Raw genomic sequence first — 57671 nt, 5'->3', positions numbered from 1 at the left:
TTTCAATATTTTCCTCCCCGATGGGGAATCAGGTATCTGCCCCCCATTCAAATCGGGAGCCAGACCCTTCCAACAAAAAAAGATGGAGTCACGACAGGCCTCGGGATGAAGCCTGAGACTTGTGCTGTGGCGGAGCCTTAGGAATGAGCGCCTTACCGTGAATACTGAGACTGTGTTCACTTAGCGCTCCCCGGAATAGGGGACGATCCTACACGTGTAGGCCCTCTGCGTTCCGTCCTGGCTGGTGCGCAGCCATCAAGAGTGAGTCCTGTACCTGCCGTATAAGGCGCGGGGGTTTTCTCAATGCGGAAAACCGCAGGCGCGCCTCCAAACACTGAAAACCTTTACGCCTTACCGAGAGAAGCGAGGTAATCGTAGGTCGGCTGGAGCTCGTGCGGGATCACGATCTTGAGATTCCGCACGGCTTCTGTCTGATTCAGAATCCAGTCGGAATACTCGGTCTCGATCTCCTTCGTGCGGCTGTTTTTCCGATCCCACTCCACCTGGTACGCGGAAAGCTGCTTCTGGTACTCAAGCTGCTCCTCCCGATACTTCCGGTTCCGGTCGAGATTCTCGTTCTTCGCCATGATCTCGATCTTCGCCTTCAGTTGGTTCAATTCCGCTTCCCACGTCCGGTGGCTCTGCTGCCAGCGGTTATACGAGTCGTACACCGCGTCAGGCTCGACACTCGGGCTATAGGTCCGGATCGCGGTGTCCTGGCCGCGCCCCTCCGTCCCCACGGGCCTCACGGATTTCTTCGCGAGGTCATCCTTAGCGTTCGCGAGAACGCCATCCGGGTGGATATAGATCCCGAGCGTGCTCGCCTTCGCTTCGAGGAGCAGGTAATGCGCGAGGTCCCGGATCGAGAGCCGCGTCTTCGCCCACTCCGTATCCACGGGGTCCGGCTTTTCAGGCGCGGACGGCCGCTCCACCTTCGGCTTCGCGTCGATCTCGTCCTTCCGGGGCTTATTCTCCGGGAGCTTCAGCCAGTCTTCAAACGACAAGTGTTCGAGATACTCCGTCCTCTTGTCCCGCTCATTTACGGCTTCATGCACGTAGGCAATAAAGCCCCGCAGTTCCCCGATCCGGGCCGCGGTGGGGAGGAGCGACTCGAGAAACGCCTGGTCCTTCCCCTTCTGGACTAGACAGGGTTCCGCCACACCCGAGAGGAGCTCCATATAGACATCGTAAAAGGTGCTGCTCTTCACGATCTCTTCGAGCCGGTTCACTTCCTGGGACGCGAGCGCCGCGAGGAACGAGGCGCTCGTCGCCGTGAGACCAGGTTCCGGTCTCTCAGGGTTCACAAAAAACTGGTCATGCTTTTTAAATTCTTCAGTCATTTTTTCTTATCCTTTGCATTCATCATTGCAATCGTTCACAACATGAAAGTGGATGCCAACCACTTCGTACACGACCTCGGGCTCAGTGTCAGACGCCGTCTCAGCCGCGGGGTCAGGGGCTTTCTCAGCCACCTTTTCTGCCGTGACGTCCGCAGTTTTCTTATCCGCCTTTCCGGCTTCCAAAGCGGCTTTCGCTGCTTTCTCCGCAGCCTTCGCTTCCTTCTTCTTCACCCAGCGGGGGCGGGAGCCTTCTTCAGGCGCCATCTTCACGATCTTGGGGGCAAACTCCGCGAGCGTGTCGATCAGATCGCCCTGAGAGGCGATGACGTTTCCGATATCCTTATAGACTTCGGGAGACTCGTCAATCGACCCGGAGAGAAGGCGGATCCCGCGGGACTTAAGGATCGCTTCCATGTCCTCGTGCTTCAGCGTTTTGAAAGCCGCTTTGCGTGACATCGCTCGCCCCGCGCCGTGAGAGCAGGAGCGGAACGACGCCTCATTCCCCTTCCCTCGGACGATGTAGCCTGGGGTCCCCATGGAGCCCGGGATGATCCCGAGGACGCCCTCACCCGCTGGCGTCGCCCCCTTGCGGTGAACAATCAGCTCTTCCCCGTTATAGGTTTCTTTCCAGGCGAAGTTGTGATGGTTCTCGACAAAGCCGAGCGACCCAACCCCGAGATGCTTCAGCACATGCTCATGGATCAGCTCGTGGTTCGCGGACGCGTAGTCCCCCATCAGCTGCATCGCGTTCCAGTATTCCTTCCCTTCCTTCGTATCGAGATCGAGCCACGCGAGGTGGCGGAGCTCGTCCGGGAGCTCAGGGTGGAGGGAACGGGCGACCTCCGAGTAGTAATCCGCGACCGCGCTTCCCGCGCCGCGGGACCCCGAGTGCGAGAGGAGAGCGATGTACACGCCAGCTTTGAGCTTCAGCGTGGGTTCATCGATATCCTGCGCGACGGAGAGCTTCCCGAATTCCACAAAGTGGTTTCCGGCGCCTGAAGTCCCGAGCTGCGCCGCTGCTCGCCCGTACTGCTGCTTCGTGGGGGGCGTGATCGACCAGTCGCGGTGCATCACGGGGTGGTCACGGCGCTCGCCTTTCGAAAACTCCGCCCCGACCCCGAAACGGGTTTCGGCTTCGAGCGCCTCGGCGAAACGGTCGGACTCGGTCTCAAGCTTTTCGTAAGGAAGATCGAGAATCGTGATTCGCATGCGGCACGCGATATCGACCCCCACGGCGTAAGGAATCACGGCGTTACGCACGGCGAGGACGCCCCCGATGGGAAGCCCGTACCCCGTGTGGGCGTCAGGCATCAGAGCGCCCCCGACCGCGATGGGGAGGCGGCACGCGTTTGCCATCTGCTGAAAAGCCGCATCCTCCACATCCCCCTTCGCCCAGGATTTCCAGGGCGCGGGGGTTTCACGCTCCGTATAAAACGTGCGTCCGGCTCGGGCTTTGGCGAGCAGCTTCGCGAGGGGCATAAAGAGCTGTTTCAACTCCCCCATGGGTTCCTCGGTGGGGGACTCGGAATGGGCGAGAGTCGAAACGAGCGCCTTCACGGCGGCAGGTTTCGCGCCGTTTGAGACCGCTTTATTCGCGGCCTTCATCGCGGGTCCCGTGAGTTCTGGGAGACGGGGGATCCCGAGTTCGTAGAGCGTTTTAAGGTCAATCATTTTTTCTTCCTAATTTCTAAAAAATTCTTTTTCAGACCGCCGGCACCGTAATGAGCCACCCGTGTTTCTGCTGATCCATGTGCACCGGTTTCCCCGTGAACGCCTGGATCACCTGAGCGCAGGTCCGCGTGTGGGAGGACGGCGCTGTCGTCACAAAGTGACCGCCGCCTGATAACGCCATCGGGACGAGCAGCTGATCCTGCAGATGCCGGCACACGGGGACATCGGCTTCGAGAAACACAGCTGCTTCGTCCGCCGCGATTTTCGCGACGGATTCCGCCGAGAGCCTCGGGCGTCCGATCTCGGAAAACACCGAGGTGCCCGATTCAAAGGCCGTCCGGATCAGCACCGCGTTCCCCGCTTCCGGAATCGCGTGGTTCGAGTCCACCGTGACCGAGTCTTCCGTGAGCCCCAGACGGGTGCCAAAGTCGTTCAGCAGCACCTTCTTTTCCCGCTCGGCCACTTCGGGCGGCAGGTGGCAGTTGAGGATCACGGCATTCACGCGCTTCACGCTCCCCCGCTCCCGGAATTCCAAGGGGGCGGGCTCGAACGGTCCCGCGGCTTCCATCCGGGCGATGCCGCCCGCCGCCTGAAAGAACGCGGGGCGCGGCATCGAGAACGTCACCGGGTACCCCAACCGTCTGAGGCACGGCTCCAGCGTCTCCTTCAGGAATTCAAAGGTCGGGGCGAACGGGCAATAGGTGCCGCCCGTGACCGTGACAGAGGCTTTTTCACCTGTCTTCAGACTCCGGACCAGCGCCGGCACAATCGCCTGGAGGACGAGCGCGGTGCTGCCGCCGGTCCCAATATCAAAGCGGTAGCTCCCGGATTTCACGTCATGCGGGACAAAGGTGAGTTCGGTCGAATTCATTTCCGCCCCCGTCACCTCCGCTCCGCAGATCGCGGCGGCAGCGCGGACCGCTGAAAGATGCTGACGCCCGAGCCCCGCCTTCTCCCGCTTCCCCCGGATATTCCGGATGTGGAACGGGATCCCAAGGGCCGCGGACATCGCGAGCGCCGCGCGGAGGATCTGACCTCCGCCTTCCGCCCCGTTGATCTCAATCGTCTTCACTGTCGTCATGATGGTTATCGCTTTTCGATTTGCTGTTTTTATCTTTCCTGCCCTCTCTATCGCACAAAGCGTGCCAGTTTTTACGAACCCTGTGAAATCAAGACTCTGGCGTCGATACCCCTTTTTTCAGTAGAATTCCGATAAGGAATTTTTTGATCATTAAATATCAGATTTGATCAAATTGGATCGCGGAGATGACGAAGAAAACGGTTGTGATTGGGCTCGCGGGGCCGACGCTCGACGCCCGGGGCGGGAAGGACCGATGGCAGAGGTGGCGCCCCACGGTGTCGATCGGGCAGCATGATGACCTGCTCGTCGACCGCTTTGAGCTCCTCTGTCAGGAAAAGTATCAGTGGCTTGGGGAGCAGCTCGCTTCCGACTTCCATCAGGTGTCACCGGACACGGAAGTGAACATCCACCTCGCGAAGTTCCCGAAGCCCTGGGACTTCGGCGCGGTGTACGCGGAGCTCCTCGACTTCGCGAAGCATTACCCCTTTGATCCGGAGAACGAGGATTACCTCGTCCACATCACGACCGGCACCCACGTGATCCAGATCTGCCTCTTTCTCCTTGTGGAATCCCGGATCATCCCGGCGCGGCTCCTGCAGACAGGCTGCCCCGAGCGACGGGATATCGCGGGGAAATACGACATCATTGATCTTGATCTCTCGAAGTACGATCAGCTGGCCGAGCGTTTTACGTCCGAGCGGCAGGAGGCGCACCACTTTCTGAAGGCCGGGATCGATACCCGGAACGCCGCCTATAACCGGATGATCGAGGAGATCACGCGGGTCTGCGAACGGTCCAAGGAACCGATCCTTTTGACCGGGCCCTCTGGTGTCGGCAAAACGCGGCTCGCGCGGCTGATTTACGAGTGGAAAAAGAAGAACGCCCAGGTGTCGGGGGCGTTTGTCGAATTGAACTGCGCGACACTCCGGGGCGACGCCGCGATGTCGGCGCTCTTTGGCCATAAGAAAGGCGCGTACACCGGGGCGACCGAAAACCGGGCCGGTCTTCTCGCGGCCGCTGACGGAGGACTGCTGTTTCTCGATGAAGTGGGAGAGCTTGGGGCGGACGAGCAGGCGATGCTGCTGCGAGCCATTGAAGAAAAGCGCTTCTACCCCATGGGGTCGGATACGGAGTCGACGAGCGACTTTCAATTGATCTGCGGCACGAACCGGGATCTGAAGAAAATGATCCGCGAGGGGAAGTTCAGGCAGGATCTCCTCGCCCGTATCAACCTCTGGACCTTCCGCCTCATGGGGCTCAAAGACCGCCCGGAAGATATTGAGCCGAACCTCATGGTGGAGCTTGAGAACGCCTCGCGGAAACTCGGAAAACTCGTCCGCATGAATAAAGAGGCGAAGGAAGAGTTCCTGCGGTACGCGGTTGAACCCGAATCCGCCTGGACCAGCAACTTCCGCGATCTCTCGGGGGTCGCAACCCGGATGGCGGTGCTGTCGGATAGCGGCCGCATCACGACGGATCTCGTGGAAAGTGAATTCCGGCGTCTCCGCGACTCCTGGAAAGAGGACGCGGGGGACGGAAACGCGGACCGGGATCTCGTGGAAGAAGTGCTGGGGGACGAAGCCGTCTCGCGCCTTGATCTCTTCGATATCCCGCAGCTCGCTCTCGTGATCCGGGTCTGCCGGCGGTCGAAAACGATGTCAGAAGCGGGCCGGACGCTCTTCGCGGAATCCTTTAAGAAACGAAAGAGCACGAATGACTCGGACCGCCTGAGGAAATACCTCGCAGGGTTTGGACTCAGCTGGAAACAGGTGACGGAGACGGAAGCGGGGTAACCGCGGGCGGTAAGGAAATCCGTCTCCACCCCCTTGGGCACCCCCTGTCACCCGAGGCTCTCGGTTCTCGCGTACCGGGTGACTCGGCCGGCCCCGATCCGGAAGAGGTACCTCTCATCCACCAGCCGCTTAAGGGAAGCTTCGGCGGACGACCCTGCGATCCGCGGGCACGCCTCTAGCACGTCCTGTTTAGAAAATGCCCCGAGCCGGTCCGCCGCGAACCGCTTCACAAGGCTGTAGGCCGTCACGCGGCGGCCGGCTCCAGACTCGAAGCGCGACTCCCAGTCGCGGTACCCCGCGAGAATCACCGCGAGCAGATACCGGATAAAGGGACGGGGATCGTTCTCCCCCTCCTTCCACCCCTGATCCGACTTCCGGAGCGCTGCGTAATAAGACTCGGCCGTATCCGCGATTGTCTTCTCAAGACTCACATAGCGGCTGACCGCGTACCCCTGCCGCTCGAGCAGAAGCCGCGTTAAAAGCCGGCTCACTCTCCCGTTTCCATCCCTGAACGGATGAACGCAGAGGAAGTTGAGGATAAAGCACGGAATCAGGATGAGCTCATCCACCGCTCCCTTACGGATTGCCGCCTGGTAGGCTGCGCAGAGCGACGCCATCGCGTCCGGTGTGTCAGACGGCGCGAGCGGCTCAAAAACCGTCACCCTTTCACCCGACCTGAGAACCCCGGACACGACGTTCGGGACGGTTTTATAGCGCCCGGCGTCCGTTACCCCGGTTAGCTTCATCACTTCCTGATGCAGCTGAAGGATGAGACCGGGAGTGAAAGGGACATCGGGGTCCTGATCATTAAGAAGACGCGTCGCGTTCCGGTACCCGAGAAGGGCTTCCTCATCGCGGTTCCGGGGCAAGGTCTCCCCCGCGAGCAGCCGCTTCAGCTGGGTGCGGGTGGTTCCGATACGCTCAATCCGGTTTGAGGCCTCGACGCTTTGCAGCCCAGCGGTCTCTTCCATCCGACGGAGAACCGCTTCCGGCTCCTTCAGGAAAAGCGCCTGACGCCCTTTATATTCATGGATCTGGGCGACGAAAGAGACGATCCCGCTATCCCAGGTCTCAGACTCGAGCCTGTCACAGTCAAAAAGTCTCATTTCTCTTCTTTCTCCCAATCCGGTGATTTTTCTCCCAATTTTGCCTCTATTTTGGGAGAAAAACTACAGCGTTTGGGAGAAACGGCCGCGGTAAAAGAGATCCCAGGAACTCAATTCGATGCAAAAAATGTGAAATCAAGACCACTATTTGCTTCAAAAATTGTAAATTACTCCGTTATCAGCGGATAAAAACGTTTTCAGGGGGAGCCATGGATCGGGTGTTAATGCGGGATCTTGCCGCGTGGAAGAACTCTCCTCAGCGGAAACCTTTGCTGCTCGATGGACCGCGGCGGGTTGGGAAAACCTCGCTCGTGAAGGAATTCGGCCGCCGCTACTTCAGACACACGGCCTATGTGGATCTCGCGGAGAGCCCCGGCATGCGGCAAGTTTTTGAAGAGGACTATGACATCCGCCGCGTTCTTCTCTCGATCAACGCGGAGACCGGGGCTGAAATCACGCCTGACACGCTGATCATTCTGGATGAGATTCAGGAAGCTCCGAAAGTCATTTCCGCCCTGAAATCTTTTCAGGAATACACGCCGCGGTACCCGGTGATCGCTTCCGGCACCCTCTCAGGAACCGTGTTTCGGCAAAGCCTCTCGTACCCGGTGGGAAAGATCGATAGGCTCCGGCTTCACCCGCTTTCGTTCTACGAGTTCCTGAACGCCACGGGGGATGAGGGCTTGGCAAAGCTGCTCGACGCAGGTGACTGGCCCCTCATCAGCGCTTTCCGCGATCGATTTGAGTTCGCCCTCAAAAACTACTTCTTTGTGGGCAGGATGCCGGAGTGCGTCAAAGTTTTCACGGAAACGCGTGACTACGGAAAAGTCCGTTCGACGCAGCGTGGCGTGCTTTCTTTTTACGAAGAGGACTTCGGGAAGCGCTTCAAAGGAAAAGAGGCCGACACCGCCCGCCTGATCTGGCGCTCCATTCCCGGTCAGTTAGCAAAGAAAAATAAGAAATTCGTTTTCAGTGAGGCACGAAAGCATAGCCGCGCTGCGGACTTTGAGAGCGTCTGCCACACCCTCTCAGAATCGGGAGTCATGACCCGGGTGCCTCGCGTCTCGAAGCCCTCTCTTCCGCTCTCAGCCTTTGAGGAGCCGCACGCCTATAAGCTCTTTTTACCCGATGTCGGGCTTCTCAACGCGGCGAGTTCGATTGACGCCCGCGTTATTCTCGAAGAAAACCGGCTATTTAGGGAACTTCTGGGCGGTTTGACTCAGCAGTATGTGTGTCAGCAGCTGATCTCAGAAAGCTCCTATAAGCCCCGCTTCTATCTATCTGAGAACGGCCGCTATGCGATGGATTTCATGATTCATGCGGGGAACGAGGTGTTCCCGATTGAAGTAACGGCGGATGTGAATCCCAAATCCAAGCGCCTTCGCGCTTACTTTGACCAATATCACCCGGCCAAAGCGATTCGGTTTTCGCTCGCGGATTACCGGGACGACGGGTGGCGGATCAATATTCCGCTATTCGCGATGCATACCGCGCTTACTCACAAAGCCCCTGGCTTTTCTCCGCGGGCGCAAGCCCCTGACCCCGGAGCTAAGTTGTAATATTCATTCCTGACTGGAATCAGGATGCCCGAGGCAGAGAGACCCCGGACGCCCGTTGGATAGGAGAGCGCAGCCGCGCCCAGATCCGGCTTCATCGGGGTCAGAACGCGGTCGTTCCCTTTCTTAACTTTTGATTGAAGAAAGTTCGCTTTTCTATTTGATTTAAAAGCCTTTTCAGAAACATAAAAATCCCCTTCTGCTAAATCATGACCAAAACCATCATCGCGGCGCTCGCTCTTGGGCTTTTCGCTGCCGCCTCCGCTAACGCCGTGAGCTGGGACTGCACGAAGGCCCGCTCCTACTCTGAAAAACTGATCTGCGCGAGTCCGGATCTTTCAAAGATGGATGACCATCTCGCGGTGACTTACGAGAAGGCGAAGCGAGCGACGGGAAACTCCGCGGTCTTTAAGAAGTTCCAGAACGAGAACTGGAAGCGGCGCGAGGAATGCCGGTCGATCGGCTGTGTCGTGGATTGGTACCAGACATCCGAAGCCTATTATTCGGAAATCATCCGCCGGGCGACTGGCGGCGCGTCGGCCGCCCGGGGTCAGGCGGGACGGCCGTAACCCCCCTTTCAGGCGACCCCGGGGACAGTTTTCACGTTTTATGACTGTTTTTGGGTGACATTGTCGTCCCGAAAGAGACATTCCCCGGATTTCTGTCCCTGCGGCTCTTTTCCCGTGACTGAAACCCGGGGGTTTCAAAAATCCGGATTCGGTTTTTCAGATTGATTGAATATCTGACCCAGCCCGCCGTTTTGTCGCCTGACTGGGGAAGCAGGGGACAAAAGTTCTTTGTTTGACACTTTTTGGGAGACGCTGCTATGCGGCGGGAGACAGAATGCGGGATTCTGTCCCCCGGGTCGCTTTGAGGGGTGACTCCCGGTCAGAACTTCACCCGGAACCCCAGCTGCGCTTCAATGGCTCGGAAGGAAGACCGCCCCTCCCGGTACGCCGCGTGCCCCCAGAGGGTCACGGATTTCGAGACCTCACCCTCTATTCCTCCGCGGAGTTCCGCGAGGTTCCGATTTCCCGAGATCTCATCCCGAACCCCATCCATCACGGCACCGAACGGCTTCGTGTCATGGATCCAGGAGATCGACGCATAAGGCGTGAGGCTGAGCCCGGACTCTTCCTGATGCATCCGATGCGAGAGGACCGCGGTCACCCGCGTCCGGAGGTTCCCGGATCCCGTGCTTTCAATCCCGGTCCCCACGGAATCCCGGTGAGTTCCTGCTCTCACCCCCATCCGGATCGCCTGGAGTTCAAGTTTTCCAACCGTCTGATGGGAGACCCCGGTGTCAGAAGTCCACGCACCCAGACTCCAGCCGTACCCGATTTCGACGGATCCCGAGAGGCCCCGCGCGTGATACGTCTCTTTCGGGAGTTCAGAACCCGTGACAGAGGCCGAAAAGCGCTGATACTGAAGCCACGCGTCCGCGTAGGGACCGAGACCGCCGGCATTCCGGGGAAGGAGTGAGGCGTAAACCCCGGCCGCCGCTCCGGTCACGGTGCCTTTCGCGCGGTACCGGGTGGCATTTGACCCGGTACGGGAACTCTCCTTCGCCGCTCCCGCGATCAGCCCTACCCGGAAAATTGAATTCTCACCTATCGGGTGTGCCGCGACATCGCCCCCTAGTTGAACGACCCCCGCGTTCAATCGCGTGGTGAGCTCACCGTCCGCCATTCCAAACCGGGTGTGGCTCCCCGCGGTCCGGAGCCAGAATCCGGGTCCTGAACCTGAGACACCGCGGTCTCCTGCTCCCCTCACCCCAACTCGATCAGTCAGCCGGTGAAGGAAAAGGGTGTTCGCGGCGTAGAGGTTCGAGGCGTAATTGGCCATTTCAGGACGGACGGCGTGACGCGTGACCTGAGGGGCGGGTGATGGCGTTTCATCAGTCGGTGCCGGGTCACTTTCTGGGGCGGGATCCGGCGTGGGTGTCGTGTCTGGATCCAGTGTCTGCTCATCTCCGGATTTTTCACCGGACGCGTTCGCCGGAGCCGGAGTCGGAATAATGACGTTTTCCCCGGATGGGGTTCCCGGGGTCTTCTCAGGCTCCGCCGGGGTCGGATCGGTCTGAGGGACGGTTCCGTCCGCGGCGCTCACGAGGTACCAGTTCCCGTTTTTCGTCACCAGCGAATAGTCATACGCCCCGGCCGCGACCCGGTTCGCGAGCGTAAAGACGCCGTCAGACTTTCCTTTTACTGTGACAAGTTCGATCCCTTCAACCGTCAGACCGCCAGCGCCGCCGGCGTTCGTGACCGTGATCGAGGTGTCACCCACGGTGCTCCCGTTCACCACGAGACGGTCCGTCGGTGAGTCATCCCCTCCGAGAACGGTGGTCATCGCGAGCGAAGCGCTCGACGCGAGATAGTCGCCCTCCACCGTGAGCGTCGTGCCTTAGAAAGCCCCGGAGCCGGCCGCGGGGAACGCGATCCGGCTGTTATTGGAAACAAGAGTGGTGACCGCGGAATCTCCCGTCAATTGCCAAACGCCGCCTGAGAGACTCACTTTCGACGTGCCTGAGTCAAGGAGCGCCGCCCCGATCCAGGTTCCTGAAATCCGGACGCGGCTTCGGCCCCGTCACTCACCTTGAGGTCCCCGGTCGCAGCTGTGCCGGTGCCGATATCGAGGTCGAGCGTCGACCCCGTGCCCACTGATTGGAAGACGAGGCTCGAATCGGTGCCAGACCCCTCGATCACCCCGGTGTCCGTCAGCGTCACCTCGGCGGCTGCCCCGGATTCCGCGGTCACGGTGCCCGTGAAGGACGCCTTCCCCGTGATCCCGAGCCGGATCACGGAACCTGAGCCGGAAGCGGACAACGCGCCGGTCCCGGCTGCGGATTCATAGAGGTTTTCGGACGCTGAGGCCCCGAGTTCCGCCCGGAGGTTTCCGGTTATCTCCGCGCTCCTCCGGGCGTCCGACTCGAGCTCAGACCCGGCTCCTGTCGCGAGGCCGGACGTTACGGTGAAGGACGAGGTATCCCCCGCCGCGATATGCACCTTTCCGCCGTCCGAAGCGGTTAGGGCTCCCTCGAACGTTGTTCTCCCGGAGCCTGAGAGATCGAGGATGGAATCTGCTCCAATCGCGGATAAACCGCCTCTGACGGTACTCATCGAATCGGTGTCTGGGGTGGATATCAGGTAAACCGAACCGCCGCCCCTCGCTGCCGCGTTCCCCCGCAGGATCGGACTTCGGCCGGTGAGCGTGACGTACGCGATCGACTGACTCCCGGTCACGCTGATGTCCCCTGTGATGGAAACAGACGTCGCCGCGTTTTGGTCATTCACGAACACCGAAGCGCCAAGGGCGTTGACTGACAGTGCGGCGGAAGTTCCCGAGAGGGAGAGCGCCCCGGCCGAATTCACCATCAGGAGCGCGCCGTCCCCGGTGACCGAGATCCCAGGGGATCCTGAGACCGAAAGCGCGCCAGACGTAGAGAGCGCGTCGATCGTGTGTGAGCCGCTCTGTATCCAGACCCCGGGAGCCGCGCCGCCAGAAAGCGTCACCGAGTCCGACGCGAGCCCGATCGGGTCCGTATCGGTCCCCGTGAGCCCGGCACTCCACGCTGGAGTGAGGAGTGAAAGAGAGGAAACCGCGGCGAAAACACACCGCGGCTGGAAAGAAAGGCAGTGAAAGAGCCTTTTCATCATCGCAGTATCCTTTCTGATAACAATGAATGAAGTACAACCCCCTCATTATCTGTTTCAGAATGTAACGGCCGCAAAGCCCAAAAGGCGTAACCCGGGTCCTCTCTTATTCGTATCTCTTTTCATACCTATTGGACCTTGGACCCAAAGAATTCGCTTTTTCCTATGGATTCATAAGATTAATGTCCCTGCATGAAAAAAGTCACCCCGTTTTGACAGTTTTTAGAGCCCAAATGACCTCCTTTTACCGTTTTTCACCCCTTTCTCTGCGGCCTATGACAGGAATCCGAGGGGGAAACGGAGTTTCTTTCGTCCGGACTTAAAGAAGCCTGAAAACGGGGCTTAACCGGATCGGACTAGCACCGGGTGAATGGATGTTCGTATGAAAGTAACGTGCCATTTTGAAAAACGATCGGCTCATTTGTAGAGCGGAAATTCAGGGCAAAAACCCGACGATTTGGACAGAATCCCTTCCCTGTTCGATCCGTTTTTATACCCAAAATGGAATAACGGAATTCCTGATGTACGGAAATAGAGGGCAGCGGGTTTGGGAGTGACGGCATCGTTTCGTTTCCCCGGCGGAATAGATGCCCGGTGCCGGTGTCATACCCACCAACAGAAAGCCCCGCGGGGACAGGAATCCCGACGGGATCGGAATAATGAGGCGGGAGGGCTCCCATTCCGACGGTACCCTTCCCGCTCTCCGATCAGAAGAGCGCCTTCACGCCAACCAGCGCTTCCACGTTCCGGTAGCCGTGATCCCCGCCCTGGTACCCCGTGTAGACCCAGAGGTTGAGGTTCTTCGTGATCCGGCCTTCGACTCCGAGTTTCACCTCACCCACGTTCCGCGATCCCTGGATGTGGTTTTCCGTCGTATCAAACGCGGTGCCGAACGCCTTTGTGTCGTGGAGCCAATTAACAGACAGGTACGGTTTCACGGCGGTCCCCGTGCGGTCGTTTGTGAAGAGGTGGTAAAGCGTCGCCCCAAGCCTCGTTCTCACGTTCCCGTAGCCGAGACCTTCAACGAGCGTCCCCTGATTGTCAACGAAGGAATCCGCCCGGACCCCCATCCGGATCACCTGGCCCTGAAGCTGGAGACGCGCGGCGTTCTGAACACCGGACGCGGACACCCAGTCTTTCAGACCAAACGTGTAGCCAGCCTCCAGACTCCCCGTGAACCCCTTCGCGTGGTAGGAGTCCTCACCCGTGTAGTCGCCTGACGACACCGAGGTCTTAAACCGCTGATAGAGAAGCCACGTGTCGGCGTAGGGGCCGGTCGCCGCGGGACCGTCCGCGAGCCACGTTGCATAGACGCCGCCCGAGAACCCGGAGACTTTGCCCTTCGTCCAATAGTCCACCGTGGAACTCGTGGTCTTGGAGCTCTGATGCGCGAAGCCGGTCATGAGTCCGAGATGCAGGCGCTGCCCCGCGGCGGGCCACGAGACCACATCGCCCCCAAGCTGCACGAGACCGTAGTTTCCGCGGGTCACGGTCTGGGAGTCTGTCATCCCGTTCCGTGTGTGGCCACCGGCGGTCCGGATCCAGACGTTCCCCGAGTGGCCCTTCCCTTTCAGCGCGTCCGCGAACGCGGTTTCGCCAAGCCGGTCATGAAGGCTCGTCACGAACATCGTGTTCGCGGCGGCGAGGTTCGAGGCGTAGCTCGCCATCTTAGGACGGACGATGTGGGACGCGAGGTCCGCTGTCTCAGGAAGGACGGTCGGCGTGGTTTTCGCCTGTTCTTCCGCCGCGGACGCCACTTCCTGGGCGGTAGTGGGGGTCGTCGTCGGTGTGGTCGGTGTCGTCGCGGTCCCCGAATCCGTTGTCTTCGGAATGATCGCGGTTCCGGGTTTGAGGCTCAGGAGGTACCAGTTATTCCCCACCTTTTCGAGGTGGTACACGTAAGCGCCGGCTTTCAGGTAATTCTTCGCGGGCTTCGTGAAGACCGCGTCTGAAGTGCCATCCACCTCCACCACTTCAATACCGTCAACCGTCTGAGCGCCCGTGCCGCCGATATTCGTGAAGACGAGGTTCGTGGTGCCGGTTGAATTTCCCTTGATCACGAGACGGTCGGTGGCGGAAGAATCCCCTCCAAGCACGGTGTTCATCGTGATCGTGTTCCCGTTTCCGGAATAGTTGCCGTTCACCGTGATCGTGGTGCCGGTGAAGTCAGAAGCCGAGTCCGGTGCCGGATAGTGAACGTGCTCCCGGCCGCCGCGAGATTGGTCACCACGGCGTCCTGCGTGAGGTTCCAGACCGCGGTATCCGTGAGATTCACGTTCAGTGTCCCGCCGTAAGCGTTCGCGGTGCCGGTCCAGGTGCCGGCGGTGTTCGCGGTGACAAGCCCCGAATCCATCGAGATGAACCAGCCTAACTGCGTCGTCCCCGGTTCCGCGTCAAGCGTATAGGTCGACCCCGCGCCTTCCGCGGCCCCGATTGTCGGATCCGACTGTCCCCAGATATGAGAGGCCGAGTCTTTCAGCGTCTCGTGCGCCGTGCTGCCGGATTGAGCTAAGAGAATGCCTTCCACCGTGGCGTTCCCGGTCGCGTCGACATTGATGACGGAGCCGTTGGTCGCGTAATAGTTCCCTTCCGTTAAGGAGGACGCTCCCGAAGCCGGATGTGAATACACATCCACTTCTGCCCCCTGATCCGCGGTCACGCAGCCATTGAAAAGAGAATCCGCGCCCGTGAGCCAGACTTTCACGGATGACCCCGCGTTCGCCGCGGCGATCATGCCTTCAAGCGTCACCTTAGTCGCCGTCTGATCCGCGTTCACCGTGATAATGCCGGTGCCTTTCGTCGCGTCAATGATTTCAAACGTGTTCGTGAGCGGATTCTGCTGATTCTCAATCCGGATCTCACCCGTCGAATCGATCGCGATCCGGGTGTTCTTCGCGTCCTTCCCATCGCTCCAGGCGGTAACCGTCGGATAAACACCGTAATCAATGTCGGAATTGAGGATCGTGACGGAGTTCACGGCGGATATGCGGGTAACGGCATTTTCACCGCTGCTTTCAAGCGCCGAGCGGGGATCGCCGTAACTCCCGATCGTGATGCTGCCATACCCGTGTAGCCGTCTGTCACGCCGTCCGCGGTGTAAATCGCCTGCGGGACCGTGACTGAGTCCGCGGAGGTCCCGGTTTCAAGAGCCGCAGCCCCCGGGGCGAATGTCACCGCTCCGGCTGCCAGTAAACACGCGGCCGTGAGCCGCGAAAGAGTGTATTTCTGCGCCATGCTTTCTCCAAGGCGGAACAGAGTCAAAGGAACCCTTCCGTCCTGCCGGACGTCCGGATTCACCTCGTGTTCCGCGCTTTTATCATGAATGAAGCGGAATGGGATGTCGGAAGACTGCCGTTCATAAGCCTTATGGGGTTATTCGCCGGACCTTCCGCAGCCGTTTTTCTTTGTGGTTTCTGCTTCAGTTTTTCTCTGTGTTGATTCTGGAATAACGATACGGATTTCAGAAGTGGAACAAATCTTAATGCTTAAAACCCGTAAATTTGTAACCTACCGGAGAAAACAACTGAATTCGCACATTTGTGTCGACTTTTACACAAATTAACGCTGGATGCGGTGCAAATAATGCAATTGAAACACAGAAATAGAAAAACTTCAGGCTGAACCCCGGGGAGTTCAGCCTGAGTTGTAAACCGGTCAATTATCAGAAGAGGTATTTCATACCGACAAGGGCTTCAAGATTCCGGAAGCCTTCGCGTCCCTGCTGGTATCCAGCAAAGCCCCAGACGTTCCAGTTCTTCTTTACCTTCCCTTCGACCCCAAGCTTCACCTCGCCGAAGTTCCGGCTACCGTCAATATGATCCGCGACCCCCGCGATCCGGGCCCCAAAGGCCTTCGTGTCGTGGTACCAGTTGAGTCCTATGAAGGGCTTCCAGGCGCGGTCCTTCGCGTCGTTGGTGAACTGGTGATAGAGCTTGAGGCCAACCCGGGTTCTCACGTTCCCGGCACCGATTCCCTGGACTGTCGACCCAATCGCGTCCGTCCACGTGCCGTCCCGCACGCCCATCCGGATCATATGAGCCTGGAGCTGCAGCCGCACGGCGTTATCGGTCCCGTCATCATCCCGCCAGTCTTTCAGCGGGAAGGTGTACCCGCCTTCAATCGACCACGTGAAGCCTTTGGAGTGGTAAGTGTCGGTATCGGTGTAGTTGCCGGACGACACCGTATTCTTGAATCTCGACCACATGAGCCAGGTGTCGGCGTAAGGCCCCGAGCCTTCCGGCTTCTGATTCATCCAGGTGCCGTAAATCCTAACCGAGTAGCCGGACACCTTCCCCTTCGCGCTGTAACCCGCGACCGGGCTCGTGGTGCGGCTCGACTCATGCGCGAAACCCGCCATGAGACCGACGTGGAACCGGTGGGAATCGGATGTCGGCCAGTTCACAAGGTCGCCCCCCACCTGAACCACCCCCCAGTTCCCGCGGGTTGTAAGGTCACCATCCTCCATTTTGTTCCGCGTATGGCCGCCAAGCGCCCGGAGCCAGAAGTTTCCGGATTTCGTGTCGTCCTTCGTACGCAGAGCGTCGGAGTACATCGTTTCGCCAAGCCGCTCATAGAGACTCATCGTGAAGAGGGTGTTTGCGGCGTAGAGGTTATTCGCGTAAGACCCGATTTCAGGCCGCATGATGTGATTCGTGATGTCATCAGTCGCTGGAATCACGGCGGGCGTGTCGTCCGCCGGGTCGACCGCCGGATCGTCAGTCTTCGCGGGATCATCATCGTCCGCCTTCGGGACGACAACCTGAGTCGGCACCTTCTGACTCGTGAGGAACCAGTTCTGGCCATCCGCCTTGGTGAGCTGATAGACATAAGCGCCGGCCTTCAGGTAATTGCGTCCAGGCTTTGTGAAGACACCGTCAGATGTGCCGTCGACCTCAATCACTTCGATCCCGTCCACCGTTTGCGCGCCCGCGCCTCCGACGTTCGTGAATGTCACAAGCTTATTGCCGGAGGTGTTCCCTTTGATAACCAATTTATCGGTCGCCGACTTGTCTCCCGCGAGCACGGTGTTCATCGCGATCGTGCCCCCGGTGCCGGTTTCGCTTCCCATATAGTCACCGTAAACCGTTAACGTTGTGCCGGTAAAGGTTTCGCCTGTCTTCGCTGCCGGGAACCGGATGGAACCCGATTGAAGCGAGAGATCCGTCACCATCGAGTCTTTAGAAAGGTTCCAGGCGGCGTTCGCGCCGTCGACCGTCACATTAATCTCACCGTCACGAAGCGTGTACTCTTCGTCATCCGAACCGGTCACACTATGCTCTGTCACCTGCCCGAGGGACGTTGAGCCGGTCCAGGTGCCGTCTCCGGATACCGTAATATCCACCGCGCCGGCATCGATAGGATCGGTAAACCATTCATTGACGTTCGGGTCAGCGGCAACCTCACTGGCGTCACCAGTCCAATCCCCTGTAATGCTGATATTCAGATGGGTTCTTCGATCGCCCTGGAGAGTCCAATCGTTACTCAGATAAAAACCTTCGTCGGCAAACGCGTTCCCAACCCACGTTCCGCCAATATTCAGATCCATTTCTGCGGCTTGGTGACCTTCAAAGCTGCCCAGGATAGTTGTTCCGGGATCTGAATTAACAGTGAAAATTCCGATGCCCCCTGTTGAATAACCGACCGTTTCTGACCGAATACCAGAGATGTTTCCGGTTTCCGATTCCGGAACCGTATAGTCCCCGCGCTGCAGCACAGCATTCCCATGAAGATTGATGTTCACGTTGCCGTTCCGGACACTGCCGAAATCACCTCTAAGCTGGCACTCACTCGTAATAACGCCCGTTATCGTTGTCCCGGATTCCGCCGTGAGGTTGACGGTTGAGTATCGGACCGCGCGCAGCATTCCAATCATTGTCGCTGCTGAGCCTTCATCCGGCTCAAAGAAAAAGGACAGAACGCTCTCACCCTCACCCTGATAGGAATAAGCCTCTGCCACACCGGTGTACGACGAATTCTGACCCGTAAAATAGACGGTTTCCTGAGACCCTAGTGCCACAGACTGATCCCCCGCAAGCGTTACCTGTGTCGCCGTTTTGTCTTTATTAATATTGAGGAGAGTATTACTGATAAGGATAGAATCTCTGGTAACAGTTGATTCCGTTGGTGATGAAGGGATATTTGAAATCAGAATTGTTCCCTTGGATTCCAGGTCCGCGGGCAGAAGACCATCCGGAAAATCAATGTTGTAATAAGCCCTCAGATCCAGATTCTGCCTTCCGGCTGATTTAATCACCAGACTCCTATTCGCGGAGATCGATATCGACGCTGTTTCCAACCTGATATTTTCTTGATCATCGTCGGCATCTGTTTCAAAAATCACATCATCATCAGTGATAACGATCGGCACTTTGTCACTTTCCACCCGATCGTATCCTTCCCGGTCAATCGACTCATACACAGTCGCCTGAGCACCGGCTGACATCAAGGCAAGCATCACGCCAAGTGACACGGCGGTGAGTTTCCTAAACGTAACCTTTCTATTCCATTGCCTGGCTTTCATGGCTGTCTCCTTTGAGACCAGAGGCCGGGTTTATGACACCCGATCTATCTCGTTATCTTCTTCGGGCGGAAGCGGGGTTCGGCAGCAGGCGTTCTGAATTTCGGCTCTGCCGGATTTCTCATTCCGTTATGATTTATTTTACAACTTTACTTAACAAAACTTAACTTCTTGTTGCCTGAACGCAACGAGGGATTGACTGTTTTTAAGATCGATCACTCAATAGATTGGGCTTTAGGAGCCAGACCGTTTATCTGAGGAAAAATGTAAAGCTGTAAAAAATCCCGCCTGCTTTTGACAGGCGGGATTCCTTTTTTGACGTTCCTGCAGAGCGTTCAGAAGAGGTACTTGAGCCCGGCGAGCGCCTCAAGATTCCGGAAGCCTTCGCTTCCCTGCTGATAGCCCGCGAAGCCCCAGACGTTCCAGTTCTTCTTTACCTTGCCTTCGACCCCGATCTTTACTTCGCCGAAGTTCCGGCTTCCGTCAATATGATCGGCGACCCCTGCGATCCGGGCCCCGAAGGCCTTGGTGTCGTGGTACCAGTTAAGACCAATGAAAGGCTTCCAGGCGCGGTCTTTCGCGTCATTCGTGAACTGGTGATAGAGCTTCAGACCAACCCGGGTTCTCACATTCCCAGCACCGATTCCCTGGACCGAGGAGCCAATCGCGTCCGTCCACGCGCCATCCCGCACGCCCATCCGGATCATCTGAACCTGGAGCTGCAGCCGCACCGCGTTATCGGTCCCATTATCATCCCGCCAATCCTTCAGCGGGAACGTGTACCCGCCTTCAATCGACCACGTAAAGCCCTTTGAGTGATAGGTATCAGTATCCGTGTAGTTTCCGGATGACACCGTGTTCTTGAATCTCGACCACAGGAGCCAAGTGTCAGCGTAAGGGGCAGAACCTTCCGGCTTCTGATTCATCCAGGTGCCGTAAATCCCAACCGAGTAGCCGGTGAGCTTCCCCTTCGCGCTGTAACCCGCGGTCGGGCTTGTGGTGCGGGAGCGTTCCATCGCCGATCCCGCCATCAGCCCGAGATACACCCGGTGACTGCCGGACGTCGGCCAGCTGACGAGGTCACCCCCGACTTGCACCAGCCCCCAGTTCCCGCGGGTCGTCAGATGACCGTCCGTCATTCCATTTCTCGTGTGGCCGCCTGCCGCTCTCACCCAGAGATTCCCGGACTTCGTGTTGTCCTTCGTCCTCAAGGCGTTTGAATACATCGTCTCGCCTAGCCGCTCATAGAGACTCATCGTGAAAAGCGTATTCGCGGCGTAGAGATTCGTCGCGAAACTCCCCATCTCAGGGCGCACCACGTGACGCGTGATATCCGGCGTGTCCGGAGTCACCGGGGTATCCGGAGTATCAGGTATAGGCTCAGGGCTGAGTAGACTCGTGAGGTACCAGTTCTTCCCGTTCTGAGTGAGGCTAAGACATAGGCCCCGGCCCGGACCGTGTCCGCGGTTTCGAAAGTGCCCGCCGAATCCCCCGCGACCGTGATCATCTCAATCCCGTCTGTCGTCTGAGCGCCCGCGCCGCCGACATTCTGGATTTTCACTTTTGTGGTGCCGGACGTGCTTCCTTCGACCGCGAGCTTATCCGAGGCCGACCCGTCCCCGGCAAGCACCGTGTTCATGACGAGCGTCCCGCCGTCTGACACGTAGTCCCCGGTCACCGTGACCGTCGTTCCGGTAAAGGACGCCGTGTCCGCCGGAGTCGGGAAAGTGACCGTGCCGCCAGCGAGCGTCAGATTCCGGACCGAGGCGTCACCCGGCACGTTCCAGTTACCGGTGCTTCCAAGTGTCAGATCAACCCCCACCGCGGACGCCTGCGGCACTGCCGCCGCGAGCACCCGGAAGAGCGATACGGTGCTCGTGCTGCCTGACGCTTCCGCGGCCTTTACCGTACCGTTCCAGGTGCCGTTCACGGTAACCGAGGCAGAACCCGTGTCCGCCGTGACATTCCCGTTCCAGACACCGCCATTCGCTACCGTAAGAACCGCGGACGCCGAGTCGCTTGTCACGAGATTCCCGTTCCACGTTCCCGCGATCGTCCCGGTGCCCGCGGTGCCGGCACCGGTGAGCGACGCGTCGCCGGTCCAGGTGCCGCCGGACACGGTACTGAAGGCCGCTGCCGCGCCGTCTGCCGCCGTGAGGTTCCCGTTCCAGACACCGCTGACCGCGGTCGTGAGGGATGCGGAGGATCCGCTCGCCTCAGCGTTTCCGGTCCAGGTACCGAGGTCCGTGACCGAGAGCGTGCCGTCTGTCACGCTCGCGGTTTCCTGAGAGGAAAGGATCGTGTTCTGGAAACTCCCGCCGGCTCCAATCGTGATGTCAGCCGTTGCTCCGCCTGTCACGGTGATGCCGCCATCCCACGCGCCGGACCCGGAGACGGTGATCGAGCTCGGGGCGGTCCCCGCGCCGTCCGCCGTGAGGAAGCCGGTCATCACACCGTCATTCGTGACCGTGAGTGCCGCGCCGCCTGAGACCGCGGCGAGGCTGTTAAGGACGAGATCTGTCTCCGTGTCATCCTCTTTGACCTCGGGGTGAGACCAGGTACCGGTCTTCCCGATGACAATATTCCCTGCGGTGCCGTCATCCGTGAGTGTCACGCCTTCAATCCAGGTGCCGTCATCCTGCACCTTTAACTGAGCCGCGCCGCTCAGATCCGTTTTCGTAAAAGTCTTTGTGGTCGGGTCGCAGTTATCCTCGATACAGACTTCCATCGTGTCGGTTTCGTAAGTCCAGAGCGCCCCCTCACCGATGGTGACATCGAGGGTGCCGCCGTAGCGCACATCCGCGGATCCATACCACGCGCCGTCATCCTTCACGGTGAGGGGACTCGATTCTGTCGCGACGGATCTCGGGGCGTACCACCAGGTGTAGTACGGGTCATCCTCATCGGCTTCCACGGTTTGACCCGCGGTTTTCCAGACCCCGGTCTTTCCGATGGTCACTGTGACCGCGCCGGTTCCCGAGTAAGCCTCTTCTTCGGATTCCGAATCCTGAAAGAGGTATTTATCGCTTCCCGCGATGGCGTTTCCGGTCCAGGTGCCGTTCACAGTGACATTCACGGTGCCGCCGCTACTCTCATAGCCGCCCCAGGCATCACCGGTAAATTCTCCGTTATCGATTACCGTGATGACCGCGTTGTCCTCGGCGTCGAGGAGACCGTGAAAGTAGGCGGGTTTTGACGCGTCAGAAGCCTGTGCCGCGGCAATGGTTAAAAGAACGGTCGATCCGGCTGCATCGAAATCATCATTCCTCGCCATGATCCCATCGTCATACCCCGGATCCCAGACGCCATTGAGGTTCAGAGTGAGACTGTTATTCGATCCGAGCGAGTGGGCGTCCCCGGACCAGGTACCGTTCACGGTCACGGTCGCTTCCGTTTTAACCGAGTCCTCGTCATAGTGACCGATCGTTAATCTGCCGGTCCAGGTGCCATCTACCGTGACAGTCCCTGTCGCACCGTCAGAGATCGTCACATAGCTATCGAGTTCAGTCCCGGCCCCCGTATAGAGCGTAACGGACGACGCGGTGCCGTCAGAAGCCCGCCCATCCGCCTCAATCTGCCGCATTCCGCGGTTGACATCGTGAATAACAGAGCCTTCCCCTTTCAGGTTTACGACGGCGGACGCGCCCCCTAGCGCGTAAACGCCGCCTGTAAGGCTGGAGCCGGCTCCTGTGAGATTGATGAGTCCCGAGGTATTGGGACCGGCGAGATAGATGCCGCCATTCACCGTGACGGATGACGCGGCGTTTGTGCCGTTGATCGTGAGCGTCAGATCCTGATCTGCGTTTTCCGCGTTCGTAAGGAGGACCGCGGCCTGGTACTGGGAGACAGTGCCGCTGTCCCGCCTCAGAATCGAGATCGTTCCGCCAGTCCCCGTTTCAATATCGACCGAACCGCCATTCACGGCGCCCGTGTAATCCACTTCGGAGTCTTCCGACGAGACTGCCGCGTCATCACTCGTCGCGATCACGAAGCCATTCGAATACGCGGTTTGGCTCGTGCCCGACGCCGCGATACCGCTGTTCGCGATCGTGACGCTCTCCGTACCGGTGATTGAAATGGAGCCGCCTGAGGGGAGCAGCACCGCGGCGGGGGCGGTGTCCGTAGTTCTGGGCGCATTGAGGTGCGGTCCCGTGATCGTGACGTTATCGGGCGCGGTGTCGTCGTCGGAGGCCGGAATTGACTCCGTTACCTGCTCTGTCACTGTCACATCGTCCGCCCAGGCCGGTGCCGCCGCGATCGCGGCGAGCACCGCGGCCGCCGCGGCGTTCCGGATAAATGTTTTCTTCGTCATCACCGCTCCTCCTTCGGGACAGCGCCCGGGCGAGTCCGGGTGCCGCTCAGAAGTTTTCCGCGGTGGTATCCGTCGAGGCCTTCGTTCACTTCAGACTCAGGGTCCGAAGCGACGCCATCCCATTACTGCTTTTGACAATTTACGATAGCTATATTAATCGTTATTCGGTGGTTTTTGCGTTATAAGCAATCAGGAGATTATCCAATCCTGTCGGGGGATTCGTGGGGTCACAATGGGTGTCACAAATGTTTCTCCGAAGCCCTTTGGCATTCACTTATCAGCCTCACTTCGCATAACCAAATTGACAGGTTGTGTAAAGAAACATTTACTTCTTTATTGAACAAAGGTCCCGTCAGGGAACACCCCGCGGGACCTTTGTTGAAGTCAGCGTACTGAAGCGATCAGAAGAGGATCTTCGCGCCAAGCAGCGCTTCGACGTTCCGGAAACCGTCCGTGCCGCCCTGGTACCCAACTGAGCCCCAGAGGTTCACGTTCTTCAGCACCTTCCCTTCGACCCCGAGTTTCACTTCGCCGAAGTTCCGGCCGCCGTCGATCGTGTCATGCACGCCATCCATCGCGGTGCCGAAAGACTTCGTGTCGTGGATCCAGTTAACCGTAAGGTAAGACTTCACTGCGGTGCCCTTCGCGGTGTTCGTGAACTGATGGAAGAGCGTCGCGCCAAGCCTCGTTCTCACGTTCCCGGCACCGGTGCCCTGAACGAGCGTCCCCGTGCTGTCAATCACGTTGTCTGACCTGACACCCATGCGGATCACCTGCCCTTCAAGACGGAGACGCGTGGCGTTAGAAACCTGCCCGTTCTGCCAATCCTTCAGCGCGAAGGTGTACCCGGCTTCCAGACTCCCGGTAAAGCCCTTCGAGTGATACGACTCTTCTTCCGAGTAGTTCCCGACGGACGTCGTGTTCTTGAACCGCTGGTACTGCAGCCAGGCGTCGACATACGGCCCGTCCCCGGTGGCGTTCGAATTCATCCACGTCGCGTAGAGACCGGCTGAGAACCCGGAGACCTTTCCTTTCGCGGAATAGTCTGCCGTGTCGCTTCCGGTCTTATTGCTTTCGTGGGCGTAACCGGCCATCAAACCAAGGTGCATCCGGTGCGTCCCCGAGGTGGGCCACGAAATCAGGTCACCCCCGAGCTGCACGAGCCCCCAGTTCCCGCGGGTCGTGTTTTCGCCATCCGCCATCACGTTCCGGGTGTGGCCGCCCGCGGTCCGCACCCAGAAGCTCCCAGCCTTCTTTCCCGCCGCCTTGATCGCGTCGGAGTACGCGGTTTCTCCAAGGCGGTCCGAGAGCTTCATCGCGAACATCGTGTTCGCGGCGTAGAGGTTATTCGCATAGGAGGCGATCTCCGGGCGGATCACGTGGGCCGAGAGATCAGAGGTCCCCGGGATCACGGTGCCCGACACGGTTTCAGGCGTCTCGACCGTGTTCATGAGGTACCAGCCGGAACCCGCCTTTTTGAGGCTATAGATATAGGCGCCTGACTTCAGCGTCCCCGGCATCGTGAACGTGGCGTTCGAGGAATCTCCGGCGACCGACACCAGTTCCACCCCATCCGCCTTCGGTTCTCCGGTAGACATCACCGGGGTTACGTTGATCGTCGTGGCTCCGGTCGCGGCTCCGGTGACAGCAAGGAGGTCAGACGCGGAATTCGCGCCTGAAAGCGACGCCGTCATATTGAGTGTCGCGTTGTTCGCCGTATAGTCGCCGTTTACGGTAAGCGTGGTGCCCGTGAAGGATTCACCGGCTGCCGGGGTCGGGAACGAAATCGTGCCGTCCCCGATATTGAGTCCGGAGAGTTCTGAATCCCCCGTGATATTCCAGCTTACGTTGTCACCCTCAAAATTCACGCTGACACCGGGTGCCGGGGTGGATTCCTCTTCAGCATCCGCGGCATCGTCGGTCCCCGTGGCTTCTGTGGTGTCAGACGTATCCGTGAGGTCGTTCGACGCGGTATTCACGGCGAGAAGCCGCGCGAACCGGAGAACCCCATGCGTTGACTGCGTGGATTCTGTCGTATCCGCTGTGGTTTCTGTCTTGGTTTCCGTATTGGATGACGTGTTATCCGTGATATCGACCGTGGAGTCTTCTGACGCCTCGACCACCGCGCCGTTCCAGGTGCCCTTGATATTGAGGGCGACAGCGGAGCCCTTGGTTGCGGAGACGTTGCCATTCCAGGTGCCATTCATGTCAACGGTCATGATGCCGTTAGACGTGACCGAGGCGCTGCCGTTCCAGGTGCCGTTCAGTGCCACATCCATCCGGCCGGCGTTTGAGACCGAGGCGTCACCGGTCCAGGTGCCGTCGAGCGCGAGTGTCATCGCGCCGGCCGACACCGACGCGTTGCCGTTCCAGGTTCCCGGGAGCGACACCGTAAGTTTCGACCCCGAGTCCGTGACCGTCGCGTTTCCGTTCCAGGTCTGCAGAGCGCCGACTGTCATCACGGCGGAATCCGCGACCGTGGCGTTCCCGTTCCAGACGCCGGCGTCCGTCACTTCCATCGTGGAGCCAGACCCCGTCGCTTTCGCGTCACCGGTCCACTCTTTCAGGTTGCTGACCGTGAGAGCAGCGCCGTCTTCGGCTGCCGCGTTTCCGCTCCAGACTCCGGTATTCGTAATGCCCATCGTGGAGCCGGATCCGGTCGCCGTCGCGTCACCCGTCCACTGGTTCAGATCGCTCACCGTCACCGCGGTTCCGGACTCCGCTGTCGCGCTGCCATTCCAGACGCCTGAATCCGTAATTGTGAGCGTGGTGCCGGTGTCAGACGCTTTGGCGTCCCCGGTCCACGCGCCTGAGACATCGATGGTCATAACAGAACCTGAAGCCGCTGCAGCGTTTCCGTTCCAGGTGCCTGCGTCCGTAATCGTCATCGAGGAACCGGCGTCCTCAGTACTCGCGTCACCGGTCCAGGTACCCGTGTTATCCACCGTGAGGAGGCTCGCCCCGCTCGCTTTGGCGTCGCCATTCCAGACACCGGTGCTCGCAATATTGGCGTTCAGAACCGCGCCGTAGTTGGACTCCGCGTTTCCGTTCCAAGTGCCAAAGATATCGGCCGTGAGGAGACCATACCCATCAGACTCGTCGCCTTCTGAAACGGCGTCACCCGTCCACACCGCGCCTTCCTCGATCGCGGCGGTGAGCGTTCCGCCGAGATACGCGTCCGCGTCCCCCGTCCACGTTCCAGTGAGATCGATCGTATTCGTGCCGGTGTAGTACGCCGTGGAGTCGCCGATCCAGTCGCCGGTCACGGTGATATCCGCGGTGGACCCGTACCAGGCATCCGCGTAGCCGTTCAGCGCCCCGCCGATCGTGAGCGTCATCTCAGAGTTATCTTCCGCGACGAGATTCCCGTTCACCACCGTGCCGGCTTCCGTCGTCGCTGTGTAAGAGGCCCCCGAAATCGCGCCGCCCGCCATGTTTTTACCGGTGATGAACCCAATGACCCCTCGGATACTCACCCCAATCGTGACGGTGTAGGAGCAGGAGTTGCCGGTGCAGGTCCTGGTCACTGTGGCCGGCCGTGTCGGGAGAGATCCCAGGACAGCGGAGAAACCGGATGTCGTTTCAGGAGCCGTGAGCACGGTGTCCCCGGTGAGTGTCACGGTGGTCTTGCCGCCTGAGAGCGCGTAGTACCCGCCATTCAGCACGGCGTTATTCGCGTTCACGGTCATCACGGAATCCTCGCCATCCGCAAGCCCGGATCAGGTGACGGTCGCGGAGGAGCCATCTTTAGGATCGACATTCAGCGTAATCGCCGCGCCGTCCTTCGCGTACACCTGACCCGTGAGGCTCGAATCCGTTCCCGTGAGGTTGATTTCGGCGGCGGTATTCTCGTTCTGCGTGAGGACATTCCCCTTCATCACGACCTGAGCCGCGGTCTTTTCGCCATTCACGGTGAGTGTGAGAGGCGTATCGCTGTCACCGTTCTCAATATCAATGACCTGATTATTGCCGCCTGCGGTGTTTGAGAGCGTGATTGTTCCGGCTGACTCGATATCAATCGTGCCGCCCGCGGAGTAGGACGAAGGGGTTTCCGTCCAGGGATTTCCGGAGAAGTTTGAGATCGGCGCGTATTGAGAGTTCGCTGTGATCGATACTGACTCAGTCCCAATTACGAGAATGGTGTTTCCGGTTCCGGTGAGGGTCAGCGCGTGGGCGTTCCCTGAATTCGTGACTGACACCGCGTCCCCCGTGACACTCTGGGTGTCGCCGGTTCCCGTTCCCGCGGTGACATTGATATATGCGCCGTCCGCATTCGTTTCCAGTTCCGGGACGTCAGCCCAGACCGGCTGCATGGCAGCGAAAGCGCCTGCCACCGCAAGCGCGAGGGCGCTTCGCAGATACCGTTTTCCTTCTCTTGACTGAGGCATCGACAGTTCTCCTTTCCTCACGGTCCGACAGCGGACGCCGGAGACTGCGCTCAAAGAACACATACTGCCTCTGGTACGTTTGATTCACTGCCCGACCTATCAGGGGCAGGACAAATCCCGTGCTTCGTTCCAGGAGACGGAAGACGACCGACCTTCCGCCCGTTTTCCCCGGGAAACTCACTTTTTTTCGAAAAAAAGCTACACGGAAATCGCACCCCTAAAATAATTTACATAGATCGTAATGTACAGAATATCCACATTGACCAAATTTTACAACCTTGTTAACCCGGTTGTTATGTTCCCTTGTTTAATATTATCTGATTGATTTATATCGTATTTGAGTTTTATCCGGTAAAACAAAACGACAACCGCTGTTATATCTGTCAACGCTAATTAAATATTTATAGCGACACGGTATATAGGGAATTCCAGGACACAAAAATCAGTACCAAAGGGCATTTGCGGTCGCTTCAGACTACGGTATACCGCAAAAGAAAACCCTTCCGGGTTTCCCCGGAAGGGTTTGATCTTGGACAAGAAAAACAGCTTAGGCCTTTGGGATCATGAGCCGGCTAAGTTGTTTCCATTCTCAAAGCGGCTGTATCACAAAACAGGGCGCTTAGCCGGCTACGTCTTTGTACTTCAGAAGCAGGAAATCGTTAAGGCGCGAGGCGAGCCCGCCGCTTCGTTTCACCTCATGGAGCACCGCGCGCTTCACGGCTTTTTCGGTCGCGAAGAGCGTGAGTTCCCCTCTCTTCTCCCGACCGTTTGAGAGCCGGGTCACCGCGGTGTAGAGAAGTTCGTGGGACCCCGCGCCCTCGTTTCCATCGGGAAGCGTTACGGCAAGCCTCGGGTACGAAGACCCCTGGCTCTTATGAATCGTGATCGCGTAGGCGGTTTCGTGCTCGGGAAGGAGCGCCGCGGGAAGCGCCTTCCGGCGGTTTCCGAACCACGCGACGATGCCGCCCGCGTCTCCCGGGAGTTCCACCGCGACGTCACCGTTCGCGAGTCCGAGCGCGGTGTCGTTCCGCCGCACCATGATGAAGCGCCCCGGGTAGTGGACCGCGAGGGGATCCGCCTTCACCGATCGCTTCACCCGTGTCTCCATCCACTCGTTCACGGCGTCCGTGCCGTTCGTGCCGGCGTGGATCGCGGCGAGCACCCGGACGGCATCAGCCGCATTCCAGAACGTTCCGAGCGCCTCGTCTTCTCCCGGATCGGCCGAGGGGACCGCGGGGAAGTGATCCGCGGCACCGGGCTCCAGCAGAAAACTGAATTCCCGCTCGAGCCACCCGGCGAGTTCTTCGGTGACGAGCGCCCCGTAGCGCAGCTTCTGCTCCTCATGCCACACGATCGGGTTATCGGCGTCCGTCACCGCGCCCTGCCTCAGGATTGCCAGGATCCGGGTGACTTTCGCGCGGCTCCCGTCCTCCGGCGTAATCGCGCGGGAGAGACGGTAGATGTTGGAGGTCATCGAGAAGCGGTGACTCGACGTAAAGGCGCTGATCCAGGGGGAAAGCGCCCCTTCCCTGTCCGAGAGATCCGAGAACACGGCTCCCGGGCCCACGGCGGAGAGCTGATCCTTGTCCCCTAAGAGGATGAGCCGCGTGCGGCGGGGGTCGAGGATCAAGAAAAGCCGGTCCGCGAGGTCAATATCCATCATCGAGCACTCATCCACCACGAGGACGTCCGCGGGGAGCGGGTAGTCCCGCGAGAGGCGCTTCCCGTTCACCGGTTCCAGAATCAGTCGGTGCAGCGTTTTCGACTGGATTTTCGCGTCATACAGCATCTCCGCGTAATCCTCGAGCTCGGGGTCCGACTCCATCCAGCGGATCGCGCCGAGAATGGATTCATCGAGGTTCGAGGCCGCCTTTCCGGTCGGAGCCGCGCCCGCGATCACGAGTCTCTCGTTATCCGTGAGGAGCGCCGCGAGAATCCGGGCGACCACCGTGGTTTTTCCGGTGCCGGGGCCGCCGGTGATGACCGTCAGACGATGCCGGAGCGCGAGATCCACCGCGTCATCGTGGTCCGGATCCTTCCGCCCGGTTCTCTCATCCGCCTCGCGGAATTTCTCCAGAGCGTCTTCCGCTCCTTCACCCGGGTCGTCAGCCGCGCTTCCCGTGTAGTCGATCACGGCGCGCGCGAGCCGCATCTCTTCCGCGAACCGCCGCTGAACGTAAAGCCGCTCCCCCGGTTCATCAATCACGAAGGGGGCGAAGAAGAGGGACATCCCCGGAGCCGCGGCGAGGTTTCCGGACGCGGTTTCCATCAGAACCGCCGCGCCTGAGGCCGTGAGAATATCGGTCAGGGCGTCAGCGGACAATACGCCCGCCTTCTCCCAGTCATCGAAGCTCACACACACCGAGCCGCTCGTCTCCCGGTTCTCTTCCACCGCGGCGAACGCGGCCATCGTCTGAAGGAGCGCCGCCTCCGTGTTCTCAGGGAGGTCACCGTTTCGCTTCATCGCGGCGATGAGGAGTTTCGCCTCGCCCCGGAATCCCGCCTCAAGATCAGTTTCTTTATCAAGCGCCATGGTGTCAGATCACTCCGGTAAGCAGGGTATCCGCGAGCCGCACAAGCGACGCGTCGGGTTTGAGAAGGATGGAAGGCGGAACGTCTGGCGGCCTCTTCCCGCTGTAGCCGCGGATAAAGACGTACGCCATGCCGCCGATCCGGTTCAGCGCCGCATCCGGCGTCTCATCAAACGCCTGTCCGAGGTAACGCCTGAGGGCGACAAGGTAAATCAGCGCCTGCCACCCGTACTTCTCTTCCCGCATGAGGGTCATGAGGGCCGCCGGGTTGTAGTCCTCGGCCGCGCCTCGGCGTTCGTCCCCAGGCTGATCGGTCTTCCAGTCCGCGAGCCAGAAGAGCCCCGACTCCTTTTCCTCAAACATCAGATCGATACGGCCTTCGAGGTACCCAGCCAAACTCCGCTTCGCGTCGGCCGCGGCGACCGGAACAAGCGGGAGCTGGCGGTCGGGTGGGAGCTTCGCGTTCGCGGCGACGAGCGTCCTGAAGAACTGGTCCGCCGTGAGACGCCGGTTCCGGACGTGGATCGAGAACGGCACTTCAGGGAGCGCACAGCCGAGCGGCGCGTTTCTGAGTGACACCGAGCCGTCGCTCGAGAACCCCGATATAAAGATCCCCCGGATCCGGTCGAGGAGCCACGCTTCCGCGGCGTCCGCCCGTACCGACTCCCGGGTCTCAGGGTCATCCGCGCCGACCGAGTCCGGGACTTTGTCAGACAGCAGCGCGAGGTACCGCGAGTGGGTCACGAGGTCGTGGAACCGATCCTGCCCCGCCTTTTTCCCCTCGAGAAACGCGGGGTCGAGGTGGAGCCCGGCGTTCACCGCAGCTTCCAGGAGCCCATGCACCGCGTCACCCGTGTCTTTTCCGCCCCGGAGGAACGCCGGCGAATTCTTCCCCGGGTCTTTCTTCGCCCGGGTATCGCCCACGATGTCGTAGCCCTCGTCCGCGAGGTCATCGGTCTCGAGCTCGAGCCCCCGCGTAAGCCCCGTGTAGCTCGTGAGGTGCCACGAGGGGTAAAGCGGGTGCGGCGTGAGGACGGAGGTGACCGAGTCCGGCGACGCCTGGAGGTCAATCGGATCCGGAAGCTCGGGGTCCGCTGCGTAAAACTCCACGTTCACGACCTTCGCCGTGTCCTCTGGCGTCAGCGTTTCAAGGCTATCGGCCGCGGCGAGCATCAGCGCTTTTTTCTCCGGATCCTCGACTTCACTCGTCGCCTTCCGGATTTCCGCTGCCATCTCGTCCTTCAGCGTTCCGGAGGCGAATGGCGACTCGGTTTTCAGCCGCTCGTTAAACGTTTCGAGCGCTTCATTCATATTCGTTCCCTTGAACGACTTGCCCCCTGGCAGCCCGAGGAGCTCGGTCCAGACGGATATGTTGAAATTCCACTGGAGCTTCTTCTTCGCGCAGTTGGGGAGAATCGGAAGAACGAGGAGCGCGCTCGCCCGGGTCGCCGCCACATAGGCGAGGCGGTAGAGTTCGTTATCCTCTTCCGCGTTCGCTTCACTCTGCCGGACCTCATTCGGATTGAAGAGTGCCTCCCAGTCACTCTCCCCATTCCGGAAAAACGATATCGGCTTTTTCCTATGCAATCGGTTGCTCAGATTGCCCGAGTCCGGAAGGAACACAACCGGGTATTCAAGGCCTTTCGACGAGTGGATCGTCACGACCCGCACGAGCGATTCATCACTCTCCACCCGGATCTCGCGCCCGTCCGGAGCGGGCGGCTTCGGTTTCGAACCATTCACCCGCTGGACTTCAAGGTCATACCAGCGAAGCAGCCCCTCGAGATTCCGGATCCGTTCGTCCGCCGCGTGAAGCAGCTCCGCGATATGGAACCAGTTCGTGATGCTCCGTTCGCCCCCGGTCCGCCCGAGATTCTGCCTCACGGTCTCAAACACTGAAAAGAGCCGCGTGAAAGCGGCGGAGAGCCCGCGCTTCTGATAGTCATCCGCCATCGTCCGGAATTTCTCGAGATCGGCGTCCGCCCCGTCCCCCATGAGATCGGGAAGCGTCCGACCGCAGATCCGGGTCGCCCGGGCGGAATTCACCGCGGTGCGGCTCTCCGGATTCGCGGCGGCGCGGAGCACCGCGAGCATTTCGGACGCTTCATCCGTCCCGAAAACATCCACCGGTTTCTTATGCAGTGTCCGGATCCCGAGAGACGCGAGTTTCGACTCGACCGGGTACGCGTCTTTATGGTTCTTAACGAGCAGCGCGATGTCGCCCGCCCGAATCCGGGATTCAGCAAGCGTCCTCTTCGGATCCGCGAGACGGTTCCCGACATAGACTTCGCGCGCCGGATCGAGGAGCCAGGCGATGCGTCGGGCAATCAGCGACCCGTCCGTTTCCCGCATAGCAGCCGCGCTGCCGCAGCGGGGCCAGACTTCTGACGTCTCGGGCCCTTCCACCCAGCGGCCGCTCCAGAGTTCAAACGCGGGGAGCGGCTTCACCTTCCCTTTTTCCCGCACAAAGAGCGGGAAGTGGTTCGCGGTGCTTTTCACCGGGCTGTAGCCGATGCCGCCCGGGAACCGCGAGTTCCCGGCGGGATCCGTGAAAAGCGTGTTCACGGCCGCGACTTCTGCCGGTGTTGTCCGGTAGTTCGTTGACAGCGTATAAGGCGGGAGGACCGCGGACGCTTCATCCCGCGCCTTCAGATATGTCCCGATATCCGCGCCCCGGAAGCCATAGATCGACTGCTTCGGGTCACCCACGAAGACCGCATAGCAGGCCGGTCCCCCTTCTTTCTCAGACTCGATAAAAAGACGCTTGAAAATCCGGTACTGGATCGTATCCGTGTCCTGGAACTCATCCACCAGCACCGCCCGGTAGAGCGACCGCACACGGTTCCGGAAGTCGAGGCTCTCGTAGGCCGTTTTTTCCATCCGGATCAGGATGTCGTCAAACGACATGAGGGAGAGCCGGTTCTTCCGCTCAACGATCTGAGACTCCAGATGCTCGCTCATATCGCGGAGCATGGGTTCCAGCGCCGGATCCGCGTCCGGGAACGACACCGCGGCCTCCGGGTGGCTCCGCTTCCAGCTGAGGAACGCTCCGACATCGAGCGCGATGATCTGGCGCGCGAGCTCGGGGTCCGAATACGCCGGGTCATTCAGATACCGGCGCTTGAATTCGTCGATCGCGGCGTATTGAACTGAGGCGTCATCCCCGATATCCCCCTCAAAGGGGTTGCCGCCTGAGAATGCCCAGGATTCGAGCATCTTGCGGCAGAAACTGTGGATCGTGTAGATCGCGCAGCGGTCAAATTCCTCGAGCGACCGGCGGACGCGGTCCAGCGCCTCTTCAAGCGTGATCCCGTCATGCGTCCACTTATCGCGGAGCTTTCCGAATTCCTTCCGTTCGGGTTCCGTTAGCTTCGACTCACTCCCGGGCGAGAGCCCGAGCACCGCCCGCCCCAGAATCTCCCGCACGCGGCCTGAGAGCTCAGCGGTCGCCGCTTCCGTATAGGTCACGATCAGGAACGACTCAATCGGGATCGACTTCTCGACAATGAACCGCAGCACCAGCCGCTGCAGCGTGTACGTTTTCCCCGTTCCCGCGCTCGCCTCAATAAACATGAGGGGCGAGATCGGAGTCTCATCAAAGCGGAATTCAGGGTTCGTCATTCGATATAGTCCGTCGTGAAGGGAAGATAAGGGCTTTCATCCGGCGAGTCTTCACCCAAATCAGAAGCCGGTTTGCCTTCCCGACGCTCTGCCCGGGCCAAAAGCTCCAGTGCGAGCGCCTTCCCCGCGTCGTTGAAGGCAGCGCCGTCCTCCCGGCTTTCGCTTCCGGTTCTGAGATAGCTTTCCATTTCCTTGATCAGCTTGTTAAGGAGATCTGAAGACGTCTTTTTGTCTCTCGCTCCCTCCTCACCGCGGAAGAAGGGAGAAGACTCGAACTCTGACCCGCCCGGGATCATCGCGGTTGTCTTCATGATGTCAAAGAACATCACGCAGGTCCGGATCACGAGTTCCGCCTGTTCCGCGGTTCCCGGGTAAAGGAGCGTGACGCCTTCAGGAACGCCGCCAGGCTCCGATCCCTTTTCAAGAAGCCCCGCTCCCTTCAGGATGGCGACGGAAGACGGGAACTTGCTGTCACTCAGCCCTGAGAGCTTTTTGATATCGAGAAGCACCGTGAGCGTATCAGGCACGCGGACACCGCGCACCGCGGCTCTGAGGAGCGCTTTCACCTTTTCGCCTGCTGACAGAAAGCTTTCAATCGCGGTCCACCGGCCGGAAGGCGTCCGATAAAGCCTTTCCTCGGGAAACTCCACGGTCCAGTGAGGGCTTGGGGCTCTCGGGTCATCAATCCGCATCGCGTACGGGCGAAGCGTGACGGTTTCACCGGAAGCAAGATCCGACGCCAGCCGTGCCGCCCGGTAGTGCTGACCCGACACCTGCGGCAGCACGGTTTTCCGGACCGCTTTCGTCCCATACGCCGGATCGAGTTCCCGGACGGCAACGAAGTTTTCGAGCGTCTCGCCCCGCGCCACGGCGTCACTCACGTCTTTCCGCATGGCCCACTTACGGAGAGGATCATCCGGGAACCCGAGTGCCGCGGCCGTCGTCCCGGAATCATCATCCCGCCTGAGCCCCACGAGTTTCATCGCGAAATTTTCCGGGGCCGAGAGGAAGTCCCCGAGATCCGAGACGGGAAGCCTGAAATCCGTGTATCCGGGGAGCGCCGCGCCGATCCCGACAAAGGACACCGAGGCCGCGTTTCCTCCGCCCTCCCGGATCGCGTCGAAGGCGTCGACGCTCGACCCGAGGAGGTGTTTCGCCTCAGCGTCTTTCGTGAAGTTCCGGCGCGAGTACCGCGCGAGCGGCACCTCGGCGTCCCAGGTGTTCTTCGCCTCGGTGCCGGTCGCGATCGCGCGGCTTGCCTCCAAATCCGCGAGGAACCCCCGGAAGTCCGTCACGACTTCAGAGGGCGGAAGCGGCCGCTCCTTCTCCGGTCCCTCGGCGTAAAAGACCGAGAACCAGCTCCGGGCCGACATAATGAGGTCAAAGAAAATGTTCCGGTTATCGCGCCGGCTGTCACGGTCCCCGCGGCGCTTCAGCCCAGGGAGTCCCATGAGGTCAAATTCGTCGAGCTGCACCGTGCCCGGGAAGCCGCTCGCGGCATCGAGCCCCACCACGCAGATCGCTTTAAAAGGAATGCCCCGCAGCGCGTCCATCGACGAAATCGCGATCGCTCCGGTGGGTCGCGCTGGAACCGACCCGCTCTTGAAGCGCCGGGTGACCGAGCTCCACATCACGGGGAACGGAATCCGGATCGGCTGAGCGCGGCCGGAACGGAGTGCCGCGTCGCGCGCGGTTTCGGCTTCGCGCACGACAATCGTGCGGAGACTCTCGAGATCCGGCGCGGCCCACCAGCTCTTTCCCTTCGGGAAGAATTGGTCCAGCAGCATCTGAAGGATCGGCTTCCAGTCATCCGTCCCCTGGGCTTCGAGCTCAAAAATGAGGCGCTCCGCGGCATCGAGCCCATCCGCGAACCGGACGAGGGCCTGGAAAAGCTCGGGGCGGCTCGTCACCCGGGTCGAGAACCCGCCGCCCGACTTCGGGCGGACATCAAGCCACGCGTCCTGCTCGGACTCCTCATCCCCTGCCATCGCGGCGAGCGTCAGGCGCTCAAGCGCCCGCATCAAGGTCCCCTCGCACCCCGTCCCGTCATCGATATAGCGGTTCCCGGGCATCTTCGCGAGGTTCGCGATGTGGGTTTCCGAGATCCCAAGCCTGAACCCCGCGTCATCAAGCCACGAGCGGATCGTGCCGAGGTCTTCGACACCAAAGCCCCAGTTTTCCGCAATCGCGGGGAGGCTGATGAGGGACGAAAACGCGTTGATATCCGCGGTCCCGCAGAGGAAGTTCCCGAGCGCGATATAGGCCTGTGCGGCTCCTGACGAATCGAAGAGCGAGCGCCCGACAATCCCGTACGCGATCGGTTTCGGGAGCGAAGAGAACACCGCGTCAAACACCGGAGCCGCGGTCTGAAGGTCCGGCGTGGCGATCAGGAAGTCAGAGGACGTCAATTCCGGGTGCTCGGCTTTCAAGGCGTAAATCCAGTCCGCCGCGGCTTCCACTTCGCGCGCGAGCGTGGGGGCGGAGGCGATCCGGACCGATGGCATCCCGATCTCAGGCCGCGTCCAGGATTCGAGCTCCTCGGGATCGAGATCCTCGAGGAACGCCGTGTTGTTCCGGAGCACGGCTTCATGCACGCGATCCAGCATCGTTCCCCGCTGATCAATCGGCCGCCCTGAAATCCGGGCGAGGTCCGCCTTAATAAAGGGGGGCTCGGGGGAGCTCAGCAGCTCCGCGTCCTGGATCGGGGTCGCGGGGTTGAAGGGCATCGCGTGCGTTTGCGGTTCCGTTTCTTTGGGGGAGCCGACATCATCCTCGACGACCGGGGCGCTGGACGCCTGCGTGAATTTCCAGAGGCGGTCGACGATCGCGCGGCTTTGGCCGGCGTTCCGCCTCAGCCACGGGCACCCTGACTCCTCCGCCCCCGTCGCGTCAAACCAGTATTCGGGGGACGGATTCATGAGGTAGAGCGACACACTCCGGTGGTAACTCTGCTGATAGAGGAAGGGGAGCATGAGGGGCGGCAATGCGGAGAGCCCAAAGATATGTAAGGGGGCTGAGTCGTCCGCCACCAGCGTCGGAGCGGCGAGCCGGTGCGCGAGCCGCAGCAGCTCCCGTGCCAGCGGCGGTCATCCTTCCCCGCCTCATCCGCGAGCCACCGCCAGAGGCCTTCTTCCCACCCGGCGTTCTCGGGGTGCTCATGAAACACCACGCGTTCCCGCTCTTCTCTCAAGTTGGGGACCCGGTGATGCTCAATCCCCTCCCCTGTCATCCAGCGGTAAATCCAGTCAAAGCGGTACGTCGCGTATTTCGCGAACGCCGCTGACACCCGGACCGCGAGTTCCATGCGGGCGGTGTCGTCTACGGCCCTCGCCTTCCCCGTGACCGGGTCCGTGAGGTAGTGGCGGACGCTCTCAGACCGAGGATCATTTAAGAAGTCGTCCTCGAGCAGCCGGTTCCAGAGGAGCCACTCCAGTTCCGGCGTCTGCGCGAGGCTGCCGACCTGGGCCCCGAGGAAAGGCGTCAGCCACTCGCCGGGGAGCACAAAGTTAAACCCAGCCGAGATCCCCTCTCCGGCCCCGGAGGCGTAACCCCGGGAGAGCCGGTTTCCTACCGCGCGGCTCGGCACAATCACCGTGATCGGCGTGAAGAGCCCGGGAAACGCGGAGCCATTCCGGGCCTTCGCGAGGCTCTTCCGGTCCCGCTCCGCCATCTGGAAAAAGATCTTCTCCAGCACTTCAAAGCTGTTGCTGTAAAACGTGTGGAACCGGGGTCCCCGCTGGTTTTCGTTTTCCATCTCGCTCCTCTCGCGGCGAAAAGCTTTTCCCCGCTTTCCGCGCCAATCCTTTGCCGGTCTATCTTACACGAGGAGTGAGAGGTACGAGGCAGAACAAAACGTTACTTATTTTGTAATGTCAATCAGAAACACCCGCGGATTCATAGGGATCCGGGAGCGCTGGGTTTCTCAGAATCTCACACGGTGTTTCGATTTCCCGCCTGCCCCCTATCCGTAATCTTCTCGAAGGTCCCCATTTCCTTGACCGTTTTAAACTCTGGCAGGAAAACAGAGGGAACGTGGGTTTCCGCCCTCCCCCTGCTTTCTCTTTCGCTAGTTAGTTAATAAGGACCGACGCCGTGTTCAAGTTCCTCAAAATCCAGAAAGCCATGGTGAAGCAGCTCTCGAAGCTTGAAACCGAAAAAATGGCGCTCGATGACCGTGAAACCGCACTCACCCGGGGGTTTGAAACCCTCTCGTCTGAAAAACAGTCGCTCGCCGCCGTCGTCGATACCCTCCGGGTGAGGATCGAGACGCTCGAAACGGAAAAAGCGGCGCTTGAGGCTGCACAGTCCGACGCGATCGCGCGGCTCGAGTTTATGGAGAAAGAGAAAATCGGCTCGTCCCGCTACTGGGACTATATGTGGTACATCAAGACGTATCACCACGATTTCACCCGGGCCCAGGCGCTCGACTACTGGTACCGCACGGGGTGGAAACTGAACGAGAACCCGTGCCCCTTCATTGATGTCGGCGCGATCCGGTCAGTGTCTGGCAATATCAACCCCGTGATCTTCCTTCTGGGGTCAAACACCGACTGGGTGACGCACCTCACCGCGAACCCGTACGAAGACCGGATTGACGACCATGTCGCCCGCTACCGGGAGGCGAAAGAAAAGCGGACAAAGTGCGAAGGGGCGGTCTACACCTGCGTCACCGGGCAGTATGACAGCATGGCGCACCTGAAGTTCCACGAATACCTCGACCCGGCCTGGGACTACATTCTCTACACCGATAACGACGCCCTTCTCAAAAACGCGGCCTACGGGGCGTGGGACGTGCGGCCGCTTGAATTTTCAGCGCTCGACCCTGTCCGGAACCGCCGCTGGCATAAGACGCACCCGCATGTGCTGCTGCAAAACTACGATCAGAGCATCTGGGCGGACGGAAACGTCAATATCCTCACGGACTTCCTTTTCAAGAAAATCCGGACCGAGCACCGCAACCTCCTGATCCCCCGCCACTTCGCGAGAACCTGTATTTATCAGGAAGCGGCAGCCGTAAAGGCCGCGGGGATCGATGACCCCGCGCTCGTGGATGCCGAAGTCGCGCTTGAAAAGGCGGCCGGCTTCCCCGCGAGCTACGGGCTGAATGAAACGAACATCGTCTACCGCCGCCACAAGAACCCCGAAATCATCCGCGTGATGGACGAGTGGTGGGCGATGATCGAGAAGTATTCGAAGCGCGATCAATTGGCGCTCAGCTTCATCCTCTGGAAGCACGGGATCACGGTGGAATCGGTGTCGTTTGAGAACGCCCGCCTCCTGAAGGACGACTTCTTCACGCTCGATCACGCGTAAGTCCGTTTCAGAGTCCGATTTTCTTCCCCCGCCGCTTTTCAAACCGGCCGGGATCCGGCAAACTGAGGTCTGCCATTTCGCCCTGGTGATCGACGTCGCTTCCGCCGCCCCGAAATGTAAAGACCGGGCGTTCCCTGTCCCCTGATCAAAGGGAGCGCCGATAGGCCGCCGATCTGGGATAAAACCCGCGGAATCCGGGTGTTTTCCGCGGTTCACGGAAATTCAGAGCGCCTACAATACACGGTTTTACGGAAAAAACAGATCGTCAGATTTTGAAGGAGTGAAGTATCGGTTATGACGTGGCTTAGTGACTTGCTTTTCAATCCATCGGGTTTCAGCCACGGGATGGTGGTGTATTCGTTTGTGATCGCGCTCGGGCTCACGCTCGGCCGGATCAAGATTTTCGGTGTGTCGCTTGGGTCGACCTGGGTGCTGTTCCTCGGGCTCATCCTCAGCTGGCTGGGGCTTCAGGTGAACCCGGACCTCATCGCGTTCTTCAAGAATTTCGGCCTCATCCTCTTCGTATTCTTTATCGGCCTGCAGGTGGGGCCGTCGTTTTTCGCCACCTTCCGAAACGGCGGCTGGGGTCTCAACGGGCTCACGCTTTTCGGCGTCCTCCTCAGTCTCGCGATCACGATCGGGCTCTTCTTTATTTTTAAAAACGACATCAGTCTCGCGCAGATGATGGGCGTTCACTTCGGCGCGGTGACGAGCACACCTGGTTTAGGCGCGACGCAGGAAGCGCTGCACGCCATGGGGAACCACACGGATATCACAGTCGGCTACGCCTGCGCCTATCCGGTCGCGATCATTGCGATGATTCTCGCGATCCTGTTCCTTAAAAAAGCCTTCCACGTCGATATCGCGGCGGAGGACCAGGCCTGGGCCGAGCATCAGATGAAGTTCTCTCCGGCTCCGATCTACTACCACGTGACGGTGACGAATAAGGCGCTCGACGGCCGGACACTCAAAGAACTCCGCGACATCATCGACCGCCCGTTTATCTGCAGCCGCATTCTGCATGACGCCATCATCACCTCCCCCACCGCGAACTGCCAGGTGCATCTCGGGGATAAGCTCCGCATTGTGTCAAATAAAGACGCGAAACTCTCGGTGGTCTCGTTCTTCGGTGAGGAAGACAAAACGATCGACCTCGCGACGGAGCATTCGCCCCTCATGGCGCAGTCGATCCGCGTGACCCGGTCCGCGATGAACGGAATCCGGATTGAGCAGCTGCATCTCTCGCATTTGGACGGCGTCAACATCACGCGCGTCACGCGCTCCGGCGTCCAGTTCTTCCCGTATAACAGCCTCCAGCTTCAGATGGGGGACAGCCTCTACTGCGTGGGGCCGAAGAATTCGCTCGCGCGCCTCGCGGACCTCATGGGGAATCAGACGAAGTCGCTGGATCGTCCGAACGTGATCGCGCTCTTTATCGGGATTCTCTTCGGTGTCATCCTCGGGAACCTCCCGATCGCGATCCCCGGGATGCCGGCCCCGGTGAAGCTCGGGCTCGCGGGCGGGCCGCTCATCGCCGCGATTCTTCTCAGCTACTACGGTCCCCGGATCCACCTCGTCACCTATATGACGAATTCCGCGAACCTGATGCTGCGCCAGTGGGGGATTTCGTTCTATCTCGCGTCGATCGGGCTCTCAGCGGGTGTCCCGTTCTTCCACGCGTTCGCGGAAGGCACCGGCTTCATGTATATGGGGTTCGGGCTTCTCATCACGCTCATCCCGATGCTCACGATCGCCGTGATCGGGCGGAAATTCATGCATCTCAACTTCCACTCGGTCTGCGGCCTGATGGCCGGCACGTCGACCAACACCGCGGTGCTCGCGTTCGCGGGGACGCTCTCCGAAAAGAGCACTGCCGTGATCGCGTACTCGAACATCTACCCCTCGGCGATGTTTCTCCGTATCATTTCGGGTCAGATTGTTCTTGTGATGCTCTGGGCATATCTCTAGAAGAAAAGCTAGTATTAAAGAATTGCCCTCTGTAAAACAGATAGATAGATCCCAAAAAGGAACCAAAGGAACTGAAATGCCGCTTACGAAAGACATCACCTTCAAGTGCCCGGAATGCGGGGAAGAAATTCCGCTCACGCTCTGGCAGTCGGTGAACACCGCTGAAAACCCGAAAGAAGCGGAGGCGCTTGCCTACGGTGATCTCTTCTATATCCAGTGCCCGAAGTGCGGCTATCAGACGATGGCGAATTACTCCCTCCTCTACCACGACGTGGAGCACGGGATGATGATTCAGTACATCGCGACGCCGGACCGCGAGGAACGCGCGAAGGAGATGGCCGAGTACCGCAAGGCCCGCAAGGAATCCATTGAAGCGGCGAAAGCCCAGGATCCGGCGCTCGAGAAGCAGCTCTACGGTTCCGTGTTCCGCTTTGTGACGAGCCTGAACGACCTTCGGGAAAAGGCGCTCATTCTGCGCGCCGGGCTTGACGACCGCTATGTGGAACTCGTGAAGGCCTACATCATGCCGCAGGCCGCCAACATGAAGCCGGACCTCGGGATCGAGTCCGTGCGCTTCTTCCTCGATAAGGACGGGAAGCAGTACCTCTACTTCTTCGACAAAGACGGGAAGGAAGCCGGCTCCTGCGACTTCGATATGGAGTCCTACAACGCCTTCCAGAACGGACTCTCACTCGTTGAGGCGGACACCGATATCATTGACACCGGCTGGGCCCGCGAAGTGATTGCTGAGATCGAGTCTCAGGACACGTTCCAGGGTTAAGACGGCCGCCGATAACAATATTTCCCCATCCCCCGGAGAACCCCACGATGTCTGAAGCTGAACGCATTCCTTTCAAGTGCCAGAAGTGCGGCAAAGAGTCGGAGCCTGAGATCCAGCGCTCCGTGAACACGGTGACGGAGCCCGAGGCCGCGGAACGCGTCATCTCGGGTGACCTCTTCAGTTACCAGTGCCCGGGATGCGGCACCGACGTGGTGCTCACGTTCCCGCTCCTCTACCAGGATCTCGTGCGCCGCACGACGCTGCAGCTCGTCACGGCGAAATCTGGCCTCACGCTTGAGGACTCCGTGAAAGACGCGATCGCGGAGCGCGAGACCACGATGGCGGAACTCCGCGCGAAGCTCCCTGAAGCGGACGCGGATTTCGGGGAACACTTCCGCGTGGTCACGACGCCCGACGACCTCCGCGAGAAGGCGATGATCCTGAAGGCGGGGCTTGATGACCGCTATGTGGAAATCATCAAGTCGATGACGCTCTCGATCCAGAAGCAGGATGGGGAGACGACAGATGTCGCCTCAAACCGCTTCATGATCGATGACGAGAATAAGAACTTCATCGTTTATTTCGATGAGAACGGCGAGCCGATCGGTGAGGACACCTTCCCGAAAGAGTTCTACGACGCGATCGTGGACGATATGAAGCTTGTCGATGAGCCGCCGGTGGTGGACGCCGCCTGGGCCGAGTCCTATGCCGCGAAGCTCCTCGAGCGGCTGCCGACTGATTGATGAAGCCCGTCTGACGGACAAGGAATAATGAAGCCCCTGAGGGACTGTCCTTCAGGGGCTTTTCTTTGCCTATCGGATTCCCGAGGTTACCGCTTCCACTCCTTCATCGTGGAAGACTCGTTCTCCACATTCCCGCGATGGCCGTGGACTTCAACCGAGTCGAGCGCCGTTTCGAGATCCGCGAACTCGGCGTCCGTGAGCGTCACGTTCCACGCCCCGAGGTTCTCAAGAATCCGCTCCTTCCGTTTCGAGCCCGGGATCGGAACAACGTTCGGGTACTTGTGGAGCATCCAGGCAAGCGAAATCTGCGCCGGCGTAGCGGACTTTTCCGCCGCGAACCGGTTCAGGATATCGAGGATCGGCTGATTCGCGACGATGTTTTCTTTTGAGAGCTGCGGAACGAAGACCCGGACGTCGTCGACCTTCTCGAACGACGTGTCCGCGGTGATTTTCCCCGAAAGGAAGCCGCTCGCGATCGGGGAGAACGGCACGACGCCGATGTTGTATTCGAGGCAGTACGGGAAGATGTCCTTTTCGCAGTCCCGCTCCAGCATGTTGTAGAGATTCTGAACGGCGGAAACCGGGGTCACCCGGTGGAAGGCGTCGAGCTGCGCCGCGGACACCTGCGAGAGCCCCCATCCGCGGATCAGCCCTTCCTCAATCAGTTTCCCAAACGCGAGCGCCACCTCATCCACCAGCATCTCGAGATTCACGCGGTGCAGGTAATAGAGATCCACGTAATCCGTCCTCAGGTTCTTGAGCGACTGCGTGAGGTGCTCCTTCAGAATCGGGTAGATCGGGTCACCGGGTTTATAGGCGGTTCCCCGGAAGTGGATCTTCGTCGCGAGAACCACTTTATCCCGGACACCCTCGAGCGCCTTCCCGAGGATCTGCTCGTTGTGGCCCCGGTAGTAAAGCTGTTCGCCGTACGCTTCCGCCGTGTCAAAAAACGTGCATCCGAAATCAAATGCCGCCCGGATCGCGCTCACCGCGTACGACTCATCCGGAATCCTTCCGAAGCCGTGCGAAAACGCCATGCAGCCCATGCCAATCGGCGACACTTCAATTTTTCCGAGGAATCGGTTTTTCATTGGTTTTCCTTTGTCCGGGCGTTCCGCCCTCTTACTTCCGTCATTTTACGTGTTAAATCGGACCGGTTTCATCGCGCTCAGAAATCCTGCCGCCGGGGCACCCGCCGGAAGTAATCCGCCGCCCTCGCGCCGAGCCCAATCGGCTGATAACACCATCCGTCGTAGACCATATGAACGGTACCTCTACGCCCCTTAAAGGTTCTCCTTTCAGGGTTTTTTTCGTGTTGCGGTTAAGTCTTCAGCAGTCTTTAGTTTCACGGGGTTTGAAAGTAAGATTTTTCCTGTGACATTGTCACCTCGTTTTCCCCCCGCAGCCCCAGGAGCTTCATCATGGCAGAGAATCAGACAATCACCCTCCGGTGTCCGAAGTGCGGCGATCCGTACCGCTTCGAGGCCCCGACCGTGATGAACGCGGGGAAAGAAGAAGACCTCCCGGCGCTCGTGAAGTTGTTCGAAAGCGCTGAGTCGGGGTTCAAAAAAGAAAATCCGTTCACCTTCATGTGTCCCCGCTGCGGGCACGCGGAAAACTCGGTTTGGCCCGAGCTCCGCGTCTATTTCCCGTACCGCGGCTTTGACACCGAGCTCTTCCTTGCGCACCCGAAGCCGGATGAAACGCGGGAAGAAGCCGCGATCCGCGTGGCCGGGAAACCCACCGTGTGGAGCCGGATGTCGCGCGCGATGTTCATGGGCCGCACGCGGCGCGTCTGCTTCACGATCGAGGACTTCATCGAGCACGGTCGGATGCTTTCCGTCCATCTCTATGACCACTACGCCGCGATCACCGTCGCTCTCTGTCTCCTCCGGATGCAGGAAGAGACGGACGACAAGTTTACGTACGCGAACGCCCGCTTTTCCGTTTCCAACCCCGAGGTCTTCGGGGACTACGGTCACCTCAAAAACTTCTACGTCGTGTTCACAAGCGAAACCGGAAAGCGCACCCGGGTCGTCAATTTCCCGCTCGACCTTTACCTCCAGCTCGTGAATAAATCCGTGATCAGCGCGTGGGACGAGCCCCTCATCGCCGATATGAGCTGGGCGCTTCCGATCGCGGAAGAGCTCTACCCCCAGATCCGGATTCCCGAAGGATCCTGAGCAAGAAACTTAGGGCACTGAGTTCCCGCCCTTCCCCCAGACACGAAAAGCCCCGAGGCGATCGCCCCGGGGTTCTTTGTTGTTGGGATGGATCCGATTCCGATTACTTCGGATTCTTATCGAGAATGATCGTCGTGCCCTGAGGCGGATTCTGATCAATCGCGCCGACAATTGTGTGCGGCGTGTAGGGTTCCTCAAGGTACGCGACGTCATCTGCTGTCAGCTTGATCCCGAGCGCCTTCACGGCGGAATCAAAGTGGCTCGCCTTCGTCGCGCCGATAATCGGGGTCTCCACGCCCTTCGCCCAGAGCCACGCGAGCGCGATTTCGCTCATCGCAACGCCGTACTTTTCGGAGAGCTCGTGAACTCGGGCGATGATCTTCATATCGTCCTTTTCCGCGCGATCATACTTATTCTTCGCCGCGACATCCGTGCGGCTCCGGATCGAGTCACTGTCCCAGGTCGGGCGGCAGAGGTGGCCGGCCGCGAGCGGGCTATACGGCATGAGCGACACCCCGAACTGCCGGCAGACCGGGATCAGCTCCCGCTCATCCTCGCGGTAAAGCAGGTTGTAATGGTTCTGCATCACGGAGAACGGCGTCCAGCCGTGATCGCGCGCGACGATCTGCATGTTGTGGAACTGATAGCCATACATCGCGGAGGCCCCGAGCGCCCGGACCTTTCCGGCTTTCACGAGGTCGTTGAGAGCCTCCATCGTTTCCTCGATCGGATGCTCGTAGTCAAACCGATGAATGATGTAGAGGTCGAGGTAATCGGTGCCGAGGCGCTTCAGCGTCCCATCTATCTCGCGGTGGATCGCTTCGCGTGAAAGCCGTCCCTCGTTGAAATAAACCTTGGACGAAATCACCACGTCCTCACGCTTCGCGTAGCGCTTCAGCGCCTTCCCGAGATACTCTTCGCTCGTCCCCGCGGAGTAGCCGTTCGCGGTATCGAAGAAGTTGATCCCGAGGTCGAGCGCGTGCTTCACGATCGCGGCGCTCGCGTCTTCATCAAGCGTCCACTGGTGCATTGAGCCAGCTTTTCCGAAACTCATGCAGCCGACACACATCTTCGAGACGCGGATATCGGTTTGACCGAGATGCGTATATTCCATTTTTCTCAATCCTCATGCTGAAGGGACGGGGCGGAAATCCGGAAAACTATCGGACCTCCGGCACCGAAATCCCCTTTATCGATAGAGAATAAGTTAATCCGCCGGCCTCAAATCAGCTACCCGATTTTCTTAAATACTTGGCGCTGATTCTCAAGCGGGAGAAAAGGATCGGTTACTCTTCCGGATCCGATTTCGCGCGGGCGAGTGATCCGTACTCCGACTCCGGGAACTCTTTCCACGTCACCGTGTGGCTGTCACCGGGGTTGATCGCGATGTGCCCGAAGCTGCTCCAGGGAGCGGCCCCATGCCAGTGCGCGACGCCGGGCGGGCACCAGGCGACATCGCCTGGCAGCATCACTTCAATCTTTCCGCCCTCGATCTGATGAAGCCCGACACCGTCAGTCGCGATCAGGATCTGCCCGGTTTTATGCACGTGCCACCGGTTGAACGCCGCCCGCGGAAACACCACGTAGTACCAGTCAGGCGACTGCGCGGCGTTCGGTTTTCCGAGAAGCTTTGAGATGTAGACCGGCTTTGTGAAGTTCGGCGACTCGGTCGCCTTTGCCGGATACGCGAATAGGAATGTTCCCTTCGGCTCCCCGGCGCGGTTCGCGGCGTCCACCGGCTTCAGGGCGTCATATTCCGCGTCCGTGACTTTCCCGGTGTGAACTTTCAGCCCCTCGGGCGCTTTCCAGTTTTTGTCATAGACCACGAACTGCTGGAAGCGGGAATTCTTCGCCGCGCCGTGCCAGTGGCTGACACCCGCCGGAATCTCGATCACGTCACCCGGCCGGATCCACACCGCGGGCTTCCCCCACTCCTGATAGATCCCAAGTCCCGCAATTCCGATCACGGTCATCGCGCCGTGCGTGTGCCAGGCGCTCCGGCTCCCCGGTTCAAACGTGATCACGTTGGTCTGCGGGACACCGCCCATTTTTTCAGGCTCAATCAGATCCCGCCGGTGAACGGTGCCGGTAAAGTAAGCCGAGATATCGTGTCCTTCGGGGAACGGCAGCGGCTCCTTACCTTCGGCCCCCGCGTTTCCGATCATCGCCGCGAGCCCGAGAGCCGCGACCCATGGTTTCAAGTCTTTCATCTTCCGTCTGTCCTCTTTATTCACCGAGCGTGACCTCCTCACAGCTTACCCCACGCTTCTCCAGGATCCGGGCGAGCCTCTCAGCGGTCCAGCCCCTTCGAATGCATCCAGCGGACCATTTCCTCCGTGACCTCCTGGTTATTCAGATCCGCCATCATCTTCAGAATCATTCGTTCAGACATGCTTTTGCCTCAGACTGTCAAAAGATTCACCGCGGCTTCAGCCCACATACATGTATAACCCCCAATATACGCCGAAGGTCTGAGAGAAAAAGGCAGACGGGGTTCTTGCTTTTCTGCTTCAAAAGAACACAGAAAACCGATTCACGGGCTGATTCAATGAATAATTAACTATCTGTTTATATGTCAATTATTAAAAATACGCAGGAATACTTTCCGGCCATCCAGTGAATTCTGATCTACAAGGTTTTCCTTATTTTCGGGAGCCCTCCGGGCGTCATATTGAGAAATAAGCGCAATAAATAAACAAGATCTGTCAAGGCGAGGCGGGGCATATCCGGAGCGGACCGCCGCCATCTCAGGCTTCAAATGAGCTCCCATTGAGAGAGGAGCGGTTCCTCCGCATAATAGGGTCATTGCAGACTTTTCTTTTAAAGGACGCTAATCAAATGTACGGAGCCGCGGCTGGCGATATTGTGGGGTCGATCTACGAGATCGAGAACCTTCGCTCAAAAGATTTTCCGCTGTTCTCTGCCGGCTCCCACTTTACGGATGACACAGTTCTTACCGCGGCGATCGAAGAAGCGATTCTCCGCTGGGACGCGGGGGATGGAAAACTGGAAACCCTCGCGGTTGAAGAGCTCCTTCACTTCTTTAACGCGCATCCGGACGCCGCGTACGGCGGGCGATTTATCACGTGGGCGCGGGGTGCGGAACAGAAGCCCTACGGGAGCTTCGGAAACGGTTCCGCCATGCGGATTTCGGGGGCGGGGTTTTACGCGAAGACGCTTGAAGAGGCCTTGCAGCTCGCGGAACGCGTAACCGCTGTCACCCACAATCACCCGGACGGAATCCGGGGCGCTGCGGCCGTATCGAGCGCCATCTTCCTCGCGAAGACCGGGACGCCGAAGGATGAGATCCGGCGCTATATCGACCGCAACTTTTACCCCGTGATGTTTCCTCTCGCCTCGATCCCGAAGGATTACGAGTTTGAGGCGGCCTGCAGCCGGTCCGTCCCCCAGGCGCTTGTCGCGTTTTTTGAGTCAGACGGGTTTGAGGACGCCATCCGGAACGCCATCTCGATCGGAGGCGACAGCGACACGATCGCCGCGATCGCGGGGTCAGTCGCGGAAGCCGCATATGGAGTACCTGAATTTATTCGGGCTGAAGTCGACCGTCGTCTCACACCGGATATCCGGGCGGTGTTCACCGCGTTCCAGAAGAAACTCGAGTCGAGGAAATAAAGAACCTCAGTTCCGCTGGGCGTTCGTAGACAAAGCCTCGATAGGATTCTGATTTCTCAAAAAAAGCCCCTGCACGGGATCGGTGCAGGGGTTAAAGAGACCTATGGTCTGGAGTACAGAGAAAACACAAGCAGATTAGTTATCGAGAATCCGTTCCAGCTCATCCCGATTGCTGGCGAGCTCAGGCTTCTCCGAAAGCAGAATCATGAGCTTCAGACGGGTCTTCGCGCCGGACGCTTCACCGCCCTTTGCGGCTCCGTGAGCGCGCGAGTCACCGACAGACCCCGGATAGGCGTAAGACTGATAGGGACGGCCCGCGAAAGCGCGGGTCGCGATCACCACCGCGATTCCCTTCGCGACGGCGCGATCGATTCCTTCTTCCATCGCGGGAGGAATATTCCCGCGGCCGAAGCCTTCAATCACGATGCCATTGCAGCCGCGGCTGATCGCGAAATCGATATATTCGGACCCAAGACCCGTCTGAGCCGGGATGAGATCCACCTTGGCGGTCAGAGCCTTCGGAGCGAAGCACTGACGCCCCACCGGAGTCCGGCGGAACACGACACGGTCTTCATCACAGTAGCCAATCGGACCCCACCAGGGAGATTCGAAGGTCGCCGGATTCGCTGAGTGGGTCTTCCGAACCTGACCCGCCGCGTGAATCGTGTTATTCAGAACCACGAGGACACCTTTGCCGCGGGCTTCGTCAGACGCCGCGGTCTTCACCGCGCAGTAAATATTCATCGGACCGTCAGGCGACGTATCAGACGCCCCGCGCATGGCTCCCACAACGCAGATCGGCTTTTCAGACGGATGCAGCAGATCAAGGAAGTAAGAGGTTTCTTCAAGCGTGTCGGTACCGTGGGTCACAACAGCACCCGCGACATCATCCGCCTTCAGAGCTTCTTCAATGGCGTGCGACAGAGCGAACATCCGTTCAGGACTCATATTGCAGGATGCGACGTTCGAGAACTCGCGGACTTCAACATCTGCCACTTTATCGAGCCCTGGCACCGCTGCCGCAAGGTCAGCCCCGCTCACAGCAGGAACCAGACCGCCCTTCTCGGCGTCATACTTCATCGCGATCGTGCCGCCAGTCGTAAACACAATGACTTTTTTCAATTTCCAATCTCCAAATTAGGAATTCAGCGAACCGCAAAGTTCATCTGAATTCCTGTGAAATGAATGTCCTGATCAGATGATCGTGAGGCCGATCGTGATCAGCAGTGCCACAAACGAGCCAAAGAGAATCGAAGGACGCTGGAAAGCGTTCGCGGTTTTCAGGTCAGAGCCCGGAATCACAGGGATCACCGTGCTGAGAGCAGCCACCGGACCGCCAGTCAGGAAGTACTGAATCAGAGCAGCACCGGACGCCGCCGCGAAAGCGGAAGCGAAAGGATCCGCGCCAGTAGCAAGCACCACCTGAAGGAACGGGACGAGAACTGCGACTGAAGCCGCGTAAGACTGCGTGATGAAAGCCGTGCAGAAGGCGACGCCAAACATCACGAGAACCGGAGAAACCGAGTTAAGCAGCGGAGCCGCGAAACCCGAGATGGTGCCGACAAGACCGATCTGCTTAATAACAGCGCTCATGAAGAGGAAGCCAATCGTCGCGACGAGCGGAGTGGAGATCAGCCCGACACCTTCAATCATGTGCTTCTCAGCCTCTTTCGGCTTGGAGGAGGCCATGATGGCAGCCGTAATAGCGGCAACCACACCGACGAGGAAAATCGGAAGACCGATGATGAACCCGATGAAGAGGATCAGGAACGGAGTGAAAGCACGGAGAGAAGTCGTGGTGTATTTCTTCGCCTTGATTTCCTCAATGATCTTCGCGCGTTCTTCCGGAGTCACAGAGACACCGCGCTTCTTCATGTCATGAACCACACGGACGTAGGACATGGCAAAAATGGAGAGAGCGGCAATGAGACCAAGCACATTGAAGAGGCCATAACCGATGCCGGCAGTCGCGAGAATGGCGACCTGGGTCGGATGGGTGAAGCCTGCGAGGTTGCCGATATGGCCGGCGTGTGCCTGAATACCGGCGGCTTTATTCGGATCAACACCGAGACGCACGGCTGCAGGTCCGGTAATGACAGCGGTAATCACTGGCTGGGTGAAACCCGTCAGCGCTCCGATCAGACCAGCGGCAATACCGCCAGCGGTGCAGACACCAGGGCCTCCGCCGATTTTGTTACCGACAAGGACAATGTCACGCACGATGACATCGAGGAATCCGGTTGCCTGCATAATGCCGATAAAAAGCAGAATGCCGGTCATATCCGCGATCACGGGGTTCAACCCCATATTGATCATCTTCCCGACTGTCATAGGAGCGGATCCCGCGATCGGGTATCCGGCGACGATGGCAGAAACTGCCGCACCGACAATTGCCGTCAGATAGAGCGGAGTTTTGCCCGTAATCATGATGATGAGAGTCAACACCATGAGGCACTGCGCAATAATCATTTGCGTTGTCATTTGACCATCCCCTGGGAAACAGTTTCAAGACTGCCCCTGTCAATATATAAAACACCCGCAAACAAACCATTCCCTAAACCAATATAGGGAATATGCCTTTCAATACCACTGTTATTTCTCATATGCCTCTCCTTCAAGGGACAAAGCACTACGTGAAACCAGAAACGAAATTACTCTCAATGAATTGAATGCATAAAGCGTGCCAATTATTAAATTCCTATAGGCGGCTTAAAAAAGTATAGTAATGTTGCTATCAAAAGTAAATAATGTATCTCTTTATTGTTAGAAAAACCCTTTTAAAACCGGTTGTATAAAGAACAAACAGGATCACATAATTCAATAAAAATCGACATAAAAAATGCTTTACATTACTAAAATAGTTATCCCCAGAAAAAGACAAAACACTATTTATAAATAAAAATGTTTTAATAGCCGAAAAATCAAAGGTTGCGTTAATTAATTTTATTTTTAAAAATAGGCTACGTTCACGTTTTAAAATTTCTTTCGCTATTTAAAATATTCATTCATAACTCAGCTTTTTAGACATTTTTTAATACTTCGATAAACGAATCGATCCCCATCTTTGTGCAGATAAATCCCTGACCCTGTGCAAATGTTTAAACCTAAGTCGCAGACAGTCGCAGTCAGAAAAAGATGATCCAAAAATCCTGTCGGCTGAATACCCAGCGAGCTTTCTTTTCCTGGCCCCAAATAAAAACCGGGGCTCGCTATCACGCGAGTCCCGGAAAAACTCTCTTTAGCGGGTCAGTTTGTATCAGTCCGCTGACTGCCCGGTACCGCCGCCGGTTCATAACGGCAGTACCGGTATTTCGTTACCTGATTAGAAGTTGTGGTCGATACCGAAGAGCGCGCGGGCAAACTTCACCGTGCCGCCGTTGGTCGCGCGATCCATCTTCTGCTCACCGTAGCCGGCGGAGACATAGAAGGTCGTGCGCTTCGAGAACGGGTATTCGTACGTCACCGTGCCGGCGGCGCGCTCAAACTCGGGGTTCCCGCTGACCGCCGTGCCGTTCGCGGTCTCAACATCCTTCACCTTGTTGTAGGTCGCGTTGAAACCGATCTTCCCGTAGGAGAGCGGAACAGAGACGCCGGCAGACACGCCGTAGCCCTTCGCGTAGTAGTTCATCGCCTTATCGAGACCAAAGTCATCGAAGCCTGACGCGATATACCAGCTGGGGTTGCCGGCCGCGAGCGCGAGCTTCATATGGTCAAAGTAGTTGCCTGCGAGGAAGAGCCGCGCGGGGCCGAAGTCGTAATTCCCGCCCACCGTGAACTGCAGGCTGTTATCGGGGTTCCCGGCAGCGGACGACGCCCAAAGGTGAGAGTCAACGGCCGCGAGAAGGGTCAGCGCGCCGCGCTTAAATTCGCCGGTGAGAGAGGCGTAGCGTTCAGCGCTCGCCTTATTCTCAACCGACCCCGCCACCGTCTGGTCGACGTTCCCGGAATACTGAGCGGTGAGCGCGAAGCCCGCGAATCGGGGCGAACGCCAGGCGATCGTGTTATCCATCTGGGACTGACCGGACGTGAACCACACGGACGTGCCGGAATACGGGCCGTACCCCGGTCCGATCGCGCTGATCTGCGGACCCACGACGCACCAGGAGGAGATCTGGCTCATCGAGGTGCCCATACGGCCGAAACCAAAGCGCCCGTAGTCAGTGTTGAGGTTCAGCGTCGCTTCACGGTGGAAGAGATGCTTGTCATCCTGCTGCTGCACACCGCTGTCGAGCGCGAACTGGTCTTCCAGAATCACTTCAACCTGAGTGCGGTCCGTCAGCTTCTCCGTCGCGTGGATGCCGACGCGGGACCCGCGGTCCGTGCCGGAATCCATGGAAACGGTGTTCGTGGAACCGTGACCCGGGGTCTTGAGATACTGGTACGTGATCGAGGCGTCCGCTACGCCATAGATCGTCACTTCAGCCTGGGCCTGAAAAGCGAGCGCGCCGAGCAGTGCCGCGGCAATAAGACTCTTCTTCATTTCTTTCTCTATCCAATGGTTGTGTTGTTAGGTGCGGCAGCCGTTTTTTGACTGCCATTGGCCGTTTCTCTCTTCCGGCGGTGTCCCAGGAAATCTCCTCATTCCGTTCTTTCTCTCCCTGAGGAGTACTTCCGGAAACCGCTTCTAGTTCTTTTTCATTACGACCGGCGTCAATTATTTCTAGTTATTCCTGAGCGATAAACAGCAGAAATACAGAAACTTTGTCTCAGAAATCGATCGAATCCGAAAATAAGCCCCTTCACACCCCTGTCCTGGACCAGGAATCTGCCCCCCGATCGGACTCTTTTCCGACCAAAAAAGAGGCCGGTGAAAATCACCGGCCCATCTGAAACACCAGGAACCACATCATGAAACACACACTTCGAACTGTCTTTCCGCCTCATTCCTTCTTTTCTTTCTTCTCCTTTTCATCATCCCTGAAGTCATCGATCGTAAAAGTCCGGCCGATAAACCAGCCGCCGCTGTTCCCGGCGAACGCCCTGTGACGCTCAGCCGTGTCGCGGAGCCAGGCCGCGTCCGCCACTTTGCTTTCGCCCTTTTTCACTTCCTTCTCTTCAGTCATTTCGTTTCTCCTTTCTCGTCCCCCGTCCCTTCTTTCGGGTCTTCCGATGAGGGACGGCTCGCACGGGGCGGCCGCAGCGGCATGGATATAAACCAGCCGCCCGTGTCTTTCAGCAATTCCTCAATGACGTCCGAAGACGCGGGCTTACTCTTTTCCGAGCCCGGGTTTGAATTGGATCTGACCCCGTCACTTTTCTTTCTCGTCATAACGCACCTTCCTTAATTCGTTACTGTTCCCCGATCCGGTTTCTCTCCGGGTTCCTGGTTCAGTCCTTCTTTGGAATGGTTTTGACTGCCCGGAGTTCTGAGTCGGATTCCTTACCGCTCTCCTCCACCCCCTCGAGCGCATTCAGCAGCTCCATCGTGAGCGGACGTCCGAAAAAAATTCGGCCGTTCTCGGCACTCCGACTCACGCCGCGGGTTGTCCGGGCGGTCTTTCCGCTCGCGTCCTCCTTCCCTTCTCTCATTTCTCTTCCCCCCAAGGACCCCGGTTTTTTATGATTTAATAATCACAAAATTCCGAAATCTGTTTCCTCACGCCGCTTTCCCTGCCGTTCCGCAAACCCAGTTCAGCCTCACTCCTGGTTAACCGAAATTCCTCAGGCACCGGATTCTGTTTCCCGACACCGTAAAACCCTGAAACTATCTGCTTCCAAAGGGATTCTCTTTCTCTCCCCTCCCTTCCCTCCACTGTTATTTTAGTTAATACTTATTCGGCTGACACACGGGAATCATGGGTATTGCGATCTGGGGCACGGAAAAGTGTATTGTGATGTTTATCAAACACAAAAATACCGTGCGCCAGAGACTGACGCACGGTGTGTTACTCGCTATTGATTTTTTGTTTGATGGGGGCCTCAGTGCCGGAACCGGAGCCGCATTTCGCCTAGCAGCCGCTCCGCGTCTTTCGCTTTCTTTTCGGGGGACTCCCCGGTCTCATCCGGTGCCGGGATCGCCTTCATAAACACGCGGCAGCGGATCTCTGTGTCGCCTGGCCTAAGCGCCTCAGACACGGTTTTCGATCCCGCTTCCACATACCCATGGCGATCAAAAAACGCGGTATCCGTCGCCCCGTCCACCGCGGCGACAACGCGTTCCCCCTTATAGTCCGACTCAAAGGTCTGGAGGAGCTTCGTCCCGATTCCCCGGCCCATGAGTTCGGGGTCCGTCGCGAAGAGGAGAATTTCCGAGGTCGGGACCGGGGTGACAGAGGAGACCACCTCCGACTTCGCCGCCTCAAACCACACCGCTTCGCTTCCATGAAGCTCCCGATGGATCCGGGTGTAAAGCCAGTGGAAGAGCGTATAGCGGGAAATCTGATACGGCCGCCGCTCGCCCTTTCGCTCGGCGAGCAGGAACCCCGCGAGCCGCCCCTGGTAATACGCGCCGTAGAAATGCGTCGCGCGGACGAGCGCCTCGCACATCGCGTCGCGGCCCGCGGTCCAGGCCTGGAACGCGTTCTCGTTCCCCGGCTCCAGCCTCACCCCAACCGGAGCGAAGCGTTCCGCCTCATCGAGATCATCCGCGGGGTCAAAGTACCGGATCTCCACCCGGTCCGCGACGAGCCGCTCCACTTCCTCTTTCCGCCGCCGCACTTCCCGCGTATCCCACTGCACGATGAAGGCGGAGATCGAGGACGCAAACGCCACAGAGGCAAGCGCGAAGCGCACAAATTCCACCTTCCACCCGACGACACCGAGGAGCGCGTTTGAGTAGAGACTCACGAAGAAGAGCGCGAACGCGATGCAGCCAAGTGTCAGCGACACACAGGCTGAGATATAGCGGTTTTCTTTCCGGCGGAGAAACGGTTTCCAGGCGACCACGTACGCCCCGACCCAGGTCGCGGCCGCGGCGAGCTGCGCCGTCGCCTCATCCACCGGGTCCCCCTTCTCCCCGATGATGAGATCCGTGATGTCGGAGTCCGCGAAGAGAAGCGCCGCGAAACAGAGGACCAGAAGCCCGGCCCCCCCGCCCCGCTTCCACGATTCCGGCCACACCGCGCGCTCAATCGCGTGGCGGGCACCGAGAGCGAGCGACATGTTACAGACAAAGAGAAGGATCACGAGGCCGGCGTTTTTAACCGAGTGGCTCAGGATCCCAAGCCGGTTCCCGAGGATCAGAGCGACCGCGATCAAGGCGAGAAGAAGCACTCCCCGCACGAGTTTCTTATATAAAGTGCTCGGGTGCTTCATCGGGCGGACTCCAGGTTAAGAGAGCCGACGTCAGCCTCCGCCGGAGCCGGAGCCTTCCCAACCGCTGAAAACGCGGTTTTCGCTTCCCGCCCCACGCTTTCCAGTTCCGCGATGAAGGCATCCGTTAGCGCGGTCCGCGCGATCCGGGCTTCCGCGTCGAGAATCGGGCGGAGCAGCGATTCCGCGTACGCGCGGGCTTTCGTTGTCAACGTCACGAGCTTCTCTTTATGCCCGCAGGGGACGAGGGTCACATTCCCCGCTTTGATTTCCTCAAGCACCGCGGTGTTGAGTGTTGACCTCGGCATCCGCCACTCGTCACAGATCTCTTTTTGAGAGCGCGGCGCTTCATCGAGACAGGCGTAAAGGAGCACAAAGAGGCTCTCCTTCACGCGGAGCCCGTGCATCAGCGCGGCGTATTCGCCGTCAATCGTGTTCATCGCCCGCATAAAGCGGATAAATCGCTCCCGGTCGTTCGTCATCACTCTCTCATTCATATCTATCAATCCGAATCCGTAATTTTACAATACGGATCCGTATTGACCGGGCGGCCGCCATCACGCCTTTTTTCTGCGCCATCAATTGACGCACCGTGTGATAAGTGAAGACTTCCTCCGCCCCATAAAAAAACGGGACCCGGCTTTGGATGCCGGATCCCATTCAAATTCCCCGGGAAGGAAGAAGACTCAAACACCTCCCCGGGATCGTTCATAGAGACACAGGTAAAAATCAAAAACACGGCCGGAGACCGAAGCCGGAGAGTTAAGACTCCGGTCCCCGCCGTTTGACACCGCTCCTCGCGCCCCAGGGGATGGGGCGCGGGGCATGACACCTTCCCTTACGCCTTTCTCGCCTTCTCGATTGCGAGACGCTTCATGGCGTTTGCTTCCATGACGTCGAGTTCCTTCACGAACGCCTGAGGGGCGACGAGCGGATGCGGGGTCGACCGATCGGTGTGCGGGAGGAGGAAACGCTTTTCCATGAGGCCGTTGCTGAAAGGATGCGCCGAGAGATGGACCGAGATCGGGTTCACCGGATCCTCGACCATTCTCCGGATCCGCTTCACGGTGTCGATATAGGCCCCCACCTGATCGGGGCCGGTGATGGCGTTCAAGCCCAGGCCTCCCACCGTGATCGCGTGATACGCCTTATTGCCATCCCGCACCGGGTAGGCATAGGACGCCGTCCCCCAGGTGTGCCCCGGGGTCTCGAGCACGGTCATCACGAAAGAGCCGAAGGTAAACGTGTCGCCGTCCTTCGCCAACAAATCCTGCGGGATCATCGTGAACGAGTTCCGGCCGCCCTGGTGCGTCCGCTTCGCGTCGACGTTCGCCTCATCCCACCCGCGCTTTGTCATCACGAAGCGCGCCTTCGGGGCGATTTCCTTCAGACGCTTCATTCCGCCGCAGTGGTCAAAGTGGCCGTGCGTCACAAAGACCATTTTGAGATCCGCGGGGTTCACGCCGCAGGCTTTGATGTTCGCGAGCAGCTGATCCACAAACGGTTCATGCACGGTATCAATCAGCACCGGACCCGCGGGGGTCTTGATGAGCCAGGCGGACACCCAGTTCACGCCCACGTTATAGACGCCGTCAAACGCCTCATAAGGGTCGATTTTCTGAGCCTTCGGGTCCGAGAGCCACCGCCCGAGTTCGGGAGGCATCTTCCCGGTCGACCCGAATTGCGAAAAGAGCGCGTTCACGCGTTCCGAATTCCAGACGGGATCCGACGCGGGCTTCAGGGCGTCGGATGCGAAAGCGGGGAAAGCGACCGACGCGACGGGGGTAAGCGCGAGGGCTTTAAGAAGAGAACGGCGATCCATTATGTTTTGCTCCTTATCGTTTTTCGTTACGTTCATGGGTGTATTATTTACCCAAAATATCGAGCGATAAAGACTTAAAAACCGCCATCATTGTTTCAATTTTTGAGCGAATCCCTATGGAAGAACTGACCGGACACCGTGTATTTATCCGCACCGCGGAGCTTTCAAGCATCACGAAGGCCGCCGAGTCGCTTGGGCTCACGCGGGCCGCGGCGAGCCGCGCGCTGATGAGTCTGGAGTCTGAGCTCGGAGCCGCGCTTTTCACGCGTACCACGCGGCATGTCGCGCTCACGGCGTTTGGTTCCCAGGTGCTCGATACGTGCAAAGAACTCGTGGGGCTCGCCGACCAATTGAAAGCGGAAGCGCTTCATCAGTCCTCCGCCCCAACGGGCACGATCCGCGTCGCCT

The 57671-nt window shown here is 59.0% G+C and carries 38 protein-coding genes and 1 pseudogene (1 of these 39 cut by a window edge); 10 read left to right on the top strand and 29 right to left on the bottom strand.

All coding sequences use genetic code 11. The features are described from left to right. Nucleotides 1-344: 344 nt before the first annotated feature. From BN1936_RS06085 to rtcA, 3 genes are read right to left on the bottom strand one after another with little or no spacing between them, the layout of a single operon-like run. Nucleotides 345-1340, bottom strand: coding sequence for a hypothetical protein (locus BN1936_RS06085; protein WP_022443318.1), 996 nt, complete (start codon nt 1338-1340; stop codon nt 345-347). Nucleotides 1341-1346: 6 nt separating this feature from the next. Then, nucleotides 1347-3011 (bottom strand): RtcB family protein, encoded by a 1665-nt coding sequence (locus tag BN1936_RS06080; protein ID WP_082164495.1) that lies wholly within the window; start codon nt 3009-3011, stop codon nt 1347-1349. Between the two features lie 31 nt (nt 3012-3042). Then, entirely contained in the window at nt 3043-4092 is a 1050-nt protein-coding gene (rtcA, locus tag BN1936_RS06075; protein WP_049686892.1) for an RNA 3'-terminal phosphate cyclase, read from the bottom strand. 185 nt (nt 4093-4277) lie between these two features. On the opposite strand from rtcA, the gene rtcR reads away from it, so the two are divergent. Next, the gene (gene rtcR, locus BN1936_RS06070; RefSeq protein WP_049686891.1) at nt 4278-5885 is read left to right on the top strand and encodes an RNA repair transcriptional activator RtcR; all 1608 of its coding nucleotides are present in this window, start codon (nt 4278-4280) and stop codon (nt 5883-5885) included. A gap of 47 nt (nt 5886-5932) precedes the next feature. On the opposite strand, the gene BN1936_RS06065 is transcribed toward rtcR, so the two are convergent. After that, complete coding sequence (locus BN1936_RS06065; RefSeq protein WP_049686890.1) at nt 5933-6991, bottom strand: Fic family protein; 1059 nt, start codon at nt 6989-6991, stop codon at nt 5933-5935. A 209-nt stretch (nt 6992-7200) separates the two neighbouring features. On the opposite strand from BN1936_RS06065, the gene BN1936_RS06060 reads away from it, so the two are divergent. Both BN1936_RS06060 and BN1936_RS06055 read left to right on the top strand, forming a co-directional pair. Then, the gene (locus BN1936_RS06060; RefSeq protein WP_082164494.1) at nt 7201-8550 is read left to right on the top strand and encodes an ATP-binding protein; all 1350 of its coding nucleotides are present in this window, start codon (nt 7201-7203) and stop codon (nt 8548-8550) included. A gap of 206 nt (nt 8551-8756) precedes the next feature. Further along, nucleotides 8757-9116, top strand: coding sequence for a lysozyme inhibitor LprI family protein (locus tag BN1936_RS06055; RefSeq protein ID WP_022444389.1), 360 nt, complete (start codon nt 8757-8759; stop codon nt 9114-9116). 319 nt (nt 9117-9435) lie between these two features. Here the strand turns inward: BN1936_RS06055 and BN1936_RS06050 are convergent, their stop codons facing one another. The 13 genes and pseudogenes from BN1936_RS06050 to BN1936_RS11840 form a co-directional block, all read right to left on the bottom strand. Then, nucleotides 9436-10935, bottom strand: a complete 1500-nt coding sequence (locus BN1936_RS06050) for an autotransporter outer membrane beta-barrel domain-containing protein (protein ID WP_049686888.1) — start codon at nt 10933-10935, stop codon at nt 9436-9438. 122 nt (nt 10936-11057) lie between these two features. Beyond that, nucleotides 11058-12203, bottom strand: a complete 1146-nt coding sequence (locus BN1936_RS06045) for a hypothetical protein (protein WP_049686887.1) — start codon at nt 12201-12203, stop codon at nt 11058-11060. Between the two features lie 704 nt (nt 12204-12907). After that, nucleotides 12908-14344, bottom strand: coding sequence for an autotransporter outer membrane beta-barrel domain-containing protein (locus BN1936_RS06040; protein WP_049686886.1), 1437 nt, complete (start codon nt 14342-14344; stop codon nt 12908-12910). After that, nucleotides 14341-15177, bottom strand: a complete 837-nt coding sequence (locus BN1936_RS11465; RefSeq protein WP_049686885.1) for a hypothetical protein — start codon at nt 15175-15177, stop codon at nt 14341-14343. Before BN1936_RS11465 ends, BN1936_RS06040 begins: the two co-directional genes overlap by 4 nt. Beyond that, complete coding sequence (locus tag BN1936_RS06030; RefSeq protein ID WP_049686884.1) at nt 15174-15434, bottom strand: hypothetical protein; 261 nt, start codon at nt 15432-15434, stop codon at nt 15174-15176. Before BN1936_RS06030 ends, BN1936_RS11465 begins: the two co-directional genes overlap by 4 nt. Before the next feature lie 427 nt (nt 15435-15861). Continuing rightward, nucleotides 15862-18720, bottom strand: coding sequence for an autotransporter outer membrane beta-barrel domain-containing protein (locus tag BN1936_RS06025; protein ID WP_082164492.1), 2859 nt, complete (start codon nt 18718-18720; stop codon nt 15862-15864). A gap of 332 nt (nt 18721-19052) precedes the next feature. Continuing rightward, nucleotides 19053-21166: pseudogene (locus BN1936_RS11730) on the bottom strand (autotransporter outer membrane beta-barrel domain-containing protein). Between the two features lie 2264 nt (nt 21167-23430). Next, on the bottom strand, nt 23431-26718 hold the full coding sequence (locus tag BN1936_RS06010; RefSeq protein WP_049686880.1) for an autotransporter outer membrane beta-barrel domain-containing protein: 3288 nt from the start codon (nt 26716-26718) through the stop codon (nt 23431-23433). Nucleotides 26719-26748: 30 nt separating this feature from the next. Further along, complete coding sequence (locus BN1936_RS06005) at nt 26749-27417, bottom strand: hypothetical protein (protein ID WP_022443024.1); 669 nt, start codon at nt 27415-27417, stop codon at nt 26749-26751. A 619-nt stretch (nt 27418-28036) separates the two neighbouring features. Then, on the bottom strand, nt 28037-29950 hold the full coding sequence (locus BN1936_RS06000; RefSeq protein WP_049686879.1) for an ATP-dependent DNA helicase: 1914 nt from the start codon (nt 29948-29950) through the stop codon (nt 28037-28039). Between the two features lie 4 nt (nt 29951-29954). Further along, nucleotides 29955-33569, bottom strand: a complete 3615-nt coding sequence (locus BN1936_RS05995) for a UvrD-helicase domain-containing protein (RefSeq protein WP_049686878.1) — start codon at nt 33567-33569, stop codon at nt 29955-29957. Next, nucleotides 33566-36553, bottom strand: a complete 2988-nt coding sequence (locus BN1936_RS05990) for an exodeoxyribonuclease V subunit gamma (RefSeq protein ID WP_148521189.1) — start codon at nt 36551-36553, stop codon at nt 33566-33568. The genes BN1936_RS05995 and BN1936_RS05990 overlap by 4 nt, the downstream gene beginning before the upstream one ends. Further along, on the bottom strand, nt 36484-37323 hold the full coding sequence (locus BN1936_RS11840; protein ID WP_049686876.1) for an exodeoxyribonuclease V subunit gamma: 840 nt from the start codon (nt 37321-37323) through the stop codon (nt 36484-36486). Before BN1936_RS11840 ends, BN1936_RS05990 begins: the two co-directional genes overlap by 70 nt. Nucleotides 37324-37661: 338 nt before the next feature. Between BN1936_RS11840 and BN1936_RS05980 the strand changes: the two genes are divergently transcribed. From BN1936_RS05980 to BN1936_RS05965, 4 genes are all read left to right on the top strand, one after another. Next, nucleotides 37662-38882, top strand: a complete 1221-nt coding sequence (locus BN1936_RS05980; protein WP_049686875.1) for a glycosyltransferase domain-containing protein — start codon at nt 37662-37664, stop codon at nt 38880-38882. 294 nt (nt 38883-39176) lie between these two features. After that, a complete protein-coding gene (locus BN1936_RS05975) occupies nt 39177-40850 on the top strand; it encodes a putative transporter (protein WP_022443045.1) in 1674 nt (557 codons plus the stop codon). Between the two features lie 76 nt (nt 40851-40926). Beyond that, nucleotides 40927-41631 (top strand): CpXC domain-containing protein, encoded by a 705-nt coding sequence (locus BN1936_RS05970; protein WP_049686874.1) that lies wholly within the window; start codon nt 40927-40929, stop codon nt 41629-41631. 47 nt (nt 41632-41678) lie between these two features. Beyond that, nucleotides 41679-42374 (top strand): CpXC domain-containing protein, encoded by a 696-nt coding sequence (locus tag BN1936_RS05965; protein WP_022443043.1) that lies wholly within the window; start codon nt 41679-41681, stop codon nt 42372-42374. A gap of 86 nt (nt 42375-42460) precedes the next feature. Here BN1936_RS05965 and BN1936_RS05960 read toward each other — a convergent pair whose 3' ends face one another. Beyond that, the gene (locus BN1936_RS05960; RefSeq protein WP_049686873.1) at nt 42461-43465 is read right to left on the bottom strand and encodes an aldo/keto reductase; all 1005 of its coding nucleotides are present in this window, start codon (nt 43463-43465) and stop codon (nt 42461-42463) included. Nucleotides 43466-43795: 330 nt separating this feature from the next. On the opposite strand from BN1936_RS05960, the gene BN1936_RS05955 reads away from it, so the two are divergent. Then, the gene (locus BN1936_RS05955; RefSeq protein WP_022443041.1) at nt 43796-44557 is read left to right on the top strand and encodes a CpXC domain-containing protein; all 762 of its coding nucleotides are present in this window, start codon (nt 43796-43798) and stop codon (nt 44555-44557) included. Between the two features lie 103 nt (nt 44558-44660). Here the strand turns inward: BN1936_RS05955 and BN1936_RS05950 are convergent, their stop codons facing one another. Together BN1936_RS05950 and BN1936_RS11420 are read right to left on the bottom strand one after the other, a co-directional pair. Further along, complete coding sequence (locus tag BN1936_RS05950) at nt 44661-45671, bottom strand: aldo/keto reductase (protein ID WP_049686872.1); 1011 nt, start codon at nt 45669-45671, stop codon at nt 44661-44663. A gap of 172 nt (nt 45672-45843) precedes the next feature. Next, complete coding sequence (locus tag BN1936_RS11420) at nt 45844-46767, bottom strand: cupin domain-containing protein (protein ID WP_053101828.1); 924 nt, start codon at nt 46765-46767, stop codon at nt 45844-45846. Nucleotides 46768-47395: 628 nt separating this feature from the next. Between BN1936_RS11420 and BN1936_RS05940 the strand changes: the two genes are divergently transcribed. After that, nucleotides 47396-48190, top strand: a complete 795-nt coding sequence (locus BN1936_RS05940; RefSeq protein ID WP_049686871.1) for an ADP-ribosylglycohydrolase family protein — start codon at nt 47396-47398, stop codon at nt 48188-48190. A gap of 135 nt (nt 48191-48325) precedes the next feature. Here the strand turns inward: BN1936_RS05940 and BN1936_RS05935 are convergent, their stop codons facing one another. The 9 genes from BN1936_RS05935 to BN1936_RS05895 all read right to left on the bottom strand — a co-directional run bounded on the left by BN1936_RS05935 (nt 48326) and on the right by BN1936_RS05895 (nt 57263). Continuing rightward, the gene (locus tag BN1936_RS05935) at nt 48326-49312 is read right to left on the bottom strand and encodes an asparaginase (protein ID WP_022443036.1); all 987 of its coding nucleotides are present in this window, start codon (nt 49310-49312) and stop codon (nt 48326-48328) included. Nucleotides 49313-49384: 72 nt separating this feature from the next. After that, entirely contained in the window at nt 49385-50671 is a 1287-nt protein-coding gene (locus tag BN1936_RS05930; protein ID WP_022443035.1) for a hypothetical protein, read from the bottom strand. Nucleotides 50672-51512: 841 nt separating this feature from the next. After that, complete coding sequence (locus tag BN1936_RS05925) at nt 51513-52670, bottom strand: porin (RefSeq protein WP_022443033.1); 1158 nt, start codon at nt 52668-52670, stop codon at nt 51513-51515. Between the two features lie 400 nt (nt 52671-53070). Next, the gene (locus BN1936_RS05920; protein ID WP_049686870.1) at nt 53071-53253 is read right to left on the bottom strand and encodes a hypothetical protein; all 183 of its coding nucleotides are present in this window, start codon (nt 53251-53253) and stop codon (nt 53071-53073) included. Continuing rightward, entirely contained in the window at nt 53250-53459 is a 210-nt protein-coding gene (locus BN1936_RS05915; protein ID WP_022444444.1) for a hypothetical protein, read from the bottom strand. Before BN1936_RS05915 ends, BN1936_RS05920 begins: the two co-directional genes overlap by 4 nt. Before the next feature lie 59 nt (nt 53460-53518). After that, on the bottom strand, nt 53519-53719 hold the full coding sequence (locus BN1936_RS05910; protein ID WP_022444445.1) for a hypothetical protein: 201 nt from the start codon (nt 53717-53719) through the stop codon (nt 53519-53521). Between the two features lie 390 nt (nt 53720-54109). Further along, nucleotides 54110-55444, bottom strand: a complete 1335-nt coding sequence (locus BN1936_RS05905; RefSeq protein ID WP_049686869.1) for a GNAT family N-acetyltransferase — start codon at nt 55442-55444, stop codon at nt 54110-54112. After that, nucleotides 55441-55923, bottom strand: coding sequence for a hypothetical protein (locus BN1936_RS05900; protein ID WP_049686868.1), 483 nt, complete (start codon nt 55921-55923; stop codon nt 55441-55443). The genes BN1936_RS05905 and BN1936_RS05900 overlap by 4 nt, the downstream gene beginning before the upstream one ends. Before the next feature lie 356 nt (nt 55924-56279). Beyond that, nucleotides 56280-57263 carry an MBL fold metallo-hydrolase gene (locus BN1936_RS05895; protein ID WP_082164490.1) on the bottom strand — a complete coding sequence of 328 codons (984 nt, stop codon included), beginning with the start codon at nt 57261-57263 and terminating at the stop codon, nt 56280-56282. Between the two features lie 116 nt (nt 57264-57379). Here BN1936_RS05895 and BN1936_RS05890 point away from each other — a divergent pair, with 116 nt between their 5' ends. Beyond that, on the top strand, nt 57380-57671 hold the beginning of the coding sequence (locus BN1936_RS05890; RefSeq protein WP_049686867.1) for a LysR family transcriptional regulator. It continues 380 nt past the right edge of the window; only the first 292 of its 672 coding nucleotides appear in the window; the start codon lies at nt 57380-57382; its stop codon lies beyond the right edge, outside the window.

This window comes from Dakarella massiliensis, assembly GCF_001182045.1.
GTDB lineage: Bacteria > Pseudomonadota > Gammaproteobacteria > Burkholderiales > Burkholderiaceae_F > Mesosutterella > Mesosutterella massiliensis.
The sequence above is the reverse complement of the archived record's forward strand: the minus strand, read 5'-3'. Positions and strand labels throughout refer to the sequence as shown.

Coding starts and splice junctions, on each gene's coding strand:
- BN1936_RS05930 (WP_022443035.1), bottom strand. CDS start 50,671: ATGACAACGCAAATGATTATTGCGCAGTGCCTCATGGTGTTGACTCTC.
- BN1936_RS05915 (WP_022444444.1), bottom strand. CDS start 53,459: ATGACGAGAAAGAAAAGTGACGGGGTCAGATCCAATTCAAACCCGGGC.
- BN1936_RS05900 (WP_049686868.1), bottom strand. CDS start 55,923: ATGACGAACGACCGGGAGCGATTTATCCGCTTTATGCGGGCGATGAAC.
- BN1936_RS05895 (WP_082164490.1), bottom strand. CDS start 57,263: ATGGATCGCCGTTCTCTTCTTAAAGCCCTCGCGCTTACCCCCGTCGCG.
- BN1936_RS05995 (WP_049686878.1), bottom strand. CDS start 33,569: ATGACGAACCCTGAATTCCGCTTTGATGAGACTCCGATCTCGCCCCTC.
- BN1936_RS05975 (WP_022443045.1), top strand. CDS start 39,177: ATGACGTGGCTTAGTGACTTGCTTTTCAATCCATCGGGTTTCAGCCAC.
- BN1936_RS06085 (WP_022443318.1), bottom strand. CDS start 1,340: ATGACTGAAGAATTTAAAAAGCATGACCAGTTTTTTGTGAACCCTGAG.
- rtcR (WP_049686891.1), top strand. CDS start 4,278: ATGACGAAGAAAACGGTTGTGATTGGGCTCGCGGGGCCGACGCTCGAC.
- BN1936_RS05965 (WP_022443043.1), top strand. CDS start 41,679: ATGTCTGAAGCTGAACGCATTCCTTTCAAGTGCCAGAAGTGCGGCAAA.
- BN1936_RS06060 (WP_082164494.1), top strand. CDS start 7,201: ATGGATCGGGTGTTAATGCGGGATCTTGCCGCGTGGAAGAACTCTCCT.
- BN1936_RS06080 (WP_082164495.1), bottom strand. CDS start 3,011: ATGATTGACCTTAAAACGCTCTACGAACTCGGGATCCCCCGTCTCCCA.
- BN1936_RS06000 (WP_049686879.1), bottom strand. CDS start 29,950: ATGGCGCTTGATAAAGAAACTGATCTTGAGGCGGGATTCCGGGGCGAG.
- BN1936_RS06065 (WP_049686890.1), bottom strand. CDS start 6,991: ATGAGACTTTTTGACTGTGACAGGCTCGAGTCTGAGACCTGGGATAGC.
- BN1936_RS05905 (WP_049686869.1), bottom strand. CDS start 55,444: ATGAAGCACCCGAGCACTTTATATAAGAAACTCGTGCGGGGAGTGCTT.
- BN1936_RS05910 (WP_022444445.1), bottom strand. CDS start 53,719: ATGAGAGAAGGGAAGGAGGACGCGAGCGGAAAGACCGCCCGGACAACC.
- BN1936_RS06030 (WP_049686884.1), bottom strand. CDS start 15,434: ATGGCGCAGAAATACACTCTTTCGCGGCTCACGGCCGCGTGTTTACTG.
- BN1936_RS11420 (WP_053101828.1), bottom strand. CDS start 46,767: ATGAAAGACTTGAAACCATGGGTCGCGGCTCTCGGGCTCGCGGCGATG.
- BN1936_RS05940 (WP_049686871.1), top strand. CDS start 47,396: ATGTACGGAGCCGCGGCTGGCGATATTGTGGGGTCGATCTACGAGATC.
- BN1936_RS05925 (WP_022443033.1), bottom strand. CDS start 52,670: ATGAAGAAGAGTCTTATTGCCGCGGCACTGCTCGGCGCGCTCGCTTTT.
- BN1936_RS05920 (WP_049686870.1), bottom strand. CDS start 53,253: ATGACTGAAGAGAAGGAAGTGAAAAAGGGCGAAAGCAAAGTGGCGGAC.
- BN1936_RS06045 (WP_049686887.1), bottom strand. CDS start 12,203: ATGATGAAAAGGCTCTTTCACTGCCTTTCTTTCCAGCCGCGGTGTGTT.
- rtcA (WP_049686892.1), bottom strand. CDS start 4,092: ATGACGACAGTGAAGACGATTGAGATCAACGGGGCGGAAGGCGGAGGT.
- BN1936_RS05950 (WP_049686872.1), bottom strand. CDS start 45,671: ATGGAATATACGCATCTCGGTCAAACCGATATCCGCGTCTCGAAGATG.
- BN1936_RS05955 (WP_022443041.1), top strand. CDS start 43,796: ATGGCAGAGAATCAGACAATCACCCTCCGGTGTCCGAAGTGCGGCGAT.
- BN1936_RS05970 (WP_049686874.1), top strand. CDS start 40,927: ATGCCGCTTACGAAAGACATCACCTTCAAGTGCCCGGAATGCGGGGAA.
- BN1936_RS06010 (WP_049686880.1), bottom strand. CDS start 26,718: ATGACCGTGAACGCGAATAACGCCGTGCTGAATGGCGGGTACTACGCG.
- BN1936_RS05960 (WP_049686873.1), bottom strand. CDS start 43,465: ATGAAAAACCGATTCCTCGGAAAAATTGAAGTGTCGCCGATTGGCATG.
- BN1936_RS11840 (WP_049686876.1), bottom strand. CDS start 37,323: ATGGAAAACGAAAACCAGCGGGGACCCCGGTTCCACACGTTTTACAGC.
- BN1936_RS06055 (WP_022444389.1), top strand. CDS start 8,757: ATGACCAAAACCATCATCGCGGCGCTCGCTCTTGGGCTTTTCGCTGCC.
- BN1936_RS06005 (WP_022443024.1), bottom strand. CDS start 27,417: ATGCCTCAGTCAAGAGAAGGAAAACGGTATCTGCGAAGCGCCCTCGCG.
- BN1936_RS06025 (WP_082164492.1), bottom strand. CDS start 18,720: ATGAAAGCCAGGCAATGGAATAGAAAGGTTACGTTTAGGAAACTCACC.